The sequence below is a fragment of the Kitasatospora sp. NPDC058046 genome (assembly GCF_042885595.1).
Classification (GTDB): domain Bacteria; phylum Actinomycetota; class Actinomycetes; order Streptomycetales; family Streptomycetaceae; genus Kitasatospora.
In genome coordinates, this window is sequence record NZ_JBHVRS010000019.1 from 74445 (window position 1) to 129751 (window position 55307).

The 55307-nt window shown below is 73.7% G+C and carries 55 protein-coding genes (1 of these 55 only partly in view); 24 read left to right on the forward strand and 31 right to left on the reverse strand.

All coding sequences use genetic code 11. The features are described from left to right. Positions 1–297: 297 nt before the first annotated feature. From ACFVU7_RS31530 to ACFVU7_RS31555, 6 genes are all read left to right on the forward strand, one after another. Positions 298–2922, forward strand: a complete 2625-nt coding sequence (locus ACFVU7_RS31530; RefSeq protein WP_387828170.1) for a hypothetical protein — start codon at positions 298–300, stop codon at positions 2920–2922. A 115-nt stretch (positions 2923–3037) separates the two neighbouring features. After that, a complete protein-coding gene (gene pstC / locus ACFVU7_RS31535; protein WP_049661130.1) occupies positions 3038–4069 on the forward strand; it encodes a phosphate ABC transporter permease subunit PstC in 1032 nt (343 codons plus the stop codon). 64 nt (positions 4070–4133) lie between these two features. Continuing rightward, entirely contained in the window at positions 4134–5390 is a 1257-nt protein-coding gene (gene pstA, locus ACFVU7_RS31540) for a phosphate ABC transporter permease PstA (protein ID WP_117488857.1), read from the forward strand. A gap of 38 nt (positions 5391–5428) precedes the next feature. Then, on the forward strand, positions 5429–7234 hold the full coding sequence (locus ACFVU7_RS31545) for a phosphate ABC transporter substrate-binding protein PstS (RefSeq protein ID WP_388048481.1): 1806 nt from the start codon (positions 5429–5431) through the stop codon (positions 7232–7234). Then, on the forward strand, positions 7231–8154 hold the full coding sequence (locus ACFVU7_RS31550) for a sortase (RefSeq protein ID WP_380744332.1): 924 nt from the start codon (positions 7231–7233) through the stop codon (positions 8152–8154). The genes ACFVU7_RS31545 and ACFVU7_RS31550 overlap by 4 nt, the downstream gene beginning before the upstream one ends. A gap of 23 nt (positions 8155–8177) precedes the next feature. Then, positions 8178–9104, forward strand: a complete 927-nt coding sequence (locus ACFVU7_RS31555; protein WP_388048483.1) for a phosphate ABC transporter ATP-binding protein — start codon at positions 8178–8180, stop codon at positions 9102–9104. 28 nt (positions 9105–9132) lie between these two features. Here the strand turns inward: ACFVU7_RS31555 and ACFVU7_RS31560 are convergent, their stop codons facing one another. After that, entirely contained in the window at positions 9133–9978 is an 846-nt protein-coding gene (locus ACFVU7_RS31560; protein WP_074002012.1) for an HAD family hydrolase, read from the reverse strand. A gap of 161 nt (positions 9979–10139) precedes the next feature. Between ACFVU7_RS31560 and ACFVU7_RS31565 the strand changes: the two genes are divergently transcribed. Beyond that, positions 10140–10346 (forward strand): hypothetical protein, encoded by a 207-nt coding sequence (locus ACFVU7_RS31565; protein WP_380780131.1) that lies wholly within the window; start codon positions 10140–10142, stop codon positions 10344–10346. A gap of 29 nt (positions 10347–10375) precedes the next feature. Beyond that, positions 10376–11263 carry an LLM class flavin-dependent oxidoreductase gene (locus tag ACFVU7_RS31570; RefSeq protein WP_074002014.1) on the forward strand — a complete coding sequence of 296 codons (888 nt, stop codon included), beginning with the start codon at positions 10376–10378 and terminating at the stop codon, positions 11261–11263. Between the two features lie 47 nt (positions 11264–11310). On the opposite strand, the gene ACFVU7_RS31575 is transcribed toward ACFVU7_RS31570, so the two are convergent. From ACFVU7_RS31575 to ACFVU7_RS31590, 4 genes are read right to left on the reverse strand one after another with little or no spacing between them, the layout of a single operon-like run. Further along, the gene (locus ACFVU7_RS31575; protein WP_117488865.1) at positions 11311–11838 is read right to left on the reverse strand and encodes a hypothetical protein; all 528 of its coding nucleotides are present in this window, start codon (positions 11836–11838) and stop codon (positions 11311–11313) included. After that, entirely contained in the window at positions 11835–12446 is a 612-nt protein-coding gene (locus ACFVU7_RS31580; RefSeq protein ID WP_388048485.1) for a hypothetical protein, read from the reverse strand. The genes ACFVU7_RS31575 and ACFVU7_RS31580 overlap by 4 nt, the downstream gene beginning before the upstream one ends. Continuing rightward, positions 12443–14725 carry a hypothetical protein gene (locus tag ACFVU7_RS31585; RefSeq protein WP_388048487.1) on the reverse strand — a complete coding sequence of 761 codons (2283 nt, stop codon included), beginning with the start codon at positions 14723–14725 and terminating at the stop codon, positions 12443–12445. The genes ACFVU7_RS31580 and ACFVU7_RS31585 overlap by 4 nt, the downstream gene beginning before the upstream one ends. Positions 14726–14738: 13 nt before the next feature. After that, complete coding sequence (locus ACFVU7_RS31590; protein WP_074002018.1) at positions 14739–15179, reverse strand: hypothetical protein; 441 nt, start codon at positions 15177–15179, stop codon at positions 14739–14741. A 214-nt stretch (positions 15180–15393) separates the two neighbouring features. Between ACFVU7_RS31590 and ACFVU7_RS31595 the strand changes: the two genes are divergently transcribed. The 4 genes from ACFVU7_RS31595 (at position 15394) to ACFVU7_RS31610 (ending at position 18974) form a co-directional block, all read left to right on the forward strand. Beyond that, complete coding sequence (locus ACFVU7_RS31595; RefSeq protein WP_049652877.1) at positions 15394–16371, forward strand: ABC transporter ATP-binding protein; 978 nt, start codon at positions 15394–15396, stop codon at positions 16369–16371. Further along, positions 16355–17254: an ABC transporter permease gene (locus ACFVU7_RS31600; protein WP_074002019.1), complete on the forward strand. Its 900-nt coding sequence runs from the start codon at positions 16355–16357 to the stop codon at positions 17252–17254. Before ACFVU7_RS31595 ends, ACFVU7_RS31600 begins: the two co-directional genes overlap by 17 nt. 9 nt (positions 17255–17263) lie before the next feature. Then, positions 17264–18181 (forward strand): ABC transporter ATP-binding protein, encoded by a 918-nt coding sequence (locus tag ACFVU7_RS31605; RefSeq protein ID WP_049652871.1) that lies wholly within the window; start codon positions 17264–17266, stop codon positions 18179–18181. 76 nt (positions 18182–18257) lie between these two features. Beyond that, a complete protein-coding gene (locus ACFVU7_RS31610) occupies positions 18258–18974 on the forward strand; it encodes an ABC transporter permease (RefSeq protein WP_049652868.1) in 717 nt (238 codons plus the stop codon). A gap of 92 nt (positions 18975–19066) precedes the next feature. On the opposite strand, the gene ACFVU7_RS31615 is transcribed toward ACFVU7_RS31610, so the two are convergent. The 11 genes from ACFVU7_RS31615 to ACFVU7_RS31665 all read right to left on the reverse strand — a co-directional run bounded on the left by ACFVU7_RS31615 (position 19067) and on the right by ACFVU7_RS31665 (position 31660). Continuing rightward, positions 19067–20308 (reverse strand): MFS transporter, encoded by a 1242-nt coding sequence (locus ACFVU7_RS31615; protein WP_049652865.1) that lies wholly within the window; start codon positions 20306–20308, stop codon positions 19067–19069. A gap of 64 nt (positions 20309–20372) precedes the next feature. Continuing rightward, positions 20373–21095, reverse strand: a complete 723-nt coding sequence (locus tag ACFVU7_RS31620; protein ID WP_049652863.1) for a FadR/GntR family transcriptional regulator — start codon at positions 21093–21095, stop codon at positions 20373–20375. A 401-nt stretch (positions 21096–21496) separates the two neighbouring features. Next, a complete protein-coding gene (locus ACFVU7_RS31625; RefSeq protein WP_388048490.1) occupies positions 21497–22342 on the reverse strand; it encodes an HAD family hydrolase in 846 nt (281 codons plus the stop codon). A 49-nt stretch (positions 22343–22391) separates the two neighbouring features. Then, the gene (gene serS / locus ACFVU7_RS31630; protein ID WP_074002021.1) at positions 22392–23666 is read right to left on the reverse strand and encodes a serine--tRNA ligase; all 1275 of its coding nucleotides are present in this window, start codon (positions 23664–23666) and stop codon (positions 22392–22394) included. Positions 23667–24173: 507 nt separating this feature from the next. Then, positions 24174–25109 carry a prephenate dehydratase gene (pheA, locus tag ACFVU7_RS31635; RefSeq protein WP_049652857.1) on the reverse strand — a complete coding sequence of 312 codons (936 nt, stop codon included), beginning with the start codon at positions 25107–25109 and terminating at the stop codon, positions 24174–24176. Positions 25110–25269: 160 nt separating this feature from the next. Further along, the gene (efeB, locus tag ACFVU7_RS31640) at positions 25270–26586 is read right to left on the reverse strand and encodes an iron uptake transporter deferrochelatase/peroxidase subunit (RefSeq protein ID WP_388048491.1); all 1317 of its coding nucleotides are present in this window, start codon (positions 26584–26586) and stop codon (positions 25270–25272) included. 14 nt (positions 26587–26600) lie between these two features. Continuing rightward, positions 26601–28637, reverse strand: coding sequence for a FixH family protein (locus ACFVU7_RS31645; protein WP_388048492.1), 2037 nt, complete (start codon positions 28635–28637; stop codon positions 26601–26603). A gap of 13 nt (positions 28638–28650) precedes the next feature. Further along, a complete protein-coding gene (locus ACFVU7_RS31650; protein WP_388048494.1) occupies positions 28651–29166 on the reverse strand; it encodes a copper chaperone PCu(A)C in 516 nt (171 codons plus the stop codon). Continuing rightward, complete coding sequence (locus ACFVU7_RS31655) at positions 29163–29822, reverse strand: SCO family protein (protein WP_049660017.1); 660 nt, start codon at positions 29820–29822, stop codon at positions 29163–29165. The genes ACFVU7_RS31650 and ACFVU7_RS31655 overlap by 4 nt, the downstream gene beginning before the upstream one ends. 78 nt (positions 29823–29900) lie before the next feature. Then, complete coding sequence (locus tag ACFVU7_RS31660; RefSeq protein WP_074002023.1) at positions 29901–30650, reverse strand: YcnI family protein; 750 nt, start codon at positions 30648–30650, stop codon at positions 29901–29903. A gap of 185 nt (positions 30651–30835) precedes the next feature. Then, positions 30836–31660 carry a hypothetical protein gene (locus tag ACFVU7_RS31665; RefSeq protein WP_387974281.1) on the reverse strand — a complete coding sequence of 275 codons (825 nt, stop codon included), beginning with the start codon at positions 31658–31660 and terminating at the stop codon, positions 30836–30838. A 229-nt stretch (positions 31661–31889) separates the two neighbouring features. Between ACFVU7_RS31665 and ACFVU7_RS31670 the strand changes: the two genes are divergently transcribed. Further along, positions 31890–32537, forward strand: coding sequence for an ATP-binding protein (locus ACFVU7_RS31670; protein WP_387828209.1), 648 nt, complete (start codon positions 31890–31892; stop codon positions 32535–32537). Between the two features lie 143 nt (positions 32538–32680). On the opposite strand, the gene ACFVU7_RS31675 is transcribed toward ACFVU7_RS31670, so the two are convergent. From ACFVU7_RS31675 to ACFVU7_RS31705, 7 genes are all read right to left on the reverse strand, one after another. Beyond that, complete coding sequence (locus tag ACFVU7_RS31675) at positions 32681–33940, reverse strand: ABC transporter permease (protein WP_388048496.1); 1260 nt, start codon at positions 33938–33940, stop codon at positions 32681–32683. Then, positions 33937–34665, reverse strand: a complete 729-nt coding sequence (locus ACFVU7_RS31680) for an ABC transporter ATP-binding protein (protein WP_388048498.1) — start codon at positions 34663–34665, stop codon at positions 33937–33939. Before ACFVU7_RS31680 ends, ACFVU7_RS31675 begins: the two co-directional genes overlap by 4 nt. Further along, positions 34662–36242, reverse strand: coding sequence for a peptidoglycan-binding protein (locus tag ACFVU7_RS31685; RefSeq protein WP_388048500.1), 1581 nt, complete (start codon positions 36240–36242; stop codon positions 34662–34664). The genes ACFVU7_RS31680 and ACFVU7_RS31685 overlap by 4 nt, the downstream gene beginning before the upstream one ends. Before the next feature lie 39 nt (positions 36243–36281). Further along, a complete protein-coding gene (locus ACFVU7_RS31690) occupies positions 36282–36857 on the reverse strand; it encodes a hypothetical protein (RefSeq protein WP_388048501.1) in 576 nt (191 codons plus the stop codon). Continuing rightward, positions 36854–37777, reverse strand: coding sequence for a hypothetical protein (locus ACFVU7_RS31695; RefSeq protein ID WP_049657152.1), 924 nt, complete (start codon positions 37775–37777; stop codon positions 36854–36856). Before ACFVU7_RS31695 ends, ACFVU7_RS31690 begins: the two co-directional genes overlap by 4 nt. Positions 37778–37876: 99 nt before the next feature. After that, positions 37877–38215, reverse strand: coding sequence for a hypothetical protein (locus ACFVU7_RS31700; RefSeq protein ID WP_049657154.1), 339 nt, complete (start codon positions 38213–38215; stop codon positions 37877–37879). 84 nt (positions 38216–38299) lie between these two features. Continuing rightward, positions 38300–38524 (reverse strand): response regulator transcription factor, encoded by a 225-nt coding sequence (locus ACFVU7_RS31705; RefSeq protein WP_049657156.1) that lies wholly within the window; start codon positions 38522–38524, stop codon positions 38300–38302. Between the two features lie 238 nt (positions 38525–38762). Here ACFVU7_RS31705 and ACFVU7_RS31710 point away from each other — a divergent pair, with 238 nt between their 5' ends. Continuing rightward, positions 38763–38993: a hypothetical protein gene (locus ACFVU7_RS31710; protein WP_049657159.1), complete on the forward strand. Its 231-nt coding sequence runs from the start codon at positions 38763–38765 to the stop codon at positions 38991–38993. A gap of 20 nt (positions 38994–39013) precedes the next feature. Beyond that, the gene (locus ACFVU7_RS31715) at positions 39014–40354 is read left to right on the forward strand and encodes an amidase (RefSeq protein ID WP_388048503.1); all 1341 of its coding nucleotides are present in this window, start codon (positions 39014–39016) and stop codon (positions 40352–40354) included. Here ACFVU7_RS31715 and ACFVU7_RS31720 read toward each other — a convergent pair. Continuing rightward, positions 40351–40992 (reverse strand): TetR/AcrR family transcriptional regulator, encoded by a 642-nt coding sequence (locus tag ACFVU7_RS31720; RefSeq protein WP_074002030.1) that lies wholly within the window; start codon positions 40990–40992, stop codon positions 40351–40353. The two genes, ACFVU7_RS31715 and ACFVU7_RS31720, sit on opposite strands and share 4 nt — an antisense overlap. 166 nt (positions 40993–41158) lie before the next feature. On the opposite strand from ACFVU7_RS31720, the gene ACFVU7_RS31725 reads away from it, so the two are divergent. Together ACFVU7_RS31725 and ACFVU7_RS31730 are read left to right on the forward strand one after the other, a co-directional pair. Beyond that, entirely contained in the window at positions 41159–42025 is an 867-nt protein-coding gene (locus tag ACFVU7_RS31725; protein ID WP_375877071.1) for an alpha/beta hydrolase, read from the forward strand. Continuing rightward, positions 42022–42630, forward strand: coding sequence for a TIGR03086 family metal-binding protein (locus ACFVU7_RS31730; protein ID WP_388048505.1), 609 nt, complete (start codon positions 42022–42024; stop codon positions 42628–42630). Before ACFVU7_RS31725 ends, ACFVU7_RS31730 begins: the two co-directional genes overlap by 4 nt. Before the next feature lie 112 nt (positions 42631–42742). Here the strand turns inward: ACFVU7_RS31730 and ACFVU7_RS31735 are convergent, their stop codons facing one another. Beyond that, complete coding sequence (locus tag ACFVU7_RS31735) at positions 42743–42886, reverse strand: hypothetical protein (RefSeq protein WP_158077691.1); 144 nt, start codon at positions 42884–42886, stop codon at positions 42743–42745. A 203-nt stretch (positions 42887–43089) separates the two neighbouring features. Here ACFVU7_RS31735 and ACFVU7_RS31740 point away from each other — a divergent pair, with 203 nt between their 5' ends. Continuing rightward, a complete protein-coding gene (locus ACFVU7_RS31740; RefSeq protein WP_063780134.1) occupies positions 43090–43911 on the forward strand; it encodes a protein phosphatase 2C domain-containing protein in 822 nt (273 codons plus the stop codon). 59 nt (positions 43912–43970) lie between these two features. Here ACFVU7_RS31740 and ACFVU7_RS31745 read toward each other — a convergent pair whose 3' ends face one another. Together ACFVU7_RS31745 and ACFVU7_RS31750 are read right to left on the reverse strand one after the other, a co-directional pair. Next, positions 43971–44930, reverse strand: a complete 960-nt coding sequence (locus ACFVU7_RS31745; protein ID WP_049651061.1) for a pirin family protein — start codon at positions 44928–44930, stop codon at positions 43971–43973. Positions 44931–45054: 124 nt separating this feature from the next. Then, positions 45055–45558, reverse strand: a complete 504-nt coding sequence (locus ACFVU7_RS31750; protein ID WP_049651062.1) for an SseB family protein — start codon at positions 45556–45558, stop codon at positions 45055–45057. A gap of 213 nt (positions 45559–45771) precedes the next feature. On the opposite strand from ACFVU7_RS31750, the gene ACFVU7_RS31755 reads away from it, so the two are divergent. Further along, the gene (locus ACFVU7_RS31755) at positions 45772–47601 is read left to right on the forward strand and encodes an acyl-CoA dehydrogenase (RefSeq protein ID WP_074002033.1); all 1830 of its coding nucleotides are present in this window, start codon (positions 45772–45774) and stop codon (positions 47599–47601) included. Positions 47602–47927: 326 nt separating this feature from the next. Continuing rightward, the gene (locus tag ACFVU7_RS31760; RefSeq protein ID WP_375877070.1) at positions 47928–49235 is read left to right on the forward strand and encodes a M18 family aminopeptidase; all 1308 of its coding nucleotides are present in this window, start codon (positions 47928–47930) and stop codon (positions 49233–49235) included. A 73-nt stretch (positions 49236–49308) separates the two neighbouring features. Here the strand turns inward: ACFVU7_RS31760 and ACFVU7_RS31765 are convergent, their stop codons facing one another. Beyond that, complete coding sequence (locus ACFVU7_RS31765; protein ID WP_388048507.1) at positions 49309–51138, reverse strand: NHL domain-containing thioredoxin family protein; 1830 nt, start codon at positions 51136–51138, stop codon at positions 49309–49311. 55 nt (positions 51139–51193) lie between these two features. Next, positions 51194–51706 carry a GNAT family N-acetyltransferase gene (locus ACFVU7_RS31770; RefSeq protein WP_388048509.1) on the reverse strand — a complete coding sequence of 171 codons (513 nt, stop codon included), beginning with the start codon at positions 51704–51706 and terminating at the stop codon, positions 51194–51196. Positions 51707–51834: 128 nt separating this feature from the next. On the opposite strand from ACFVU7_RS31770, the gene ACFVU7_RS31775 reads away from it, so the two are divergent. Both ACFVU7_RS31775 and ACFVU7_RS31780 read left to right on the forward strand, forming a co-directional pair. Further along, on the forward strand, positions 51835–52323 hold the full coding sequence (locus tag ACFVU7_RS31775) for an LURP-one-related/scramblase family protein (protein ID WP_049651067.1): 489 nt from the start codon (positions 51835–51837) through the stop codon (positions 52321–52323). Between the two features lie 136 nt (positions 52324–52459). Beyond that, positions 52460–52882 carry a DUF350 domain-containing protein gene (locus ACFVU7_RS31780; RefSeq protein ID WP_074002038.1) on the forward strand — a complete coding sequence of 141 codons (423 nt, stop codon included), beginning with the start codon at positions 52460–52462 and terminating at the stop codon, positions 52880–52882. Between the two features lie 51 nt (positions 52883–52933). On the opposite strand, the gene ACFVU7_RS31785 is transcribed toward ACFVU7_RS31780, so the two are convergent. Beyond that, a complete protein-coding gene (locus tag ACFVU7_RS31785) occupies positions 52934–53281 on the reverse strand; it encodes a helix-turn-helix domain-containing protein (RefSeq protein ID WP_117488920.1) in 348 nt (115 codons plus the stop codon). A 105-nt stretch (positions 53282–53386) separates the two neighbouring features. On the opposite strand from ACFVU7_RS31785, the gene ACFVU7_RS31790 reads away from it, so the two are divergent. Both ACFVU7_RS31790 and ACFVU7_RS31795 read left to right on the forward strand, forming a co-directional pair. Further along, entirely contained in the window at positions 53387–54304 is a 918-nt protein-coding gene (locus ACFVU7_RS31790; RefSeq protein WP_388048511.1) for an NAD(P)-binding domain-containing protein, read from the forward strand. A gap of 23 nt (positions 54305–54327) precedes the next feature. Then, complete coding sequence (locus tag ACFVU7_RS31795) at positions 54328–54897, forward strand: GNAT family N-acetyltransferase (RefSeq protein WP_117488924.1); 570 nt, start codon at positions 54328–54330, stop codon at positions 54895–54897. A gap of 53 nt (positions 54898–54950) precedes the next feature. On the opposite strand, the gene ACFVU7_RS31800 is transcribed toward ACFVU7_RS31795, so the two are convergent. Then, positions 54951–55307, reverse strand: partial view of a type II toxin-antitoxin system VapC family toxin gene (locus ACFVU7_RS31800; protein WP_049651072.1) — the 3' portion only. It continues 48 nt past the right edge of the window; 357 of the gene's 405 nt are visible here — the last part of the coding sequence; its start codon lies beyond the right edge, outside the window; it ends in the stop codon at positions 54951–54953.

Below are 55307 nucleotides of genomic sequence, written 5' to 3' on the forward strand. Positions count from 1 at the left end.
CGGCCCCACATCTCGCCACGCCCCGGGTCCCCTCCCCCCCGCCCCACTCACCCCCCGGTACCCGCCCCCGCTTTTCTCACCCCCGGGCGGGGGGCCCCGCCCCGGGGGGGGGCCCCGCCGCTTGCGGAGTTCCCAACTCCGGTACGGAGTCGTCGCGTTGTGGTCTCGTACATCTGGTCGACCGGATCCCGCCATGTCCGACTGGCCGAATAGTACGCACGGAACCGTCCGTCCCCAGCGCGATCGACGCCCTCGTGCCGCCTCCCCCGGCGGCCCGCATCTCCCGGAGGCCTCGCCATGAGAAACCGCGTACCCGACCCGAGAGGCCCAGGGAGGTGGCGCCGTCGACTACCGGCCCTGGTCCTCGCCAAGGCCGTGGTGGCGGCGCTCGCCGTCATTCCGATCGGGTTGGGCGCGGCGCCACAGGCGCACGCCGACTCGGCGGTGACCGTCCCGGGCCCGAAGGTCTGGCTTCCGGCCACCAAGCAGTACGGCCAGCCGGGAAGCGTGACCGTCTCCCAGACGGCCAACCTGACCAACCAGGTCCTCCAGGTGTCCTGGAGCGGCTTCACCCCGACGGTCTACCTGGGGTCCAACGATCCCGCGCCGACGGCACAGTCGCTGTCGACCCACATCCTCTACGCGGTGCGGATCTACCAGTGCCGGGGCACCGACCCGGCAGTGACGGACTGTTACGGCAGCACCCTCTACGGCGGCGACCGGACGAAGGGCTTCGAGCAGCCGCCCCGGCCGACGCGCACGGAGGTGCCGGAGTGGCCCACCAACCAGGTGATCGCCTCCACCGGTCCGGACGGCTCGGGCGCCGCCTCGATCGAGGTGTGGAGCGCGAAGGAGAGCTCCACGCTCGGCTGTGACGCGACCCACCCCTGTTCCCTGGTGGTCGAGCCGAACTACGGCGGCGACCCGCTGGACCTCTTCCAGGTCCTCGACGGCAAGGCCGACTGCGAGTTCCACGACCTGGACGCCGACCCGGACGCCTACACCGCCGCCGACGGGATCATGACCCCCGGCAACCAGAACTGGAAGACGGGCAACCGGACCAGCGAGCAGTGCGCCTGGCAGCACCGGACGGTGGTCCCGCTGTCCTTCGCGCCCACGGCGGACTCCTGCACGGTGAGCAACCAGGCCTTCGGTGCCGCCGGTCTGGAGATGGCCAACCGGGCCATGCAGCAGTGGCGGGCCGGCCTGTGCCTGGGCGACTCGCCGATGACCGTGGGCTACGTCCCCTCCGGTGGTGAGCCGCAGGCCCGTGCCGCGTTCCTGGGGGGCAGCAGCAGCACGGAGGTCGCGCTGACGGCGCGGCCCGACCGCTCGCCGCCCACCCGTCCGTACGTCTACGCCCCGCTCGCGACGACCGGCATCTCGGTCACGTACCTGATCGACGACCCGAAGACCGGGCGGCAGATCCGCGACATGAAGCTGAACGCCCGGCTGGTCGCCAAGCTGCTCACCCAGTCCTACGCCTCACCGGGGACGAGCATCCCCTCGGTGGCCGGCAACCCGAACTGCCTGTTCACCGACCCCGAGTTCAAGCAGCTGAACCCGGAGACGGCGGCCAACGGGATCCACTGGCCGACGAGTTGCGGCGGCACCCTGACGATCTACCCCGGTGTCCCCGGCGGCACCACCGACTTCACCTACCAGCTGACCTCGTGGTTCGCCGCCGATCCGGACGCGAGCCGCTTCCTCGACGGTGAGCCGGACCAGTGGGGCATGCGCGTCGACAGCTTCTACCTGAAGCCGAAGTTCGCCGGCTACCCGGCGGAGGCGTTCCAGGTCCAGGACTACTCCGGGCCCGCGCAGGGCAGTGCCGGAGTCGACTTCAAGCACTGGAAGCAGTACGAGTGGAACCCCTCGCTCGACGGTCTCGGGCGGGTCGCGCGCAACCTGATGCAGTACCAGCCGAACTGCCAGCAGCCGAACACCGAGTCGGACGGCAGCCACAAGGCCTGTGCCACGCAGATCCCCGGCCAGCGGTCGCTGCTCGCCATCATGGACACCGGCCAGGCCAAGGCCTTCTCGCTCCCCGAGGCCTCGCTGCTCAACCCGGCCGGCTCCTTCGTGTCGCCCGGCACGGCCGGCTTCCAGGCCGCCGTCGGCGACATGCCGACCGACGCCGCCACCGGGGTCCAGCAGCTGCCCTACGGCACGCCGGACACCGCGTTCTCGCGTGACCAGCGGGCGTACCCGCTGACCGCGGTGCAGTACGCGATGGTGCCGACCGGCGGCGTGCCCGCCGAGAAGGCCGCGTCGATCTCGCAGTTCCTCAAGACCGTGACCACCGACGGCCAGACCTACGGCCTCGCGCCGGGCCAGCTCGCCCAGGGCTACCTCGCGCTGACCGGCGCCCAGCGGCAGCAGGCCCAGGAGGCCGTGCAGCACGTCGCGGCCCAGGACGGCAAGCTGCCCGGCAACCAGACCGCCCCTCCGCCCGGCGGCGAGCCGGGCACCCCGGAGAGCGGCAACGGTTCCTCCGGCTCCGGCGGCACGGGCGACGGCACCACCCCGGTGAGCAGCTCCGGCACCGGCGGCACCACCGCCGACGGCAACTCCGGCGGCACCGGCTTCGGCTCCTCCGACGGCCTGTCCGGCGGCGGCCTCTCCGGCACCGGCTCCACCGGGACCGGCACGGCCGGCGGTGCCGCGGCTCCCGGCGCGGCCGGCGGCGCCAAGCCCGGCGCGGGCGCCGCGCCCTCCGGCAACGCGATCGCCGCGGCCCCGGTCGGCACCCCGGTGCCCGACCGTCCCGGCACCGCCCGCCTGCTGCTGCCCGTCGCGCTGATCGCCGGCCTGGTGCTGCTGGTCGGAGGACCGGCCGCGCTGGTCCTGGGCGGTACCCCGGCCGGGGCGAAGGTGCTGACCGGCGCCCGCGCCCAGTGGTCGCGACTGCGCCGCAAGTAGGAACCCGCGCTCGGCGGGGCCGCCGTTCCGGCCCCGCCGAGCGCTTTCCCTCCCGCCGAGGCAGCGCCCCGGTCCCTCACCGAGCACGCCCGTTCCCGAGCACGGAGAGCACACCATGACATCCGCCGCCGAGCCCGCGGCACCGTACGCCGGGGCACCACGCCAACCCGACCACGGGCCCGACCAGGACGTGCCCCGCACGATCACCTCCCCCGCGACCCCGGGCGACCGGGTGTTCCGCGGCGTGCTGCGGCTGGCCGGCTTCTCGGTCTTCGCGATCATGGGACTGATCGCCTTCTTCCTGATCCTGCGCGGCTCCGACGCGCTGCGCGCCGTCGGCCTGTCCTTCCTGACCGAGCAGAAGTGGCAGACCGCCGCCCACAACTTCGGCATCGCCGCCGTCCTGCCCAACGGCCTGCTGATCGCGGTGATCGCGCTGGTCATCGCCGTCCCGGTGGCGATCGGCACCGCGATCTTCATCTCCGAGTACGCCCCGGTGCGGCTGCGGGCCGCCCTGGTCTCGCTGATCGACCTGATGGCGGCCATCCCCAGCATCGTCTACGGCCTGTGGGGCCTGTTCTTCCTGCAGCCGCGGATCATCGGCTTCGTCCGCTGGCTGGCCAACCACCTGGGGGAGTACATCCCCTTCCTCAAGGTGCGGACCGGCGACATCGGCACCTCGTACACCTCGTCGACCTTCATCGCCGGCGTGGTGGTCTCCCTGATGATCATCCCGATCGTGACCTCGCTCAGCCGGGAGGTGTTCTCCCAGGCCCCGCAGGGCGAGCGGGAGGGCGCGTACGCGCTCGGCTCGACCCGGTGGGGGATGGTCCGCGCGGTCGTCCTGCCGTTCGGCAAGGGCGGGGTCATCGGCGCGGTGATGCTGGGCTTCGGCCGGGCGATGGGCGAGACGATCGCCGTCGCGCTGATCATCTCGCCGAACTTCAAGGCCATCACCCACATCCTGGAGAACGGCGCCAACTCGATCTCCGCGCTGATCGCGCTGCGCTTCGGCGAGTCGGACGCGCTGTCGCTCTCCGCGCTGATGGCCGCCGGTCTGGTGCTGTTCGCGCTCACCCTGCTGGTCAACGTGCTGGCCGGGATCGTCATCAACCGCTCGCGCTCCGGCGCCGCGACGGCGGACTGAGCATGACCGACCGTCAGTCCGCCCACAGGGCACGCAGCCGTCCGCACCGTGAAGGGACCATCCGATGACCACGCTCGACCTGCCGCCGGTCGCGGCGTCCGGGCCCGCCGGCGAGCCCTCGCCCCCCGCGTCCCCCGGGCCCGCCGGGCCCGCCGCGGCCGGGACCCCGGGCCCCGAGAAGAAGCTGCGGATCGGCGGCGTCACCCGCGACGACGTCCTCACCGTGGCGGGTGCGGCGGTCGGCTCGCTCGCGCTGGACTGGGTGCTCTACGAGCGGGTGCTGCCGTTCAGCGGCGCCTTCGGCTTCCTGCTCTGCTGGTACCTGCTCTTCCTGGCCGGCTACTACCTGCTCGGCCGGCTCCAGTGGAACCCGATGATGGTGCGGGACCGGCTGGTCGCCGTGGTCGCCTGGAGCTCCGGGCTGCTGGTGGTCGCGCTGACCGCCGACCAGATCGGCTACGTCGCCAGCCGGGGCTGGGAGGCGGCCCAGCACCTCAACTTCTTCACCGAGTCGATGGAGCGCACCGGCCCGCTCGACCCGCTCACCTCCGGCGGCGCGCTCAACGCGATCGTCGGTTCGCTCGAACAGCTGGGCCTGGCCTCCCTGTTCGCCGTTCCGCTGGGCATCGCGGCGGCCGTCTTCATGTCCGAGGTCGGCGGCCGGGCGGCCCGCCCGGTGCGCACCCTGGTCGAGGCGATGACGGCGCTGCCGTCCATCGTGGCCGGCCTGTTCGTCTACGGCATCGTGATCCTCACCTTCGGCTTCGAGAAGAGCGGCTTCGCGGCCTCGCTCGCGCTCACCGTGATGATGATGCCGATCGTCACCCGGGCCGCCGAGGTGGTCATCCGGCTGGTGCCCGGCACCCTGCGGGAGGCCTCCTACGCGCTCGGCGGCAGCCAGTGGCGCACGGTGTGGAACGTGGTGCTGCCGACCGCCCGGCCCGGTCTGGTGACCGCGGTGGTGCTCGGCATGGCGCGCGGCGTCGGCGAGACCTCGCCGGTGCTGCTCACCTCCGGCTTCACCCCGCGGTTCAACGCCAGCCCGTTCGACGCGCAGCAGGTGTCGCTGCCGCTGTACATCTGGAACTACGTCAAGCAGCCGTACGACGGGATGATCGCGCGCGGCTTCGCGGCCGGCCTGACCCTGATGGCCGTGGTGCTGATCCTCTTCGTCACCGCGCGCATGCTCGGCGGCCGCCGTCCCGGGCAGCTGACCCGCGCCCAGAAGCGCCGGATCAACCGGGAGGCCCGCCGCCAGGAGGCGGCCGCCCTCGGGGGCATCGCCCGTCCGTACGCCCTCCACTCGCAGGCGAAGCACTGATGTCCAGACCAACCACCCTCCGTACCAGAGGAGTTCACATGTCCAGGGGCCTCAGTCGCTCCGTGGCCCGGCTGCTGGCGGGGACGATGTCCCTGATGCTCGCGGCGGCCTCCCCGCTGCTGGGGCAGTCCCCGGCGTTCGCGGCCTCCGTCTCGCTGAGCGCGGACGGCTCCAGTTGGGCCGGTCCTGCCATCGACCAGTGGCGGCAGGACGTCTCCCCGCAGGGCATCCAGATCAACTTCAGCCCGGTCGGCTCCGCGGCCGGCCGCACCGCCTGGTCGAACGGGCAGGACGACTTCACGGCCTCGGACGTGCCGTTCCGCTCGGGGCAGGACAGCGGGGTGGGGCAGGGCGGCCAGGCGTCCGGGACCGGAAGCGCGGAGAAGCCCACCTGGGGCTTCTCCTACGTCCCGATCACCGCGGGCGGCACCACCTTCATGTACAACCTGGTGGTCGGCGGCAAGCAGGTCCGCGACCTGCGGCTCTCCCCGCAGACCGTCGTGGACATCTTCACCAACAAGATCACCAACTGGAACGACCCGAAGATCACCAACGACTACGGCAAGCCGCTGCCCAGCCTGCCGATCACCCCGGTGGTCCGCTCCGACGGCTCCGGCGCCACCGCGCAGTTCACCCGCTGGATGGAGCACACCCACAAGGACCAGTGGGACGCCTACTGCAAGTCCGTCAACGGCGTGAGCTGCGGTGACTACACCGAGTTCTTCCCGCCCTCCGGCCGGATGACCGCGCAGAACGGCTCCGACGTGGTGGCCGGCTACATCAAGTCCCCGACCAACGTCGGCACCATCGGCTACGACGAGTACGCCTTCGCCAAGCGCAGCAACTGGCCGGTCGTGAAGGTGCTCAACCAGGCCGGCTACTACGCGCTGCCGACCGCCTCCAACGTCGCCGTCGCGCTCACCGCCGCCAAGATCCGCGGCGTGGACGACGGCACCCCCGCGAACGACCCGAACTACCTGCAGCAGAACCTCGACGGCGTCTACACCATGGACGACCCGCGCGCCTACCCGATCTCCAGCTACAGCTACCTGATCGTGCCGCGCGCCGGAGCCTCGGCACCCCCGCCGCCGCGCTTCAACAACGACAAGGGCTCCGCGCTCAGCCGCTTCCTCTCCTACGTGCTGTGCGAGGGCCAGGGCAAGGCGGACGACCTCGGCTACTCGCCGATCCCGCGCGGCCTGGTCAAGGGCGGTCTGCTGCAGACCAGGAACATCCCCGGCAACGCCAGCCCGGTCGACCCCGACACCCTCGCCAACTGCGCCAACCCGACCTTCAACTCGGCCGGGGAGCTGACCGTCCTCAAGAACGCCCCGATGCCGAGCCCCTGCGACAAGGCGGGCAGCCCGCTGGACTGCACCGTGAAGGACGGCCAGCCCGTCAAGACCGGCTCCGGCTCGGGCGGTTCCGGCGGCGCGGCCGGCGGCTCCGGCGGTGCGGCGGGCGGCTCCGGCGGCACCGGCGGGTCCGGTGGCACCGGGGGCACCGGTACCGGCGGTGCGGCGGGCGGCACCGGCGGCGCGGGTACGGCCAGCGGTGCCGGCGACCCGAACGCCGCCGGAGCGGCCGGCGGCGACCCGAACGCGCCCGGCGCCGGTGACGGCACCGAGGACGTGATCGACCCGCAGACCGGCCAGGTGGTCGCCCGCGGCCGCGGCGGCGCCGCCACCGAGGTGGCCGCCAACGTGGTCGAGATCAGCGGCAAGCCCGAGGACTGGATGCTGTCCTCCCTCACCGCGCTGGAACTGCTCGCCGTGGTGCTCGTCCCGCCGCTGCTCGGCCGCCGCCTGCTGCGCCGCCGCAACGGCTCGGGCGGCACCTCGTGACGGCCCCGGTGCTGGAGAAGCCGGTCGAGCGGAGCGCCCCGGCGCAGCCGGCCGCCCCCGCCGCCCCCGCCGCGTCCGACGCCCCGGTCCGGCCCGCCGTCTCCCCCGGGCGGCGGCGGTTCCTCCAGGGCGCCTGGGCGGTCAGCCTGGCGGCCGCGCTGGTGCTCGGCTTCGTCGGGTACCTGTTCACGCTGTCGCACGTCCAGCAGCGGCACTACCAGTCCACCGGGTACAAGACCTTCCGCGACCAGCTGGCCCGGGCGGTCGCCCCGACCGGCGCGGCCGCCGACGGCGCCCCGGTGGCGCTGCTGGACATCCCGGCGATCGGTCTGCACCAGGCCGTGGTGGTCGAGGGCACCACCGGCCGGGACCTGATGCGCGGCCCCGGCCACCGCCGGGACACCGCGCTGCCCGGCCAGCGCGGGGTCACCGTGCTCTTCGGCCGCGGCGCCACCTTCGGCGCGCCGTTCGCCGACCTGTCCAAGCTGCGGGTCGGCGACAAGATCGAGACCACCACCGGCCAGGGCAAGTTCAGCTACACCGTCAACGTGTACGGCGACGGCGACCACCCGATCGTCGACCCGGCGGCCGGCAACCGGATGGTGCTGGTCACCGGCGACTCCGACTGGATCCCCGGCTCCACCGTGCTGATCGGCGCCCGGCTGGACGGCGACCCGGAACAGAACCCCGGCCGCCGGCCCGCCACCGTCCCGTACGACAAGGCGCTGGCCGCGGACAAGGGCGCGCTGGCCACCCTCCAGCTCTGGTCGCTCGGCCTGCTCGGCGCGGTGGCCGGCGCCCTGGTGCTGGCCCGGTACTGGCGGCGCTCGGCCGCCTACCTGAGCCTCGCGCCGGTGGTCGGCGCGCTGCTCTGGGCGGTCTACGAGAACGCCGCCGCCCTGCTGCCCAACCTCTACTGACGCGCGCCCGGAGGACCGTTCCGATGACCGACGCACCACTGACCGACACCCCGCAGGCCGAGTTCTCACCGACCGACCCGGTCGCCGACACCATCACCCTCCCCCCGGTCGCCCCCGAGCCGTACGCGGACCAGCCGTACGGGCAGGACGCGGACGGCCACCCCGACGGCGGGCCGCTCGCCGGGCTGGAGACCCGGGAGGTCTCCGCCTGGTTCGGCAGCCGCAAGGTGCTGGAGCGGGTCTCGCTGGCGATGCCGGCCGGCGAGGTCACCGCGCTGATCGGCCCGTCCGGCTGCGGCAAGTCCACCTACCTGCGGATCCTCAACCGGATGCACGAGATGGTGCGCGGCGCCGCCCTCGCCGGCGAGGTGCTGCTGGACGGCGACGACGTCTACCGGCCCGGCCGCCGGCCCGCCGAGGTGCGGCGCCGGATCGGCATGGTGTTCCAGCGGCCCAACCCGTTCCCGGCGATGTCCATCCAGGACAACGTCTCCAGCGGGCTCAAGCTGGCCGGGATCAAGGTCTCCAAGGAGGAGCGCCAGCACCTGGTGGAGACCAGCCTGCGCCGGGCCGGGCTCTGGGACGAGGTGTCCACCCGGCTGCACACCCCGGGCGGGGCGCTCTCCGGCGGCCAGCAGCAACGCCTGTGCATCGCACGGTCGTTGGCCGTCTCGCCGGACATCCTGCTGATGGACGAGCCGTGCTCCGCGCTCGACCCGACCTCCACCCGCCGGGTCGAGGAGACCATCGCCGAACTGCGCGGGCGGCTCACCATCGTGATCGTCACCCACAACATGCAGCAGGCCCAGCGCGTCTCGCAGACCTGCGCGTTCTTCCTGGCCACCCACGACACCCCGGGGCGGATCGTCGAGGCCGGGCCGACCGGGCAGATCTTCGGCAGCCCGCGCGACCAGCGGACCTCGGACTACGTCAACGGCCGCTTCGGCTGAGCACCGACCGGCTGGAGGAGCCCCGGGTTCAGCCGAGCCCGAGCAGCTCCTCCAGCACCGCCGCGACGCCGTCCTGCTCGTTGCTCACGGTGTGCAGCGGCACCGCCGCCAGCACCTGCGGGTGCGCGTTGGCAACGGCGTACGCGGTGCCGGCCCAGGCCAGCATCTCCAGGTCGTTCGGCATGTCGCCGAAGGCCACCACCTCGCTCCGGTCGATCCCGTGCCCGGCGCACCAGCGGGCCAGCGTGCTGGCCTTGGTGACGCCGGGCGCGCTGATCTCCAGCAGCGGGATCGACGCGGAGCGGGTGATCTCGGCCAGGTGCCCGGCCGCCGCCCTGGCCTCGGCGAGGAACTTGTCCGGGTCGAGGTCCGGGTGCTTGGCCAGCAGCTTGAACAGGCCCCGGACCGACCCGCCGGCCCCCAGCAGCTCCTCCGCCGGGCCGACCTCGTGCTCCATCTCGTCGCCCCACATCGGCACCGCGTAGCCGGCCTCGCGGGCCCAGCCGCCCGGGTACTCGAAGGCGAACGCGGTGCCGGGCAGCGCGGCCCGCAGCGTCTCGACCACCGCCAGGGTGGTCTCCACCGGCAGCGGGAAGGTCTCCAGCAGCTCGCCGCGCCGCACGTCCACCACCGCGCCGCCGTTGGAGCAGATCGCCACCCCGTGGCCGCCGATGTGCGGGCTCACCTGCCGCATCCAGCGCGGCGGCCGCCCGGTCACGAACACCACCCGCACCCCGGCCGCCTCGGCCGCCGCCAGCGCCGCGGCGGTGCGGTCGGTGACGGTGCCGCCGGAGCAGAGCAGGGTGCCGTCCAGGTCGGTGGCGATGAGGCGGGGCGCGGTGCGGGATTCGGTCACCGGTCCATCTTCGCCCATCGGCGCGGCCGGGGCACCGGCCCGGGTCCGCGGCCTGCGGACGCCCCCGCAGTGATCAAGCCCTTCATGCGCCGTTTCCGGCCGATCCGCCCGTACCCGGGGTGTTCGGCCGACCACGGCGGGCATGACTGCCCACGGCAACCCCGTCGGCAGGAAGAGCCATGCCCACACGCCAGCTCCGTGACCAGCCGCCCCCGACCGCCCGCCCCGACACCCGCGACCCGCAGGCCACCGAAGCGCCGCGGGCACCCGAAGCCTCGCGCGACCCGGTCCTGCTCGGCGACGTCCTCTTCCACACCCTCGCCGACCTCGCCCGCCGCACCTCCGCCCCGTCCCTCCCCGCCCAGCGCACCCGCCCGCACCCGTGACCGCGCCGCGCGGACGTAGGGTCGGGGGCATGCGACTGAGCACCGTGATCCTCCCCGTCCACCGGTGGAGCGAGGGGCAGAAGACCTGGCGGCGGGCCGAGGAACTCGGCTTCCACACCGCGTACACCTACGACCACCTGTCCTGGCGGTCCTTCCAGGACGAGCCCTGGTTCGGCTCGCTGCCGACGCTGACGGCGGCCGCCTGCGCCACCGAGCGGCTGCGCCTCGGCACGCTGGTCACCTCGCCGAACTTCCGGCACCCGGTGACGCTGGCGAAGGAGCTGATCACGCTGGACGACGTGTCCGGCGGGCGGGTCACGCTGGGCATCGGGGCCGGCGGGACGGGCTTCGACGCGACGGCGCTGGGCCAGGAGGCGTGGTCGCCGAAGGAGCGGGCGGACCGGTTCGGGGAGTTCGTGCCGCTGCTGGACGAGCTGCTGACCAACGACGCCACCACCCGTGAGGGGACGTACTACTCGGCGGTCGAGGCGCGGAACATCCCGGGCTGCGTGCAGACCCCGCGGGTGCCGTTCTACGTGGCCGCCGCCGGCCCGCGCGGGATGCGGCTGGCCGCCGAGCACGGGCAGGGCTGGGTGACGTACGGCGACCCGAAGGGCCCGGCGGACGTGCCGGTGGCGGAGGCGCCCGGCGTGGTCGCCGCGCAGATCGGGAAGCTGACGGCGGCCTGCGAGGCCGTCGGGCGGGACGCCGGGACGCTGGAGAAGGTGCTGCTCCAGGGGTCGACGGCGGAGAAGCCGCTGCAGTCGGTGGACGCCTTCGTCGACTGGGCGGGCACCTACCGGGAGGTGGGCATCACCGAGCTGGTGATCCACTGGCCGATCCCGGACTCGATCTTCGAGAACGACCTCACCGTGTTCGAACGGATCGCCACCGAGGGCCTCGCCCAGCTGGGCTGAACCGGGATCCGACGACTGACGACGAGCCGGAAGCGGCGCCGGGCGGCTCACACCACGTCGAGCCGCTCGGCGCCGCCCGCGCAGCCGAGCTGCTGCCCGGCGGCGCGCTCGGCGAAGCCGCGGGCGGCCTCGCCCATCCGCTTGCGGCCGGGCCCGTCCGGGAGGAGCTTCCCGTCCTTGCCGGTGAGCCTGAGGACGGCGCGGTAGCCGGTGCGCCGGCCGTCCACGGTGCACTCGAAGCCCACCGCGCCGAGGCTGTCGCCGCCGGAGAGCACGCCGCCGAACGACGCCTCGGCGGTCAGCAGCCGGCCGTCCCCGCCGTTGACCGAGCAGCGCACGGAGGCCGGGGCGTCGGGGGTCGCCGCCCGGTAGGCCGTCTCCACGAAGACCCGGGGGGCGCCGCCGAGCAGCCCGGTGACGGCCGGGTCGTCGAGCAGGCCGCGGCACTCGCCGTGCGACAGGGCGACGGCCGGCGGCCGGTAGGCGGTGTGGTCGAGGTAGAGGTGCCAGCCGAGCAGGCCGCCGCCGAGCAGCAGCGCGGACCCGCCCGCGATCAGGGCCCGGGGGTGCTTCACCGGCAGAGCTCCTTCGTCTTCGCCGCCAGCGCGGCGCGGGTGACCTCTTCGAGCGCCTGTCGGCCGTCCGCCCCGTCGGCGCGGGCCGCCTCCCCGGCGGTGACCCGCACCTCGACGTAGCCGCTGGGCCCGGTCACGCAGTACTGGGCCGCGGTGGCGCCGCCCGGCCAGGCCGCGGACAGGCCGGGCAGGTCGAGCGGGCGGGCGTCCGGGCGGGTGGCCTCCGCGGCGGCCAGGGCGAGTTCCCCCTCGCGCCGGACGGCGGTGAGGGTGAGCACGGCGCGGCCGTCGATCCGGACGGCGCAGCTCTGCTGGTCGGTGTCGCGGACGCCGGAGCTGGTCCGCTCCTCGGAGTCCTGGTCACCGGGCGGCAGCAGCCGTCCGAGCGGGGTGTCGGCGCCGGTGGGCAGGCGGCAGAGGTGGGCGGACCGGCCGGGGGGCTCGGACGGGCGGTGGCCCTGCCAGTCCCGGTAGCCGACGAACCCGGCGGCGGCCACCGCCACGACCAGCACGGCGGGCAGCAGCAGTGGGTCGTGCAGGCGCCCGGCCCAGCGGTCCGCGAGGAGCCGGGCCCAGCGGGCCGCGGGCCCGGCTCCGGACCCGCTCACGCGTCGCCCTTCGCGTTGGTGGACGAGTTGTTCGCCGTCCCGCGCGACATGCCCTGGAGCGCGCTGTCGCGGGCGCTGTTGGCGAGCCGGTCGATGTCCTGGCGGGCGATCCCGGTGCCGCTGCCGGCGTCCCGGACCGCCTGGTCGGCCCCCCTCGCCACCCGGCCCTCGGCCTCGGCGGTGTGGTTGCGGCTCTCCTGGCGCCCGTCCTCGGTGGTGTCCTTCTTGTTGGCCTCGATGACGCTGTCGGCGATCGAGTCGACGATCTGGTCCGCGATCTCGCCGCCGAGCGGGATCTTCTCGGTCACGCTGCCGATGACGGCGTTGAAGGCGTCCTTGCCGTAGCCGACGTTCTTCTCCAGCGCGTCGTTGAACTCCTTGTCGGAGGCGGCGTGTTCGTTGTGCACCTCGTCGATGCGGGCCTGGTTGAGGTAGCCGCTGACGACGCCGCCGGACTCGGCGTTGTGCTTGATGTCCGACTCCAGCCGGGCGAAGTCGGTCTGCCCGCTGTCCAGGTGGCCGCGGATGAGGGCGGTGGTGTACGCCTGGTTGGCGTTGGCCACCGCGCCGTAGGCGTCCGGGTCGCGGCCGAGGGCGTCGAGCAGCCCGGCGACGGAGGAGGCGTCGAGGGAGGCCGGGGAGCCGTTGACCGGCAGGTCGGTGCCGTGGGAGAGCGAGTTCTGCACGTCGCCGATGTACTCGGCGGTCATGTGCCCGAGGCTGCCCCGCATGGCGGCGAGCTTGCCGTCGCCCTTGATGTCGTCCAGCGCCCCGTCGTCGCCGTGCCGGCCGAAGGTGTCCACGACCCGCTTCATCAGGTCGGCCTGCTCGGTGGTGTGCCGGTCCGGCGGGACGGGGCCCGGCTCGTCGTACGGGTGGCCGGTGGTGGCGGCCTCCAGGGCGCGGCCGAAGGCGGCCGGACCGGCCTGCTTGCTCGCGTCCCACACCTTGGAGTCCCGGGAGGTGGTGTCCGGGATCCAGTCCTTGTCGTGGGAGTAGTAGGAGAAGTAGTCCGAGGGCTTCGGCTTGCCGCCCTGGTTGACCGTGCCGTCCTGGTTGTAGGCGGTCGGCTGCTCGGTGAAGAACCTGTTGGCCGCGTCCGGGCTGTGCGCGAGCGCCTCCAGGATGGCCGTGGTGGGGCGGAAGCCGGAGCCCGCCTCGTCGCCGCCGGTCAGGTTGAAGCCCTGGATCCTGGAGCCGGGCATCGGGGCCGGCCAGTACCGGTCCTGGGTGTCGAGCTGGGTGACGTGCTCGGCGATCGGGTCGATGAAGTGGGCGTCGTAGTTCCCGTTCATCAGGATGCCGGAGAGCACCTGGTAGCCGTACGGCACGTAGTCCAGGCCGGAGGCCCGGTACGGCTTGTCCCAGACCGGCTGGGAGCCGGCCTTGCGCAGCGCGGCGGCCCACTCGTCGGACAGGTGCGGCTCGTTGGTGGTGCGGGTGGCGGTGGCCAGGCCGAGTCCGAGGTTCTTCTGGAGGTCCTGGTAGGCCTTCCAGCGCGGGTCCTTGTCGTCACGGGGGTGCGCCGGGTCGCCGACCATGCTGTTCCAGGACTTGATCAGGCCGTCCGGGCCGAGGTCCTGGTAGAACGTGGTGGCGAACTTCGGGTCGTTGCCGTGCGAGGCCAACAGCGAGTTCAGCTCGGTGAGTTCGGGCTCGGTGATGTCCCCGCCCCGGGCCGCGAGCTGGGCGGCGCGCCGGCCGTCGGCCTCCGGGCCGCCGCCGATGGCCTTGCCGTTGAAGGACTTCTGACCGTCCGTCATGCTGTCGGAGCGCAGCGCCCAGGCGATCCGCTCGTCGGCGGCGGTGGCCTCGGCGACGGCGGAGTCGATCGCCTTGCGGGCGGCCTCCGCCTTGTCGCCCCACTCCTTCTGGTAGTCCCGGAGGGCCTCGTAGTCGTGCCGGGTGGCGTTGTCGGCCGGGGGCCAGCTCACGGTGCCGTTCTCGGTGACGGTCAGCCCGGCCGTCCGGGCGTCGGTGACCGCCTTGTCCAGCTTGGTCTTCGCGGCCTTGAACTCGGTGGACGCCTCGGTGAAGATCGAGGCGAAGGCGTTGGCCTCGGTGACGGCGGCGGTCAGCTGCTCGTTGGTGCGCTGGAGGCCGGGGCGGGCCTGGTCGGCGGCGGGGCCGCTCCAGCAGGCGGAGTCGACCTGGGCGATCACCGTGGTGTCCCAGTCGCCGTCCATCGCGTGGAGCTTCTGGGCGACGGTGGTCCAGGCGGTGGCGGCGGTGTCCAGGACGCCGAAGTCGGCGGTGCTGAGCTCGTGGAAGTCGACCATCTCGGTGGTCCTCTCAGTTGCCGAGGTCGTGCTGGACGGCCGACTCGTTCTGCCGGTAGTTGGCGGCGGTGGCGCGCAGCGCCTGGGTGGTCTGCCCGATGGTGCCGCCGAGGGCGGCGACGCACTGGTCCCAGGTGCCGGCGGCGCCCGCCGCGGCCTTGCCGGTGCTCCAATTGGCCAGCGAGGTGGACACCTTGGCGGTGGCCTCGTCGGCGCCCCGGCCCTCGGTGTTGAGGCGGGCGTGGATCTGGTCGGAGTTGTTCCCCGCGGTGGTGAGCGCGTTGGTGTCGGCGCTGAAGCCGCCCCCGCCCCCGCCTCCGCCGCCGGACGCCGAGGCCGAGTTGAGCTGTGTGCGGGCCGCTTCCCGGGCGCGGGCCGAGTCGGTCAGGTTCCCGTCCGCGTCGTAGGCCCAAGGGTTCATCATCCGGTCGAACGCGGTCGCCCGATCAGACATGTCGATCGTCCCCCTCCGTGCCGGGGCGCTGCTCCGGCACCCCCGTTGGCAAAGAGTCAGGCAAGTGTGTAAAGAGATCCGACAAAGGGTACAGGTGGATTCCGCTTTTTCTAACCCCTAGGGGTGAGGGGCTCCGACGTCATACCGCAGCAGCAGACGGCCTCGTCATTCCAGCTCATGACCCGTACCGCACAAGGCCGTTACGTTTGGTCCCGTGTCCACAGCTGTCATCAAGACGGACGGCCTCACCAAGAGGTATCCCCGTGTCACCGCGCTCGACCAGCTCACCGTCGAGGTGCGGCCGGGTGTGGTCGGTCTGGTCGGGGCCAACGGCGCGGGCAAGTCCACTCTCATCAAGATCCTGCTCGGGCTCGCCCCGGCGACCTCCGGCCGCGGCGAGGTCCTCGGCCTGGACGTCGCCACCCAGGGCTCCGAGATCCGCGCGCAGGTCGGCTACATGCCCGAGCACGACTGCCTGCCACCGGACGTCTCCGCGACGGAGTTCGTGGTGCACATGGCGCGGATGGCGGGCCTGCCCGCCACCGCCGCCCGTGAGCGCACCGCGGACACCCTGCGGCACGTCGGCCTGTACGAGGAGCGGTACCGCCCGATGGGCGGCTACTCGACCGGCATGAAGCAGCGGGTCAAACTCGCCCAGGCGCTGGTGCACGACCCGAAACTGGTGCTGCTGGACGAGCCGACCAACGGCCTCGACCCGGCCGGCCGGGACGAGATGCTGGCGCTGATCCGCCGGGTGCACACCGACTTCGGCATCTCGGTGCTGGTCACCACCCACCTGCTCGGCGAGCTGGAGCGGACCTGCGACCACCTGGTCGTGATCGACGGCGGCAAGCTGCTGCGCTCCTCCTCCACCGCCTCCTTCACCGAGGCGACGGCCGTGCTCGCGGTCGAGGTCGGCGACTTCCCGGAGGACCACGGCCGCGAGCCGGGTCCGGCGGTCCGCGAGCGGCTCGCCGCGGCCGGACTGTCCGTCCAGCCCGAGGGCTCGCACCTGCTGCTGGTCCGGCTGGCCGACGAGTCGACGTACGACACCATCCGCGACGCCGTCGCCGGACTCGGCCTCGGCCTGGTCCGGCTGGAGCAGCGCCGGCACCGGGTCGCCGAGCTCTTCACCGACGCCCAGGACACCGAGCAGAGCAAGGGAGGGACGAACGATGCCGCTGCCTCCTGAGACCAGGTCCGCCGACACCGGCGTCATCCACGACATCGGCTACCGCGGCTACACCGGCCCCCGGCTCGGCCGCAGCTACGCCACCCGCGCGCTCTTCACCCAGAGCCTGCGCGCCGCGTACGGCCTCGGCCGCTCCGGCAAGTCCAAGGTGCTGCCGATGCTGGTGCTGGGCGTGATCACCGTGCCCGCGCTGATCTTCGTGGCGGTCTCGGTCGTGATGAAGCGCGACGAGCTGCCGGTCGAGTACGCGGGCTACCTCTCCATCTTCAGCCTGGTGATCTCGGTCTTCCTCGCCTCCCAGGCGCCGGTCCTGCTCTCCCGGGACCTGCGCTACCAGACCGTCCCCCTGTACTTCTCCCGCCCGATCACCCGCACCGACTACGTCCGGGCCAAGTTCGGCGCCATGGTCTGCGCCCAACTGCTGCTGATGGCATCCCCGTTGCTGGTGCTGTACATCGGCGCGCTGCTCGCCGGGATGGACTTCGGGCACAACACCGCGCACTTCCTGTACGGCCTGGTCGCGGCCGTGCTGTACGCCCTGGTGCCGACCTCGGTGGCCGTGGTGATCGCGGCCGCCACCCCGCGCCGCGGCTTCGGCGTGGCCGCCATCATGGGCTACCTGGCGGTCAGCGCCGCGCTGGGAGCGGCCGCGGTCGGGATCAGCAACCGCAGCACGACCGGCTCCGACGCCCCGCAGTGGATGTCGCTGATCTCGCCCACCGACCTGGTGGAGTCCCTGGTCAACGAGCTGTTCGGGCTCGGCGACGGCTTCGACCGCCGGCACGCCCCGGGCGGCCTCGGTCTGGCGGTGTTCGCGCTCGTCGCGGTGGCCATGGTGGTCGGCTCGTACCGGCTGCTGCTGCGCCGCTACCGGAACGTCTGAGAGGGCGGCATGGCCACCATCAGCATCGACAAGGTCTCCCGCTGGTTCGGGAACGTGGTCGCGGTCAACGACATCACCATGACCATCGGCCCCGGCATCACCGGCCTGCTCGGTCCCAACGGGGCGGGCAAGTCCACCCTCATCCACATGATGAGCGGCTTCCTGGCCCCCTCCAGCGGCTCCGTCACCCTGGACGGCGCGCCGATCTGGCGCAACCAGCAGGTGTACAAGCAGATCGGCCTGGTGCCGGAGCGGGAGTCGATGTACGACTACCTGACCGGCTGGGAGTTCGTCCTCGCCAACGCCGAACTGCACGGCCTGCCCCAGCCGGGCGCCGCCGCCCGCCGGGCGCTGGACCTGGTGGAGATGGACTACGCCAAGGACCGCCGCACCGGCACCTACTCCAAGGGCATGAAGCAGCGGGTCAAGATGGCCTCCGCGCTGGTCCACGACCCGTCCGTCCTGCTGCTCGACGAGCCCTTCAACGGTATGGACCCGCGCCAGCGGCTCCAGCTGATGGACCTGCTGCGCCGCTTCGGCGCCGACGGCCGGACGGTGCTGTTCTCCTCCCACATCCTGGAGGAGGTCGAGCAGCTGGCCCGGCACATCGAGGTGGTGGTCGCCGGACGGCACGCCGCCTCGGGCGACTTCCGCAAGATCCGCCGGCTGATGACCGACCGCCCGCACCGCTACCTGGTCCGCTCCAGCGACGACCGCCGGCTCGCCGCCGCGCTGATCGCCGACGGCTCGACCAGCGGCATCGAGGTGGACGAACGGGAGCGGGCGCTGCGGATCGAAGCGGTGAACTTCCAGGGCTTCACCACCCTGCTGCCCAGGGTCGCCCGGGAGGCCGGCATCCGGCTGTACACCGTCTCCCCGGCGGACGAATCGCTGGAGAGCGTCTTCTCCTACCTGGTCTCCGCGTGAGCGCCGTCGGCAGGACCACTGTCGGCGGGACCGCTGCCGCCAGGACCGTTGTTGCCCAGGAAGGGGCCGACCGACCATGAACCCCACCGTCGCCAGGCTGACCCTGCGCGGGCTGCTGGGGCGCCGCCGCGGCCTGCTGCTGCTGGTGGCCCCCGCCCTGCTGCTGGTCGTCGCGGCCGTCGCGAGCGTGTCCAGCGCCGACCCGCACGACATGGCCAACAACATCCTCGGCGCCCTCGGCCTCGGCACCCTGATCCCGATCCTCGGACTGGTGGTCGGCACCGGGGTGATCGCCAACGAGATCGACGACGGCTCGATCGTCTACCTGCTCGCCAAGCCGCTGCCCCGGTGGCGGATCGTGACCACCAAGCTGGTCGTCGCGATCGGCGTCACCTGGCTGTTCTCGGTCGTCCCGACGCTGCTGGCCGGGCTGCTGCTGGTCGGCACCCAGGACGGCGTGGCGCTCGGCTACACCGTGGCCGTGCTGGTCGCCGGGGCCGCGTACAGCGCGCTGTTCCTGCTGCTCGGCGTGGTCACCCGGCACGCGGTCGTGGCCGGTCTGGCGTACGCCCTGATCTGGGAGTCGACGGTCGGCAACTTCGTCGAGGGCGCCCGGACGCTGAGCATCCAGCAGTGGGGCCGCTCGGTGGCCGAGGCGGTGGCGGGACAGAACGCGATCAGCTCGGACGTCTCGCTCGGAGCGGCCGTGCCGCTGCTGCTGGTGGTCACCGTCGCGGCGACGGTGCTCGCCTCGGTGAAGCTGGCCGGGATGACCCTCGCCGGCGAGGAGTGAGCCCCGTACGGCACAAAGCGGTGAGCCCCGGACACCTGTGAGGGTGTCCGGGGCTCACCGTTTGTGCGGGGCCGTACGGGCGCGCGGTCGGTTCAGAGGGTGCGGTTGCGGCCCGCGCCCCAGCCGGCCGCGCCGACCACCAGGACCAGCACCAGCATCAGCACCAGGGGGGTCTCCCAGCCGCCGGTCAGCTGGCGCAGCGCACCCGCGCCGACCGGGCCGGCCGCCGCGACCAGGTAGCCGATCGCCTGCGACATCCCGCCCAGCTGGGCGGCACCGGCCGCGGTGTTCGTGCGCAGCACGATGAACGCCAGGCCCAGGCCCAGCGAACCGCCCTGGGCCACACCCAGGATCGTCGCCGACACCCACGCGGCGGAGACCGGCGCGACCAGCAGCATCGCGATGCCCAGCCCGTTCAGGGCGACCATGACCACCGCCAGCGCGCGCTGGCTGGTCATCCGGCCGGCCATCAGCGGCACCAGGAAGGCGCCCGCCACCTGCACCAGGTTGGAGAAGGCGAAGACCAGACCGGCCTGGCCGCGGTCCATGCCGTGCTCGGCCAGGATCGTCGGCATCCACGCGACCAGGGTGTAGACCAGCAGCGACGAGATGCCCATGAAGAGGCTGATCTGCCAGGCCAGCGCGGACTTCCAGATGCCCTCGATCGGCTTGGCCGGCGCGGCGGCCGCGGCCACCGCCCCCTGCCGCTCCTGGCGGGAGCGCAGCACCTGCGGCAGCCAGGCCACCGCCGCGACCAGCGCGAGCAGCGACCAGGCGCCGAGCGAGGCCCGCCAGCCGCCGCCGAGCGCGTGCTCCAGCGGGACGGAGGTGCCGGCCGCGAGCGTGGCGCCGACCAGCATGGTGGTCGAGTAGACGCCGGTCATGGTGGCCGCGCGGTCCGGGAACTCGCGCTTGACCAGGCCCGGCATCGACACGTTCAGCACCGCGATCGCCACGCCGATCACCACGCAGCCCGCGTACAGGGCCGCCACCGAGGGCAGCACCCGCAGCAGCACGCCCGCACCCAGCACCAGCACCGCGCCGAGCACCACCCGCTCGGCGCCGAAACGGCGGGTCAGCCGGGGGGTGAGCGGGGCGCCGACGCCCTGGAACAGCACCGGGACGGTGGTGATCAGACCGCTCGCGGTGGCGGAGAGGCCGAAGGTCCGCTGGATCTCGCCGACCATCGGGGAGACCGCGGCCAGACAGGCGCGCATGTTCAGCGCGACCAGCACGATGCCGGTCAGCAGCAGCAGCGGATGGGCCAGCCGGACGCGGCCGGGGAGCGGGGCAGGAGCGGTGACAACCGGCTGCTGGGCACGGGTGACGGCCATGGGTGTGCTGTTCTTTCGTGAATGTGCGGGGGAAGCGGACGGCGGAAGGGAGGCTCGCGCCGTCCTACTTCCGGGCCGCGATGGCCGCGAGCAGCTGCTCGACGGCCGCGGTCGGGCCGGCGAGCAGCGCACGACACGCCGCCTCGGCCCGGTCCGGGTCACCGCTCTCGATCGCGTCGACCAGCGCCTCGTGGGTGGCCACGACCGCCTCGGGCATGTCGTGGTCGCCGAAGGCGGAGGTCATCGCCTCGCGGACGGAGGCACCGAAGTAGCGGTACACCTCGGCCAGCGCGGGGTTGTGCGCGGCCTCGACGACGGCGGTGTGGAACTCCAGGTCGTGCTCGACGGTGGCCTCGCGGCTCGCCCGCTCGGGGTGCGCCGCGAACACCTCGGCCTCACGGGCCAGGGCGGCGCGCATCCGCCGGACGTCCTCGGGGGTGTGCCGCAGCGCGGCCAGCCGGGCGCCCTCGGTCTCCAGCGCCGCACGGACCTCCAGGACGTCCCGGATGCCGGAGCGCTGGACGCCGCGCAGCACGGACGCCGGGTCGCTGGTGGAGCGGACGAACGTCCCCTCGCCCTGCCGGGAGACCAGCATCCCGGCGTGCACCAGCACCCGGATCGCCTCCCGCACGGTGTTCCGCCCGACGCGCAGCTGCTCGGCCAGCTCGTGCTCGGTGGGAATCCGCGACCCCACCGGCCACGCCCCACCCGCCAGCTGCTCCCGCAACTGCTCGATCGCGGTGTCCACCAGGGAACGCCGCCCGGCCGCCTGCAAACCGCCGCTCATGCCGGACCTCCCTTGCCACCGCACACGCCGAAACCAGTCGTCGGTCATCCTACAACCGCTTGCCCGGTCATCCTACAACCCACCCCTGACCAGCCCCTGAATCCCCCGATCGGCCTCACCCCACCCGCCGCCGACAGCCCCTCCGGCCCCGAACCCGGGGCCCAGGGCCCAGGGGCGGGTTCCTCCCCGCGCCCTGCGTCCCCGCCTTGGGCCCCGCCCCGGACCCCCGGGTGCGTCTCCTCCGCAGGCACCAAATCCCCGCGCCCCAGCAGGGGCGCGGGGAACTGCGCGGGGCGGAAGGCCGCAGCGGATGGCCCGAGCGCCGGCGGTTCTCCGGCTTCGGGCGGGGTTACGGGGTGTGCGAGCCCGGAGCACGGCGCACAAGGGCCGCGCCGGAGGTGTCAGCGCTGCGGGTAGAGGTGCTCCAGGACCGCGGCGACGCCGTCCTCGTCGTTGCTGGTGGTGACGGTGTCGGCGACGGCGAGGAGCTCCTCGTGGGCGTTGGCCATGGCGACGCCGTGGGCGGCCCAGCCGAACATCGGGACGTCGTTGGGCATGTCGCCGAAGGCGATGGTGTCGGCGGCGCGGACGCCCAGGCGGCGGGCGGCGACGGCCAGGCCGGTGGCCTTGGAGAGGCCGAGCGGGAGCAGCTCGACCACGCCGGCGCCGGCCATCACCACGCCGACCAGGTCGCCGGCGGCGCGGCGGGCGGCCTCGGCGAGGGCGTCGTCGGTGAGGGCGTGGTGCTGGATGTACAGCTTGCTGAGCGGGGAGTCGTACAGCCCGCCGCGGTCGACCCGGACGACCGGCAGGTCGGAGCCGATCAGTAGCTCGTAGCCGGGGCCGGCCAGCACCTGGCCGTCGAGGCCGTCCTGGTTGGCGGCGATGGCCAGCGGGCCGGTCTCGGCCTCGATCTTCTCGATCGCGAGCGCGGCGAGCCGCCGGTCCAGGGTGAGCGAGGTGAGCAGCTTGTGCGCGCCGGCGTCGTACACCTGGGCGCCCTGGCCGCAGACCGCTATCCCGGTGTAGCCGATCTCGTCGAAGACCGGGCGGGCCCAGACCGCGGAGCGCCCGGTGACGATGATGTGCAGCGCGCCCGCGCCGGTGGCCGCGGCCAGGGCGGCGCGGGTGCGCTCGGAGACGCTCTCCCCGCTGGTGAGCAGGGTGCCGTCGAGGTCGGTGGCGACCAGCCGGTAGGGCAGGTCGCCACCGTCGGGGGAGACGGGGCTGGGGCTGGTGGTGCTCATGGGCCGTACGTCTCCCGGGAGTGTCGCAGGTGGTGCTGGGCGGGCCGGCTTACTTGACCGGCTCGAGGACGGTCCGTCCGCCGAGGTACGGCCGCAGCGCCTCGGGCACGACGACCGAGCCGTCGGCCTGCTGGTGGTTCTCCAGGATCGCCACGATGGTGCGCGGGACGGCGACCAGGGTGCCGTTCAGGGTGGCGAGCGGGCGGGTCTTGCCCTCCTCGCGCATCCGGATCGACAGCCGGCGGGCCTGGTACTCGGTGGTGTTGGAGGTCGAGGTGACCTCGCGGTACTTGCCCTGGGTGGGGATCCACGCCTCGATGTCGAACTTGCGCGCGGCCGAGGCGCCGAGGTCGCCGGAGGCGACGTCGATCACCCGGTACGGCAGCTCCAGCGCGTTGAGGAAGTCCTTCTCCCACTGGAGCAGGCGCCGGTGCTCGTTCTCCGCGTCCTCGGGAGTGGTGTAGACGAACATCTCCACCTTCTCGAACTGGTGGACGCGGATGATGCCGCGGGTGTCCTTGCCGTAGGTGCCGGCCTCGCGGCGGAAGCAGGACGAGTAGCCGGCGTAGCGCAGCGGCAGCTTGTCGGCGTCGAGGATCTCGTCCATGTGGTACGCCGCGAGCGGGACCTCGCTGGTGCCGACCAGGTACCGGTCGTCCTCGGCGAGGTGGTACACGTTCTCGGCGGCCTGGCCGAGGAAGCCGGTGCCGTCCATGGCGGCCGGGCGGACCAGGGTCGGGGTGATCATCGGGATGAAGCCGGCCGCGGTGGCCTGGGCGATCGCCATGTTGACCAGGGCGAGCTCCAGCAGCGCGCCGACGCCGGTCAGGTAGTAGGAGCGGGCACCGGCGACCTTGGCGCCGCGCTCGGTGTCGATCGCGCCGAGGATCTGGCCGAGCTCGACGTGGTCGCGGGGCTCGAAGCCCTCGGCGGCGAAGTCGCGCGGGGTGCCGATCTCCTCGAGGGTGACGAAGTCCTCCTCGCCGCCGACCGGGGCGGCCGGGTCGATGAGGTTCGCCAGGGAGCGGAGCAGGCGGTCGGCCTCCTCCTTGGCCGCTCCCTGCTCGGCGTCGGCGGCCTTGACCTCGGCGGCCAGGTCCTTGGTGCGCTGGAGCAGGGCGGCCTTCTCGTCGCCCTTGGCCTGGGCGACCTGCTTGCCGAGCACCCGCTGCTCGCTGCGCAGTTCGTCGAAGCGGCTGCCCGAGGACCGGCGCCGCTCATCGGCGGAGAGGAGGGCGTCGACCAGGTCGACGTCCTCGCCACGGACGCGCTGCGAGGCGCGCACTCGGTCAGGGTCCTCACGGAGCAGGCGAAGGTCAATCACAGGCCCAAGCGTACCGGGAGACCGTTCCTCCACCGGTACGGCTTTTTCCCTGGGGATAACTCGCCCGCGCCTGTGGATAACTCCTGTGGGGAACTCTCCGCCGCCGGGTTATCCACAGGCCGGGCCCCGGGCCTGTGGATCAAAGGGGAGGATTGCCTTCCGCGTGAACGAACCAGGGAATTGAGGTTTCAAACCTCAATCAACCTTCTCGGGTGAGGGAATTGAAGCACTCGGACGGGTGATTTGCTGGCAACCGGGTGACTCTGGTCCGATTGGTCATCTCTGCGACGCAAACCGATGGTCCGACCGGGTCTGGGCAATGGCTATACCGGTTTGTCGACTCGTCCCCAGGCCTGTGGATAACTCCGGGCTGTGGACAGCGGGGAGCCCTGTGGACAGCGGTCTCCGGCCCCGACGGCCCCTGTGGACGACGGTGCGGTCACCCGCCCGGGCCGCCCGGGCCGGGCGAAAACAGTCGGAAAAGTCCGGAAGGACTCGAGGAGAAGCTCAGATGTCCCCGCGGCCGTCGAGCGCGCGGGAGAGCCAGTCCGCCGCCGAGGTGAAATCCCCGTCCGAGGTCCCCGGTCGGCGGTGGGTGGACTCCTGCCGGTCGGCGCGCGGATAGGAGCCGAGGTACCGCACCTGCGGGCAGATCCGCTTGAGCCCCATCATCGCCTCGCCGACCCGGCGCTCGGACAGGTGCCCCTCGCAGTCGATCAGGAAGCAGTAGCTGCCCATGCCCTCGCCGGTCGGGCGGGACTCGATCCGCATCAGGTTGACCCCGCGCACCGCGAACTCCTGGAGCAGTTCCAGCAGCGCGCCCGGGTGGTCGTCCGGCAGCCAGACCACCATCGAGGTCTTGTCCGCGCCGGTCGGCGAGGAGACCCGCCCCGGGCGGCCGACCAGGACGAACCGGGTGGCCGCGCTCTTCGCGTCCGCGATCTCCTTGACCAGCGGCTCCAGCCCGTAGATCGGCGCCGCGAACTCGCCCGCGAACGCGCCGTCGTAGCGGCCCTCGGCGACCAGCCGGGCGCCGTCCGCGTTGGAGGCCGCCGACTCCCAGTCCGCCTCCGGCAGATTGGCCGCCAGCCAGCGCCGCACCTGCGGCTGGGCCACCGGGTGGCTGGTCACCGTCTTGATCCCGGACAGCTCGGTGCCCGGCCGCACCAGCAGCGCGAAGGTGATCGGCAGCAGCACCTCACGGTAGATCATCAGCGGTGTGCCGGAGGCGAGTTCGTCGTTGGTCGCGGTGACCGCGCCCTCCACCGAGTTCTCGATCGGGACGAACGCCCCGGCCGCCTCCCCGCCGCGCACCGCGTCCAGCGCCAGCGCCACCGAGGACAGCGGCACCAGCTCCCGGGTCGCCGCCTCGGGCAGGGTGTGCAGGGCCGCCTCGGTGAACGTGCCGGCCGGTCCGAGGTAGGTGTAGCGGGTGGCCGACATGACGCCTCCGTGGGGTTCCGGGGTACTGCGCGGGCAGGGTGTGCCGAAGCAGTCACCCTAACGATTCAACGGCCCCGGCGGCCAAGCGTTCCAGTGGCCGGGACCGCGGCGGTGGATCCCGGGGGTCCGTGGTCGGACCCCCGGGGAACCGTCCGGGGAACTACCCCTCCAGCAGCTGCCGGCCGAGGTAGCCGCCGGGCGGCGCGCCCGGCGGCAGCGCGTACAGGCCGCTCGCCTCGTGCCGCAGGAAGCGGGAGAGGCCGTCGCCCCGGGAGAGCTTGCGCTGCACGGGGGTGAAGCCCTTGCCCGGGTCGTTCTGGAAGGCGAGGAAGAGCAGCCCGGCGTCCGGTGAGCCGTCCGGCAGCAGCCCGTCGTGGTACGAGAAGCCGCGCCGCAGCATCGCCGCCCCGCCGTTGGCCGCCGGGGCGGCGACCCGGATGTGCGCGTCGGCGGGGATCGCCAGGGTGCCGTCCGGGCCCTGCGCGGTGAGGTCGACCGGGGAGCGCTCGCCGGCCCCGGCGGGCGCGCCGAGCGGGGCGCCGTCCGACTTGCGCCGCCCGATCACCCGTTCCTGCCGGTCCACCGGCAGCGCCTCCCAGTTGTCCAGCAGCATCCGGATCCGCCGGAACACCAGGTACGAGCCGCCGGCCAGCCAGGCCGGCTGGTCGCCACCGGCGGCGCAGAACACCTTGGCGGCGAAGCCGTCCTCGTCCGGCCGGGGGTTGTTGGTGCCGTCGATCTGGCCCATCAGGTTGCGCCCGGTCACCGGTTGGGCGGCGGCGCCGGGGGTGCGGGCGAAGCCGGCCGACTGCCAGCGCAGCGCCGCCGTACCGGCCGCCAGCCGCTGGAGCACCCGCAGGGCGTGCACCGCGACCAGGGCGTCGTCCGCGCCGATCTGGACGAACAGGTCGCCGTCGCCGCGGGCCGGGTCGAGCGCGTCGCCGGGGAAGGCGGGCAGCGGTGCGAGCCCGGGCGGGCGGCGGTCGGCCAGCCCGGCCTTGTCGAACAGCGTGGCGCCGAAGCCGACCGTGACGGTGAGCGAGCAGGGCCCGGCGTCCAGCGCGACCTGGTTGTCGAACTCCTCGGACGGCTCCCCGGCGGTCAGCCGGTCGGCCGCCTTCGTCCAGCGCTGGAGCAGGGTGCGCAGCCCGTCCCGGCCGACGCCCTCGGCCAGGTCGAAGGCGGCCAGCTGGACCCTGGCCTGCGGCGGGTCGGTGATCCCGGCCTGGTGCTCGCCGCGGAACGGCACCCGGGCCGCGCCCAGCGCGCCGCCCGGGCCGGCCGCGGCCCGGCCGCTCCGGTCGGGACGGTCGTAGGCGACCGCCCCGGCGACGCCCGCGCCGGCCCCGACCAGCAGCCCGGCCCCGGCGGTGCCGAGCAGCGCCCGCCGGGTGAAGCCCGCGGGCCCCGCCGAAGCGCGGTCCGCCGGGCCGTGGCTTGTCGGTTTGCGGCCTGACGAAGCGTGGTCCGTCGACATGTCGGTCACCCCGCTCACCCGATCTTGAACTGCTGGGTCGGGGTGGTCTGGTCGATGTCGGAGGAGCGGATCTGCACCGACACCACCCAGGTGCCCGCCAGCGGCAGCTGCGCGGTGCCGCTCCAGCGACCGGTGCCCTCCGGGGTGAGCGCGACCGGCAGCGGACCGAGGTCGCGGTCCGGCAGGGTGAAGGCGAGTTCCACCTCGGGGACGTCCACCGGCTGCCCGTCCGCGCCGTCCAGCGCGAGCTTCACCTCGTTCGGCCCGGTCCGGGCCGGGTTGAGGGTGACGGTCGCGGTGCCCTTGGCGTTCGGCGTCCGGCCCTTGGTGTCGTACGGGAGCTTGAGGTCGACGGTGCGGCCCGGCTCGGTCTGCGGCGCCGCGGCGGCCCCGCCGGCGGCCGGAGCGGCGGCCGCCCCGGCCTTGACCTCGCCCGCCACCCGCCCGGGCGGGGAGTTGGTGAGCATCGTGGTGACCACCAGCACCGCCACCGCGACCAGCGCCTCGACCAGCACCGAGCGGCGCAGCCCGGCCCGGGTCGGGGTCAGCCCGCGGTCGCGTCCGGCGCTCCGCAGCGCGGCCCGCTGGCGCTCCAGCTGCGCCTGCCGGGCCGGGTCCTCGCTGTGCGCCGCCACGGCGACCGGCTCCGGCAGCTCGGCCGGTGCGACCTCGACCGCCTCGGCCGGGGCCGAGCGCAGCCTGGCCAGCCAGGAGCGGGAGATCCAGGCGACGCCGAGCATCGCGGCCACGCAGCCGCTCTTCACCAGCAGCAGCCGCCCGTACTCGGTGCCGGTCAGCGCGCCCCAGCTGCCCAGGCCCCGCCAGGACTGGTAGATCCCGGTCCCGGCCAGGACGGCCACCGAGCCGAAGGCGATCTTCGAGAAGCGGTCCACCACCTCGGCGCCGACGCCCTCGCGCAGCGCGACCAGCAGCGCGGCCAGCCCGCCCAGCCAGAGCGCCATCGCGATCAGGTGCAGGATGCCGAGCGGCAGCGCCAGCCAGACCTGGATGCCCACCGAGGCGTGGTCGGCGCCGACCCAGGTCGCCGAGAGGGCGACGGCCAGCACCAGCCCGGCCACGCCGAGGCCGAGCCGGGCCTCGCGCTGCGGCCGTTCGGCGACCCGCCGCTCCAGCGCGCGCAGCTCGGCGGCCTCGGCGTCGTCCTCGGCGGCCGCGCCGCGCGCGAGGTCGTCGGTGCCGGCCTCCTCCTCGTCCCGCGGCTTCGGCACGACCGGCCGCGGCGGCTGCCCCAGCTGCCCGACCAGCAGCGACAGGAACACCCCGCCCGCCGCGAGCAGCAGCAGCCGGGCGGCCAGCGCGGTGCCGATCCGCTCGTCCAGCGTGGCGCGCACCAGCGACAGGTCGAAGGCCTGCCCGATCCCGGAGCCGCGCTCGTACGGGCCGCGCAGCATCAGCACCGCGACGGTGGAGACCAGCAGCGCCGTCCAGCCCGTCATCAGCAGCCGCTGCACCCGGCGCCGGGCGGTGCCGGCCGGCCAGCAGAGCAGCACGAAGGCGGCGACGCCGACCAGCAGCGCGAAGGCGGCGTACGCGACGGTGCGCCCGGTGCCGTACAGGGCGGCGACCAGGCCGTCGGCCTCGGCGCCCTGGAGCGCGGTGGCCGACACCGAGGTGTCCGAGGGCGCGCCGATGGAGAAGGTGAACGCCCCTCCGACCGGGTGGGAGTCGTCCGAGACGGCCCGCCAGGCCACCGTGTAGGTGCCGTTGGCGAGTCCGTCGCGCAGCCCGACCCGGGCGGTGTTGCCCTTGCCGTCGGCGTGCGCCGGGTTGCCGGTGTCCACGGCCTTGCCGGCCGGGTCGAGCACCCGGACGGAGTCGTTGGAGAGCGAGACGGACTCGCTGAAGGTCAGCGTCACCGCCTGCGGGGCGGTGGCGACCACCGAGTTCTGCCGGGGGTCGGTGGAATCCAGGGTGGCGTGCGCGGAGGCCGGCCCGGCGCCCGCGAGCATCAGCGCGAGCAACGCGCCGAGCACTCCGAGCACCCCGGCGATCCGGCGGTGGGTGGCCTTCTCCAGGCCGGCCGACTGCATGGTGGCGGTCCCCTTAACTCTGGCCGGGGCGGTAGGTGAGCTCCTTGACCGGCACCTTGACCGAGATGGTGCCGGACTTGGCGAAGGTGAGGTCCAGCTCCAGCTCGTCGCCGAGGACCGGGGCCTTCTGCCATCCCATGATCATGAGGTGGTTGCCGCCCCGGGCGAGCTGCAGCGCGCCGTGCGCGGGGACGTCGAGGCTGTCCACCTGCTCCATGGTCGACGCGCTCGAGCGGTGCATGGTGACCGACTCGGCGGCCGGGCTGCTCACCTTGAGCAGCTGGTCCTGCCCGCCGTCGTTGCGGACGGTCAGGTAGCCGGCCGCCATGCCGCCGGCCGGGGGGAGCGGGATGTAGGAGTCGGCGACGCTGAGCCTGGCCGGCCCGGCGGCGGCACCGTCCTGGCCGCCCGCGCCGCCGCCCGTTCCGCAGGCGGCCAGGATGGCGCCGCCGCCCAGGGCCGTGGCGACGACGGCGCCGAGCAGGGCGCTGCGGCGGAAGCGGCCGGTCCCGGTCTGTGCCGGGTTCACGCCGCGACCCCCTTGGCGAGCAGCGGCAGGTCGTGCTCGTAGGTCTTCTCCTCGGTGCCGCTCATGTAGAGCACGTGCGCCTTGTCGTCCGAGGGGAGGAAGGCCAGCACCTGCGCGCCGTGGGTGGAGGTGACCGTGCCGTCCGCGTTGACGACCGGGTCCTCGATCATGATGCCGAGCGACCTGGCGGCGGTCTTCACCTTGGCCAGGTCCCCGGTGAGGCCTATGAAGTCGCTGCCCATCGAGTCCAGCCAGGTGCGCAGCACCTGGGGGGTGTCGCGCTGCGGGTCGGTGGAGACGAAGACGACGTTGACCTTCTGCCGCTCCTCCGCGGGGAGCGCCTTCATCGCGACGCCGATGTCGCCCATGGTGGTCGGGCAGACGTCCGGGCAGCTGGTGTACCCGAAGAACAGCAGGGTGGCCTTGCCGTTGGTCTGCTGGCGCAGGTCGAAGGGCTGGCCGGCGGTGTCGGTCAGCTGGAGGTCCGGCTTCTCGAAGTTCTTGGCGAGCTTGGTGCCCTGGTACGGGGTGTCCTCCTTCTGCCGGGTGACCTTGGCGGCGGTGGAGCCGCCGCCGGAGGAGCCGCAGGCGGAGAGGGTCAGGGCGGCGGCCAGCGCGAGGGCGGCCGCGCCGGCCAGGCGGGTGGTGCGGGGCATGGGAGTTCCGATCGTGCGGGGTGGGCCACCGGTGGGGCCCGTACTCGTGGTCCGGGTACGGGCCCTACCGGCGTGGGGTCAGGAGGCGGCGTTGCCGCTCTTGCGGCGCAGGCCGAGCACACCGACGGCGGTGCCGATCACACCGACGACGATGCCGACCACGCCCAGGGTGCGGGCGGTGGAGTCGCTGGACTTGGCGTCGCCGGAGGCGGCGGCCTGGTCGGAGCTGCCCCCGTGGGCGCCCGCGGCCGGGGAGGCGGTGACGCCGTGGCCGTCACCCTCGGCGGCCTTGGTGAGCTTCAGGACGGGCGCGGGCTTGGCCGGCTCGGGCTGGCCGTCCTTGGTCTCGTCGATCCAGCGGGCGATGTCGCCGTTGTCGTAGGTCTGGAGGGTCTTGAAGACCAGGTTGTCGGTGTCGGTCGGCAGCGGGCCGAGCGAGACCCGGAACTCCTGGAACTGGCCGGGGGCGATCTTGGTGCCGGCGTCGGCGGTCCAGGTGATCTTGGAGACGGCCTCGGTGACGTCGTTGCCGTGCACCTTGATCGGCTTGTCGAGCTTGGCCTTCTCGACCGCGGCGGTCCAGCCCGGCAGCGGCAGGGTCCGGACCGAGGCCAGCGGGTGGTCCAGCGGGAGGTTGACCTCCAGCTTCACCGTGCCCGCCGTGTCGCTCTCGTTCGGCACCCGGAAGTCGACGGCCGTGTAGCCGCCCTGGGCGGCCGCACCCGGGTTCACGGTGACGTGCGCGAAGGCGGGGCCGGCCAGCGCCACCACGGACGCGGCGGCGGTGAGGGCGACGGCGGCGAGACGGCGGGCGGGAAGGGAACGCATGATGCGGGTCTCCGATCGGAGCTCGGCGGCAGCCGGAACCGGCGACGGACGGGAGCCGTGCCGCGGGGGCCGCGGGGGTGGGGACGCGGGGGTGGAGCCTCGGGCCGCCCCGGTGGTCGGGGGAACGGCCGGACGGTACGCACGCCGGGCACCCGGGACGGCCGAGGGCCGCCAGGAAACGCCGGTCAGTACGCGAGGGCCCCGCACGGCGGGCCACGCCGCACCACGCTGTGCCGCAGCACGGCACCCGCCGGGAGCGGGCTCTCCCCGCCCCGGGCACCGAACCGGCGGGCCGGGCCGACCGTCCCGAACAGACCGCGCAGCAACGCGGCCACCAGCGCGAACGCCGTACGCAGCGGCGCCGCCCAGTGCTCCCGGGCGGCCGTGGCGGCCACCCGCAGCAGCTGCCACAGGGCCGCCTCGCCGCGCCGCAGCCACCAGCCCGCGACCAGCGCGGCGCCGAGGTGCCCGGCCAGCATCGACGGCGTCATGCCGAAGACCCCGGCCTGCCACCAGGGAGCGGCGGCGAACGCGTGCGGGTCCAGGCCCGCGGAGGAGACCAGCTGCTCCGGGGACGGGCTGCCCGGCAGGCCGAGCAGCGTGCCGGGGCGGGCCTCGTTGCAGATCAGCCGGCCGGCCACCTGCGGCACGGTCAGCGGACCGGAGCCGCCGTGGTGCATGCCGGCCATGGAGCCGCCGAAACCGTTGAAACCGTGGAAGAGGCAGTGCAGTCCGAGCTGCCCGGCGCCGAGCGCCCCGGCGATGGCCGCCAGCGAACGCTCCCGCCCGCCGCAGACCACCGCGAACGCCAGCACCGCGGCGAAGCCCAGCGCCAGCGCGGTCGGCGGCACGTTCCCGCCACCCGCCAGGGCGTGCCCGGCGGCGGCTATCAGGGTGCACACCAGCGCGAACGGGACCGCCCGGGCAAGCCGCAGGTCCCAGGCGGCGGACCCCACCGGCTGGGCCGGTCCGGGGGCGCCCGGGAGCGGGGCGGCGGCGAGGGCAGTCATGGCCGGGCCATCCTCTCATTGCGTACGCCGCCGACACGGGCAGGGTGGGAAATCCCTACGAATGCCCCTTTCGGCGGCGCGTGCGAGGGGGCGTACGCGTCGCCCGGCACAGACCCCGGCCCCCGGTCCATCCGCCGAACGGGCGGTAGCGGCCCCCGGGCACGGTTCGCCGGGGAATCGCCCGGAGATACCTAGTTGTATGTGGAGCCGCAGCCAGGAGGGACCTCCCGTGGACATCTGGTGGACTCTGCACCTCAAGCGCGACCCGGCCAGCGTTCCGCTGGCCCGGCGCATCCTGCTCGGTGCGATGGCGACCGCGGGCGTCGACCCGCAGATCGCGGACGACCTCGGCGTCGCCCTCACCGAGGCCTGCGCCAACGCCGTCGAGCACGGCGCCACCGGGCGGCCCGACGACGGCTTCCAGGTCACCGCCTCGATCTGCGGCGACCGGCTGCGGATCGAGGTCACCGACTCGGGCCCCGGCCTGCCGGCCCCCGCCCCCGCCGGGGCCGCCGCCGTCCGCCGCACCCCCGCGCCGGACCAGGCCCGTCCGGCGGTGGCCGGCCGGGCGCCCCGCCGCACCCGCCGCGGCCGCGCCACCGTCCCGGCCCGCGTCCTCGCCGCGTACGGCCCCCGCCGTGACGGCCACCCGTACGACACCCACGTCCTGCCCTGTCGCCCCAGCGTCCCCACCCTGCGCCCGGTCGACCTGGACACCCTCCCCGACCTCACCGCCGAGTCCGGCCGCGGCCTCTTCCTCATCCACGCCCTCACCGACCACGTCCAGCTGCGCAACCACCCGCTGCGCGGGGCGATCGTCAGCTTCGACAAGATCCTCAAGTGGCAGGACGACGCGTTGCTGAGGGCGGCGTCGTAGGGCGGGTGGGGGGTGTCGGGGGTGGGGCTGCGGGGGCGGTCGTCGGCTTCGACAGGATCCTGAAGTGGCGGGACGACGCGTTGCTGAGGGCGGCGTCGTAGGGCGGGCTTCGTTGTAGGGGACGGCGGGGGAGCCGGGGGCGGTCAGTGGCGCAGGGCTTCGGCCGGTTCGACGGCGGCGGCCCGGAGGGCCGGGTAGAGGCCGGCCAGCAGGCCCACCAGGCTGCCGGCCAGGGGTGCGGGCAGGACCGTCCAGGGCTGGAGCAGGGCGGTCCAGTCGCGGGCCAGCGCGACCAGCACCACGACGGCCACGCCGATCGCGGTGCCGATCAGCCCGCCGAGGGTGCCGAGCACGGTGGACTCGGTGAGGAACTGGGCCGCGATGTGCCGGGGCCGGGCGCCGAGGGCGCGCCGCAGGCCGATCTCGCCGGTGCGCTCCAGGACGGCGACCAGCGTGGTGTTGGCGATGCCGACCGCGCCGATCACCAGGCAGATGGCGGCCAGCAGCAGGAACAGCCCGGTGAGGTCGGTGGAGACGGAGTCCCGCAGGGTGTGCGGGTCGGGCGGGGCGAGGGCCTCGAAGTCCTTGGGGGCTTCCGGGCGCAGGGCGGTCGGGGCCTGGGAGGCGACCAGGGCGGCCGCGCCGGTCCGGGTGCGGACCACCATCCTGGCCCGGCCGTTCTCCCCGGGCGGCGGGTTGCCCCAGAGCGTTCGCGCGGTGGTGGTGGGCACCATGACGTCGAGCGCGGTCTCGGGCAGCCGGGCGCTTCCGTCGATGATGCCGATGACGGTGAAGCCGACGCCGTTGACGAACACCGCAGGGTGGGCGTCGAGGCGGCTGATGCCGAGCCGTCCGGCGGCGGCCGAGCCCAGGACCGCGACGCGCAGGCCGCGTTCGCTGTGGAAGGCGTTGTAGACGGTGCCGGCGGAGACCCGGGCCTCGATCGCGTCGAAGCCGCCGGGGGAGAGCGCCAGGACGTTGAGCCCGGCGCCGGAGCCGGTGCCGGGCACCGGGGAGGTGGAGATCTTCGGCTCGGTCAGCGGCGCGCTCCAGTAGACCCCGGCCGCGACCGCGCCGTTGAGCCGGCCCACCCGGCGGTCGGCGTCCTCGGGGAAGTCCATGGCGGCCCGGTGCTGGCCGTTGCCGAGGACCACCTCCGCTCCGCGGCCGACCAGGGTGACCGTGGTGTTCTGCAGCGCCGAGAAGCGCTTGCCGATCTGGCCGGTGGCGCTGGAGGTGAGCCCGAGGACGGCGACGAAGGCGCCGACGCCGAGGACGGTGCCCAGCAGGGTGAGCACCGACCGGCCGGGCCGCTGCACCATGCCGGACAGCGCCTCGCTCAGCAGGTCGGTCAACCCGAGCCGGGAGAGCGGGACTTCGGTGGACGTGGCGCGCCTCCTCACCGTTCGACCGCCGCCCCGGTCGCGCTCAGCCGGCCGTCCCGGATGGTGATGGTCCGCCGGGCCCGTTCGGCGACCTCGCGGTCATGGGTGATGACCAGCAGGGTCAGGCCGCTCCCGTGCAGTTCCTCGAACAGCTCCATGACCCGCAGGGCCGTCGCCGAGTCGAGGTTCCCGGTCGGCTCGTCGCACAACAGGAGCGACGGCCGGTTCACCAACGCCCTTGCCACCGCGACGCGTTGGCGTTCACCGCCGGACATCCTGGAGGGCAGGGCCTCGGCCCGGTGGCCGAGGCCGACCTGGTCCAGGACCCATCGGGCGGCGTCGGCCCGGCCCGCCCTGGCCGATCCGTTGTAGACCTGGGCGAGCATCACGTTCTCCAGTGCGGTCCGGTACGGCAGCAGGTGGAAGGACTGGAAGACGAAGCCGATCCGGCGCCCGCGGAGCGCGGTGCGGCGGGCCTCGGAGAGCGCGCCGGTGTCGATGCCGTCGAGTTCGTACGTGCCGCCGCTGGGCCGGTCGAGCAGGCCGAGCAGGTTGAGGAAGGTCGACTTGCCGGAGCCCGAGGGGCCGATCACGGCGGCGTACTCGCCGCGGGCGACCTCCAGGTCGAGGGGGTACAGGGCGGTGACCGGCGGTGGGCCGGGGAAGGTGCGGAACGCCCCGCGCAGCCGGATCACCGGGGTGTCGCGGTCGGCTCCGGCGCGCTCTGTCCCGGCCCCGCTCACCGGCCGACCACGACCTGCTCGCCGGGCTTGAGCTCGGCTCCGGCGGCGGGCTTGACCTCGACGAAGCCGTCCGCGGCGACGCCCGCCGTCACCTCCACGGTGCGCCGGGTGCCGTCGGTGCCCGCGACGGACACCGAGGTCCGGCCGTCGACGCCCGAGCTGATGGCGGAGGAGGGCACGGCGAGCACCTCGCCCTGGGTGGAGGCGGCGACCACGGTGATCCGGACGTCCTGGCCCTCCAGGGCCGGGTCCCAGGGGGCGTCGGGGGTGACGACGAGCGGGACGTAGGGGTCGGTGCCGGCGCCCGGGGCCGCCGGTGCCGCGCTGGCGGCGCCGCCTCCACCCCCGCCACCCCCGCCGCCACCGGGGCTTCCCGGGGTGACGAGCGCGCCCACCGAGCCGACCTTGGCGGTGAGTTGGACGCCCGTGGTCTCGGACAGCACGGTGACGTCCATGCCGGGCTTGACCAGCGGGGCGTCGCCGGGGAGCAGGTGGCCGGTCAGGTTGAGGCCGCCGGCGGTGAGAGTGAGGACCGGGGCCGTCACCTTGTCGCCGACCCTGGCGCCGACGGCGCCCACCCGGGCCGGCAGTGCGGGCAGGAAGACCACCTCGGCGGCGGGCAGTTGGGGGCCGTCCTTGGCCTGGGCGCGGGCCAGGTCCTGCTGCTTGGCGGTGAGATCGGCGCGGGCCCGGGCGAGCGCGGCGGCACCTCCGGAACCGGCGCCACCGGAACCGGCACCACCGGAACCGGCACCTCCGGCGGGTGCGCCGGTCCCGGTGGCTCCCGGGGCCGGTGCGCCGTTCTTGCCGGCCGCCGGGGCCGTGGTGGCCGGAGTGGCCGCCGCGGTCGGCTCGCCGCCGCCGCGGGCGGGCTGGCTCTCCAGGTCCCGGACGGCCTGTTTGGCCTGGTCCACGGCCTGCTGGGCGGTCCGGACGGCGGTGGCGGTCTGGTCGCCGGTGGTGGCCGCCGGGTAGCCGAGCTTCTGGTAGAGCCTGGCCACGGCGGCCTTGGTGGCGGCCCCGAAGTACCCCTTGTCGTCGCCGCCCGGGTAGTACCCCATGTCCCGGAGCACGTCCTGCAGTTGGCCGATGTCGCCGCCGGACTCGCCCGGTGCCATGTCGCGGTAGGCGGGTGTCGAGCCGGGCAGGGCGATCACCGGCCGTCCGGACACCTCGGCCAGCACCTGCCCGGAGTCCACCGCGTCCCCGCTGTTGACCTTCAGCGCCGTCACGATCGGGGTGCCGCCGCCCGGGCCGCCGGCGCTGGCCGAGACCGCGCCCGGCTGCACCGGGAAGGACTGGCCGGCCGTGAACACCCCGCGCAGGACGGTGGTGTTGGAGAGCACCCGCTGCACCACTGGTGCCGTGAGCACCGAGGCGGGCGGCGCCTTGGCGTCGGCGGCGGCCTGCTCCGGCGAGCGGATCAGGGTGGCGGCCCACATCCCGCCCCCGGCGGTGACCGCCGCGACCAGGGCGATCACGACGATCAGCCGCCGCCGTCGACGCGGGGTGGACCCGGCGGGGGTGGCGGGTTCCGCTGCGGTGGCCTCGGGCTCGGGTGTTTCCACGGCTTCCATTTCCGGTACGTCTTCCGGTGCTTCGCGCTCGGACGGGGGTCAGCTGCTGCGGGGCGGGGCGGCGGTGCCCCCGGGGCACGGCAGCGGGTTCTGGATGTCGGTGACCTTCCACACCCCGTCGATCCGACGCATCGTCATGATGCTGAGCTGCTCGGGTCTTTGGCCGACCTGGCTGATCTCGTGGCCGGTGCCCGCGTCCACGATCCGCCAGGCGTTCAGGTCGACGCAGTCGTACAGCCGGCGGGCCTCCCCGTCGGTCCGCACGCCGAGCAGCCGGTGCTTCACCTCGCCGCTCATGTGCTGCCCCTCCTGGCGCAGTTGGTCCACCGAGGCGCGCAGGATGGAGAGGTTGGGCTCGTCGGCGTGGGCGTCCAGCGGCGCGGCGGCGACGTCGCCGGCCCGGGCGACCTTCGTCCACTCGTCCCAGTAGGCGAGGTACGGCTGCCGCAGGTCGTCCCCGACCGCGGTCAGCCGCTCGCCGTTCGGGCCGGTGGCGGTGGTGCGGTCCGGGGCGGCCGAGGAGGTGCCGGAGCAGCCCGCGGCGGCCAGGACGGCGGCGCAGGCCAGGGCGGCGGCGGCCGTCCGCGCCGGGCGGCCGGGCCGGGCGCGGCTCACTGGCCGTGCTCCCGCAGCACCGTCGCCGCCTGGTCGAGCTGGGACTGGATGGCGGCGCGGTAGGCCTTCAGCTCGTTGTCGTGCTGCTCGATCAGCTGTTTCTGGATGGCGCTCTGGACGCCGAAGGCGATGCCGGAGAGGTTGGTCTGCCGGGTGCAGGCGACGTCGGCCTTGGCGGTGTCGATCTCCCGCTGGGTCACCGTGGGGCCCCAGGACTCGGTGCTGAGGCTCTCGGGGTTGCCGTAGGCGTAGCCCCGCTGCTTCATGCAGGACGCCCATTCGGTGGTGGCGGCGACCACCCGGGCGTCCGCCTTGGTGCGGTTCATCGACTGGCCGGTGAGGTCCCCGTAGACGTCGGCGGCGGGCGGCTTGTCGCCCTTGAGCTTGCGGTCGGCCTCGCCGGTGCAGCCGCCGGGCGGGGTGCTGCCGCCGGCCGGCTCGCCGCCGGTGGGGGACTTCAGCCCGGACAGCGCGGTGAACTCGGCGGGGTTCATCGGACTGCCGCTGCCGACCTTGGCTCCTCCGGCGGTGCCGGGCTGGTGGAACCCGTACTGGGCGGCCTGCGCCTCGTTGAGGAACCCGTACGGCGTGGGCATGTCGTCCTTGCCGGCCTTGGTGAGGTCGGCGTTGTTCGGCTGCCAGGAGGCGAAGCCGAGCCGCTTCATGCAGTCCTGGGTGAGCAGGCCCTGCGCCTTCGCGATGCCGGTCAGCTCCTGGGGGCTCGCCGCGAAGGCCCGCAGCGGGAGCTGCTGGGTGTCGGCCACGGTCGTCGGGGTGGGCGTCGCGGTCAGGGCGGGCGCGGCGGCCTGGCCGCCGGTTCCGCCGGTGGCCGGGGCGGCGCTCCCGCCGGAGGAGCAGCCGGTGAGCAGGGCGAGCCCGGTGGCGGCGACGACCAGGGCGGTGCGGCGGTGGGACCTCACGAGTGGACCTCATCGGGTGGGCGGGCCGGTAGTCTCGGGCGGAGCCCTCTTCGCCCCATTAGCGGTGGGGCGAAGAGGGCCGTGGTGCGGTGGAGCAGATCAGCACTTGGTCCACTGGTTCGAGAGGGCACCGGAGATGTAGTCCTCGAAGGTGTAGCCCCAGACGCCGGTGGCCCGGTCGGTGTTGCTGTCCCAGGCGGTGTAGCCGTTGACGGTCGAGCCGTTGGTGTAGCACCAGTCGTTGGTGCCGTGGCCCGGGTAGCCGATGCCGTTGATGGAGGAGTTGGTGTACGGGCCGCTGCGGATGTTGGCGGCGGTGGTGTAGTCGCTGACGTAGAGGGCGTTGGCGGCCCCGGTGCCGAGGGTCAGCGCGGCGACGGCGGCGGCCGCCACGGTGGCCACGCGGCCCATGCGGTTCTTGAGCATGGTGAGTCCCATCTCTCTTGGTGCGGAGGGTAGTTGTCGATGCCCGGAGTGGGGCCAGGACATCTCAGCACCGGGCCGGACGGTCCACCAGTGTCCTCAGGTACAGTCCTCCAGCCGGAACAGCAGGGCCGCCTGGGCCAGTTGGATGCGCGAGCACACGCCGAGCTGCTCGAACAGGGCGGCGGTGTGCGCCTTGACGGTCCGCTCCTCGATCCGCAGTTCGGCGGCGATCTCCTGGTTGGACAGGTCGGTTCCGATGAGTTCGAGGACTTGGGCGCGGCGCTGGGAGAGCCCCCTGACCCGGTCGGCCGCCGCGCGCATTCTCGAAAGATGATCGATCGTCAAAAGCTGTGCATCGCCCATCGGTTCCCCCCGTAGCCGAGTGTGGAGCGTACGCACGACAAGTCTCGGCCGGGCGGTAGGCCCAGTCAACGTGGATGTTACGGAGAGAGACGCTCCGGATGTCCGCGGTGATCCGGCCGGGGGCGGGCCGTACGGGCCGCCGGCCGGCGGTTCCGCTCCGGTTGCCGGGTGCGCGCGGCGGTCGGACGATGGGGGCATGATGCACCAGATGCGGGCCGAGTACGGCGCCGGCGGCGAGGCCGGCGGGGTGCGGCTGTGGCACATGGTCCGGGGCGAGGAGAGTGTGGCGATGTGCGGCCGCGAGCTCGACCCGGCCGCGCGGGTGCGGGAGGCGGTGGACTGGGGGAAGACCCCGGAGCTGTGCTGCCACACCTGCGGGGCGTACTTCCTGCGCGAGGCGCCGTACCTGGCGGCCGAGCACCCGTAAACGGCGCTACCGTGCTCGGCATGGAGGAATCCCTCGTCCGGCCGTCGCCGTTGACCGATGAGGCCGCCGGGCTGCGCGCCGGTGTGCCGGAACTTCCCGAGTACGTGGACCGGTTGTGCGCGCTGGTCGAGCGGGTGGACCCGCTGATCCACGCGTTCGTGCCGGAGCCCGGGCGGTACGACCGGCTGCGGTCGCGGGCGCGCGAGCTGGCCGCGCGGTACCCGGAGCCCGACGGGCGGCCGCCGCTGTACGGGGTGGCGGTGGGCGTCAAGGACATCGTGCACGTGGACGGGCTGCCCACGCACGGCGGTTCGGCGCTGCCGCCCGGGGTGCTGGCCGGGCCGCAGGCCGTGGTGGTGGACCGGCTGCTGGCGGCGGGGGCGATGGTCGCGGGCAAGACGGTGACCGCCGAGTTCGCCGCGAGCGCCCCCGGCCCGACCCGCAATCCGCACCGGCCGGGGCACACCCCGGGCGGCTCCAGCAGCGGTTCGGCGGCGGCGGTCGCGGCCGGGCTGGTGCCGCTGGCGATCGGCACCCAGACGGTCGGCTCGGTGATCCGCCCGGCCGCGTACTGCGGGGTGGTGGGCTTCCGGCCGACGTACGGGCGGATCCCGATCGCGGGGGTGATCCCGAACGCGCCGAGCCTCGACACCCTGGGGACCTTCACCGCCGACCTGGCGGGCGCGGCCCTGGCGGCCCCGCTGCTCTGCGACGACTGGCGGGGAGACGGCCGGCTTCCCTCCCCGGACCGGATCGGCGCCGGGGAGGTCCGGCCGCCCGTGCTCGGGGTGCCGGACGGGACGTACCTGGAGTGCGCCGAGCCGGCCGCGCTGCGCGCCTTCGAGGAGCAGCTGGCCCGGCTGGCGCGGGCCGGGCTCACGGTGCGCCGGGTCGAGCTGTTCCCGGACTTCGCCGAGGTCGTCCGGCAGCTGCAGACGGTCAACCGCTTCGAGCTGGCCCGCGGCCACGCCGACTGGTTCGCCCGCTTCGGCGGGCTCTACCGGCCGGAGACGGCGGCGGGCATCCGGGTCGGCCGGGGCGTCGCGGCCGAGGACCGGGAGGCCGCCCTGCGGTTCCGGGGGCGGCTGCGCGAGCGGGTGGCCGCGGCGGGCGCGGCGGCCGGGGTGGACCTGTGGCTGGCGCCCTCGGCGACCGGCGGGGCGCCGGAGGGCCTGCACAGCACGGGGGACGCGGTGATGTCGCTGCCGTGGAGCTTCCTCGGGCGCCCGGCGCTGAGCCTGCCGGCCGGGCGGACCGGGGACGGGCTGCCGCTGGGCCTCCAGGTGGTCGGCGCGCCCGGCGGGGACGAGCTTCTGCTGGTCCAGGCGGCTTTCGTCGAACGGGAGTTGACGGAGCGTTAGGCGAGCGCCGGGTCGGCCGGGTCGGCGGCCTCGGCGCGCAGCAGGCGCAGCAGCAGGCGGCCGGCCCGCTCGTACGGGGTGTCCTCGTCGTGCAGCACGGCCTGGGAGTTGGCCGTCTCCAGGACGGCGATCAGGGCGAAGGCGAGGTCCCCGAGGTCGGTGTCGGGGCGCAGGGCGCCGGCCGCCCGGGCGGCGGCGAGGGTCTCGACGACGGTGTCGGACCACTCCCGGGCGCAGCCGGCCAGGGCGTCCCGGACGGCGCCGGGGCGGGCGTCGAACTCGGCGGTGACCTCGTAGAAGAAGCAGCCGCCGGGGAACACCCGGGCGCGGGAGTAGGCCAGCCAGCTCTCGCAGAGGGCACGGGCCCTGGCGAGGCCGGGCGGGGTGTCGGCGACCGGGGCGACGACGGCGTCGGCGAAGATCCGGCGGGCGGCGCGGACGGTGGCCAGCTGCAGCTCCTCCTTGGAGCCGAAGCCGGCGAAGACGCCGCTCTTGCTGAGCCCGAGGTCGGTGGCGAGGCGGCCGATGGAGAGCGCGTCCAGGCCCTCGACGGAGGCGATCCCGACGGCGCGGCGCAGCACCGCGCGGCGGGTCTCCTCGCCGCGCAGGACCCGTCCGTCCGTGGTCGTTCCGGCCATCGTCCGCGCCCCTGTTCCGCTCGCCTGTTCCGCTCGCCCTGCGTGCCGCCCAGGGTAGTGGGTGCGCCGTGGCGGCCTCGGAAAGCCCTGAAAACTGCACGAACGGTCGTGCTAATATCTCGCCGCGAACGAGGCAGGACAAGGAGCGCGAGAGCAGGGAGACCCGATGGACCCGACCCGCGGACTGATCCGTACGACCCTCAACCCCACCGCCCGGATCGCCCCCGGCCTGGCCGGGCGGGCCGCCTTCGAGCTGTTCACGCACCCGGTCCGGCGCAGCCGGGTGCGCGCGTCGGAGCGGGAGGTGCACGGACGGGCGGCCACCGAGCGGCTCGCCGTGAACGGCAAGGCGGTGGTCGGCTACCGCTGGGGGAGCGGCGAGCGGCCGGTCCTGCTGCTGCACGGCTGGCGCTCCCGGGCCTCCCGGTTCGCCCCGTACGTGCCCCGGCTGCGGGCGCTCGGGCTGAGCGTCGTCGCCTTCGACGCGCCGGGCCACGGCGACTCCGGCGGCCGGACCACCGGCGTGCCGGAGTACCGCGAGCTCGCGCTGAGCCTCCAGGAGCGGTACGGGCCGTTCGAGGCCGTGCTGGCGCACTCGCTGGGCGTCTGCGCGGCCTTCGGGGCGCTGGCCGACGGCCTGCGGGCGGGCCGGCTGGCGGCCGTCTCCGGGGTGTCCCGGGTGGGCTTCTTCCCGGCCGCGTTCTGTGCCGGGCTCGGGTTGGACGCCGAGGTCGAGCGGGCGCTGCGGGAGCGGATCGAGCGGGAGCTGTTCGGCGGGGACGCCGGGGGCTGGGAGCGCTTCGACGCGGCCCGCCGGGTCGGGGCGGTCGACGGGCCGGTCCTGGTCGTGCACGACGAGGGCGACACTGTCGTCCCGCCGAGCGAGGCGTACCGGCTGCGCGAGGCGTACGGGGAGCGGCTGGAGCTGACCATCACTCAGGGCCTGGGCCACAGCAGGATTATCGCGGAGCCGACCGTTGTTGATCAGGTGATCGGATTCATCTCTGCCGGCCGGGAGGTCGCTGTCGTATGAGGATCGTCGAACTGCACGCACAGGCCATGGAGTTGGCCGTCCAGGTGGTGGACGGCCTACGGCCGGACCAGCTCGACCTGCCCACCCCCTGCGCGGGGTGGACGCTGCGCAAGCTGCTGGAGCACTGCGTCGGCCAGCACCAGGGCTTCGCCGCGGCCGCCCGCGGCGCCGGGCCGGACCTGGCGCTGTTCGCGGACGCCCCGCTCGGCGCCGCCCCGGCGGGCGCCTTCCGGCGCACCGGGACCGACCTCACCGAGGCCTTCCGGGAGGCGGCCACCGCGGACCGGCCGATCTGGCTGGCCGAGATCCGCGACGGCGGCCCCTTCCCGCTCACCCAGGCGGTGGGCTTCCACCTGCTGGACACCCTGGTGCACGGCTGGGACGTCGCCGCCGCGCTCGGCACCCAGGACGCGCTGGTCGCGGCGGTGGACGGCGACGACGCGCTGGCCACCGCGCTGCTGACGGTGACCGAGGCCGTCCCGAACACCGAGGAACACCGGGCGCCCGGCCGGGCCTTCGCCCCGGGGCTCGAACCCGGCGGCGGCACCGGCCGGTTCGACCGCGCCCTGGCACTGCTCGGCCGCGACCCGGCCTGGAAGCCGTAACGGCCCTGTCCGCCCCGGGGCTTCCGAAACACAGCCCCGGGGTTTCCGGAACACAGGGGATTCCGGAAACCCCGGGGCCTGCCTTCGGCCCGCGTCCGCGGTCGGGCAGGCCCTACGGGCGGCGGGCGGCCCCGGCGCCCCGGCTCTCGGGGCCGCGCTGCTCGTCGGGGAAGCGCGGGCCGCCGATCAGGAAGAGCAGTGCGGCGGTCGGGAAGCCGAGCGAGGCGGCCAGCAACACGATGAACTCCCAGAACATCTTCCGCTCCTCGTCAGTCGCGGGCCGCCCGGACACCCGAAGGTGATCCCAAACCCGACCCGCTCCGATTGGCCGAATCGTCCGGTCACTGTCCGACGGTATGGCCGAATCACCCCGGCTGCCACCGGGCGCCGGCCCCCGGCCCGCGCCACACCGGCGCACGGGTCTGGGCGCGGGCCGGGGGCGGCGGCCACACTGTCGGGATGCAGCTACAGCTCGCAGGGGAAGCACGGCGGCCCGACCGCGAGAGCGAGGACTTCGCGGTGGCCTCGCCGGAGGCGCTGGTCCTGCTGGACGGCGCGAGCTCGCCGGTCGGCCTGGAGTCCGGGTGCCGGCACGGGACGGCCTGGTACGTGCGCCGGCTGGGCGTGCACCTGCTCGCCCGGCTCACCGACCGGGCGGACCGCTCGATCGCCGACTGCCTGGCCGACGCCATCGTGGAGACGGCCGCGCTGCACGGCGGCCGCTGCGACCTGGCCCACCCGAACACCCCCGCCGCGATGGTCGTCGCGGCCCGGCGGCACGGCGAGGCGCTGGAGTACCTGGTGCTCGGCGACTCCCTGCTGGTGCTGGAGTTCAAGGACGGCCCGCCGAAGGTGATCGGGGACAACCAGCGCTTCCCCGGCGGCGAGGAGCTGCGCCGGCAGGTCTGGGAGACCGTCCCCGGCTCGGCCGAGCGGGCCGCGCTGCACCTGGAGTACGTGCTGGCCGTGCGCGCCGCCCGCAACCGGGGCAACGGACCGTGGATCGCCGCCGCCAGCCCTCGGGCGGCCGAGCACGCCGAGACCGGCTCCGTCCGGCTGGACCGGTTGCACGCGCTGGCCGCCCTCACCGACGGCGCCTCGCGCTACACCGAGCGCTTCGGGCTGGGCAGTTGGGGCGACGTGCTGCGGCTGCTCGCCGAGTCCGGGCCGGGCGAGCTGATCGCCCAGGTCCGGGCGGTGGAGCGGGCGGACGCGGGCTGCGAGCGCTGGCCGCGCGGCAAGACGCACGACGACGCCTCGGCCCTGTACGCGCTGCTGTAGGCGGTGGACGCGCGAGGGCCCGGACCGGGTGCGGTCCGGGCCCTCGCGAGCGGGCGGGCTCAGTGGCCGTCGGCGGGGATGGTGCCGAGGCGGCCGGCCTGGAAGTCCTCCATGGCCTGCTGGAGCTCGCGGTGGCTGTTCATCACGAACGGGCCGTAGTGGGCGACGGGTTCGCGGATCGGGAGGCCGCCGAGGAGGACGACCTCGAAGTTGTTGTCGCGGGAGTCCTGCTTCTCGTCGGCGCGCAGGGTGATCGAGTCGCCGTCGCCGAAGACGACGGCCTGGCCCCGGTGGAAGGGGCGGTGCTCGGTGCCGGCCGAGCCGTTGCCGGCGAGGCCGTAGGCGAGGGCGTTGAAGTCGGCGCGCCAGGGCAGGGTGATCTGGGCACCGGGGTTGATCGAGGCGTGGATCATGGTGATCGGGGTGAAGGTGGTGCCCGGGCCCTGGTGGCCGTCCAGCTCGCCGGCGATGACGCGCAGGAGCGCGCCGCCGTCCTCGGTGCTGAGCAGCTTGACGCTGCCGCCGCGGATGTCCTGGTACTTCGGGGTGATCATCTTGTCCGAGGCGGGCAGGTTGACCCACAGCTGGAGGCCGTGGAACAGGCCGCCGGACTGCACCAGGGACTCCGGCGGGGTCTCGATGTGCAGCAGGCCGGAGCCGGCGGTCATCCACTGGGTGTCGCCGTCGGTGATGGTGCCGCCACCGCCGTGCGAGTCCCGGTGGATGAACGTTCCGTCGATGATGTACGTGACGGTCTCGAAGCCGCGGTGCGGGTGCCAGGGGGTGCCCTTGGGCTCGCCGGCCGCGTAGTCCACCTCGCCCATCTGGTCCATCATGATGAACGGGTCGAGGTACTTCTGGTTGATCCTGGCGAAGGCGCGGCGGACGGGGAAGCCCTCGCCCTCGTAGCCCTCGGGGGCGGTCGCCACGGTGAGGACCGGCCGTGCGCTCGTGACGGCGGGGTCCGGCGTGGTGACGCGCGGGAGGGTCAGCGGGTTGTCGACGGTCACGGCGGGCATGTCGGCCTCCTTCGGGGGGTGTCTGGCCTACATCCATGAGGTTAGTTCAATCCTCAACAACAAGCAAGTTGAAAGTTGAACTATGTAGTGACGAAGGAGCGCGGGGCTCCTCGTCCAGCATGGCTCAGCCGTACATCCGGCGCATCGTGAAGTCGACCATCTGCTCGACGGCCTTGGCGTCGAACACCATCCGGTGCTCGCCCTCCATGTCCAGCGCGAAGCCGTAGCCGGTCGGCAGCAGGTCCAGGACCTCGGCGCCGGTGACGGTGAAGTGTTTGGAGTCCTTGCCGGCGTAGCGGCGCAGCTCCTTCAGCGAGCTGAACATCGGGATCACCGGCGTCGGGGTGTTGTGCAGCGCCAGGAAGCCGGGGCGGTCGCCGCGGGGGCAGTGCACCTTCGAGGTGATGAAGATCGCCTGGAAGTCCTCGACCGCCATCGAGCCGGTGGTGAAGGCCCGGACGGCGTCCGCGAGTGAGGGCGGCGAGGGTTCGGGGTACAGGGACTGCTGGGGGGCCTGCGACTGCCCGCCGTAGGCGTCGGGTCCGGGCATGCCGTTCATGCCCTGCTGCGGTCCCGCCTGCTGCTGGTAGGGGTCGCCCGGGTATGTGTTCTGGTCATATCCGTACACACGGACAGGCTAGCGGGAGCGCACCCCTCTCCGCTGGCACCGATCCTGACAAGGAGTGGCCGCGTCGGCTGTGGGACGTGACCACGTTCATAGCGGATTCGCCGGCGGGGGCTTGCCCAAGTTACCGCTGGGTAGCATCATGATGCCTACTGGTGGGTACGGGACGCCGGAACGCGGCGGTCTCCCGGAAGCGACGAACCGGAGATAACGGCCATGGGTCACTACAAGTCCAACCTGCGGGACGTGGAGTTCAACCTCTTCGAGGTGTTCGGCCGCGAGCAGGTGTACGGCACCGGACCGTTCGCGGACATGGACGTCGAGACCGCGAAGAACATCCTCAGCGAGATCGCGCGCCTCGCCGAGAACGACCTCGCGGCGTCCTACGCCGACACCGACCGCAACCCGCCGGTCTTCGACCCGGAGACCAGCACCGCGCCGATCCCGGCCACCTTCAAGAAGAGCTACCAGACCTTCATGGACGCCGAGTGGTGGCGCCTGGGCATCCCGGAGTCGATCGGCGGCCAGGTCACCCCGAACTCGCTGATCTGGGCCTTCGCCGAGCAGATCCTGGGCTCCAACCCGGCCATCTGGATGTACTCCTCCGGCCCGGCCTTCGCCGGTGTCATCGCCGAGGAGGGCACCGAGGAGCAGCTCGAGGTCGCCAAGCGGATGACCGACCGCCTGTGGGGCTCCACCATGGTCCTCACCGAGCCCGACGCGGGCTCCGACGTGGGCGCCGGCCGCACCAAGGCGATCCAGCAGGAGGACGGCTCCTGGCACATCGAGGGCGTCAAGCGCTTCATCACCTCGGGCGAGCACGACATGTCCGAGAACATCATCCACATGGTGCTGGCCCGCCCCGAGGGCGGCAAGCCGGGCACCAAGGGCCTGGGCCTGTTCATCGTCCCCAAGTTCGACTTCGACTGGGAGACCGGCGAGCTGGGCGAGCGCAACGGCGTCTACGCCACCAACGTCGAGCACAAGATGGGCCTCAAGGCCTCGAACACCTGCGAGATGACCTTCGGCGCCAAGCACCCGGCCAAGGGCTGGCTGCTCGGCGACAAGGTCGACGGCATCCGCCAGATGTTCAAGATCATCGAGTTCGCCCGGATGATGGTCGGCACGAAGGCCATCGCCACCCTCTCCACCGGCTACCTGAACGCCCTGGAGTACGCCAAGGAGCGCGTGCAGGGCGCCGACATCTCGCAGTTCCTGGACAAGACCGCCCCGCGCGTCACCATCACCCACCACCCGGACGTGCGCCGCTCGCTGCTGACCCAGAAGGCCTACGCCGAGGGCATGCGCGCGCTGGTGCTGTTCACCGCGTCCACCCAGGACGACATGATGGCCGCCAAGCTGCGCGGCGAGCACGACGAGGCCGCCGAGCGCCTCAACGACCTGCTGCTGCCGATCGTCAAGGGCTACGGCTCGGAGAAGTCCTACGAGCAGCTCGCCCAGTCGCTGCAGACCTTCGGCGGCTCCGGGTACCTCCAGGAGTACCCGATCGAGCAGTACATCCGGGACGCCAAGATCGACACCCTGTACGAGGGCACCACGGCGATCCAGGGCCAGGACTTCTTCTTCCGCAAGATCGTCAAGGACGGCGGCCAGGCGCTGACCGCGCTGTCCGAGCAGATCCAGAAGTTCGTCGACTCGGCCGCCGGCGGCGACGCCCTGGCCGCCGAGCGCAAGCTGCTCGGCAAGGCCGCCGAGGACCTGGCGGCCATCGTCGGCAAGCTGATCGCCGACCTGACCTCGGTCGAGCAGGACGTCAAGAACATGTACAAGGTGGGCCTGAACACCACCCGCCTGCTGATGGTCTCCGGCGACGTCGTGGTCGGCTGGCTGCTGCTGCGCCAGGCCGTGGTGGCCCTGGCCAAGCTGGAGGCCGGCGCCTCCGAGAAGGACGTCCCGTTCTACCAGGGCAAGGTCGCGGCTGCCCGCTTCTTCGCCAAGAACGTCCTGCCGACCGTCACCCCGCAGCGCCTGATCGCCGAGGGCATCGACAACGAGATCATGGACCTGGCGGAGGAGGCCTTCTAGGCCCGTCCGGGACCGCCGGGCCCGTCCGGGCCCGCGCACCCCTCGAACCGCCTGACACATCCTCGCACCGAAGGGCCCGGCTGCCACCGGGCCCTTCGGTGCGTCCGGGGCCGTGGCCGGGGCGTGCGTCCGGCGCCGTGGTCCGGGTGTGCGTCCCGGCGTGCGTCCGGCGGCGGAAAGCTCCGACCGTGCGCGGCGGTTCACGGTCGTGTCCGGGTCGTGCACCGAACCAGGTGTTCCGAATGCCCTGTCCGTGTACGGGCATATGCTCAGGTGCGAAGCCGACTCCCCATCCGGCTTCGGCCCTCACTCGACCCAGGAGCAGCATGTCGACCGCCGCCCGCCAGGCATTCTTCGACCGGACGCACAGCGACGACCTGATCGCGTTCCTCGGCACCTCACCCTCCCCGTACCACGCGGTGGCGAGCGCCGCGGAGCGGCTGGAGAAGGCGGGCTTCCGGCAGGTCGCCGAGACGGACGCGTGGGACGACGCGGCCGGCGGGCGCTACCTGATCCGCGGGGGCGCGCTGATCGCCTGGTACCTGCCGGAGGGAGCGGGCCCCGAGACGCCGTTCCGGATCGTCGGCACCCACACCGACTCGCCCAACCTGCGGGTCAAGCCCGTGCCGGACACCGGCTCGGAGGGCTGGCGGCAGGTCGCCGTGGAGATCTACGGCGGCGTCCCGCTGAACACCTGGCTGGACCGCGACCTCGGCCTCTCCGGCCGGCTCGCGCTCAAGGACGGCACCGCCCGGCTGGTCCAGCTGGACGAGCCGCTGCTGCGCGTGCCGCAGCTCGCCATCCACCTGGACCGCCAGGTCAACGAGGGCATGAAGCTCGACAAGCAGCGCCACCTCACCCCGATCTGGGGCCTCGGCCCGGTCGACGAGGGCGCGCTGATCTCCTACGTCGCCCAGCGGGCCGGTCTGGACGCCGCCGACGTGGTCGGCTGGGACCTCATGACCCACGACGTCCAGCCCGCCTCCTACCTGGGCCGCGACCGCGAACTGCTGGCCGCCCCGCGCCTGGACAACCTGCTCTCGGTGCACGCGGCCACCGCCGCGCTCGCCGCCGTCGCCACCGCCGAGGGCGCCGCCAGCCTGCCGTACATCCCGGTGCTGGCCGCCTTCGACCACGAGGAGACCGGCAGCGAGTCCGACACCGGCGCGCAGAGCCCGCTGCTCGGCACCGTGCTGGACCGGACGGTGCACGCGCGCGGCGGCACCACCGAGGACCGGGCCCGGGCCCTCGCCGGCACCGTCTGCCTCTCCTCGGACATGGGCCACGCCGTCCACCCGAACTACAGCGAGCGGCACGAGCCGGGCCACCACCCGATGCCGAACGGCGGGCCGATCCTCAAGGTCAACGTCAACAACCGCTACGCGACCGACGGCGTCGGGCGGGCGGTGTTCGCGGCCGCCTGTGAGAAGGCGGGCGTGCCGTGGCAGACCTTCGTCTCCAACAACGCCATGCCCTGCGGTACGACGATCGGCCCGATCACGGCGGCGCGGCTGGGCATCAAGACGGTGGACTGCGGCATCGCGGCGCTCTCCATGCACTCGGCGCGCGAGCTGTGCGGCGCGGAGGACCCGTACCTGCTGGCGAGCGCGCTCAAGGCCTTCCTGGAGGGCTGACGGCGGACGCGGAAGGGGCCCGGCGGTCGTCCGCCGGGCCCCTTCGCGCTGTTCTGCCGAGCGTTGTTCCGGGTTACTCCATCCCGGCCAGGACCAGCGGGAGGCGCCGGGCGCCGTCGGCGACCAGCTTCACCGGCACGCCCCAGTCCTGCTGGTGCACGTGGCAGGCCGGGTACTCGATCTCCGGGTCGTCGTCGCAGGAGGCGGCCATCGCCGAGACGTGCAGCACGCCCTCGGCGACCTCGGCGGAGAGCACCAGCTCACGGGAGAGGTCGGTGTCCGCGCCCGCGCCGGAGACCAGCAGCTCGGGCGGGGTCGAGCTGACCAGCAGCCGGGTGGACGGGCCGTAGCGCTCGTCCAGCTTCTGGCCGTTCGGCGCCTCGAAGACCACGTCCAGCCGGAAGGCGCCCGGGGCGACCTCGGTGGCCGCGCGGCGGGTGCGGTGCGCCACCGACTCGACCCGTACCGCCTCCTCCGGCAGCCGCAGCCTGGTCAGCCGGTGCCGGGCCGACTCGACCACCACGATGTCGCCGTCCACCAGCACCGCCCCGGAGGGCTCGCGCAGGTCGGTGGCCAGCGTGCTGACCTCACCGCTGGCCGGGTCGTAGCGGCGCAGCGCGTGGTTGTAGGTGTCGGCGACGGCCACCGAGCCGTCCGGCAGCACGGTGACGCCCAGCGGGTGCTGGAACAGCGCCTGGTCGGCCGCGCCGTCGCGGTGGCCGAAGTCGAACAGGCCGGTGCCGACGGCGGTCCGGACCGCCCCTGTTTCACGTGAAACCCAGCGCAGCGCGGAGGTCTCGGAGTCGGCGACCCAGAGCCGCTCGCCGTCCGCGGAGACCGCGAGGCCGGACGGCTGGGCGAACCAGGCCTCGGCGGCGGGCCCGTCCACCAGGCCCTCGTTGGTGGTGCCGGCCGCGACCGCGACCGTGTCGGCGGCCGGGTCGAACGACCACAGCTGGTGCACGCCGGCCATCGCGATCCACACCCGGCCGTCGAACCAGGCGACGTCCCACGGCGAGGAGAGGTCCACCTCGCGGGCCGGGCCCTCGGTGGCCGAGCCCTGCCACCACTGGCGGCCGGTGCCGGCCAGGGTGGTCACCAGGCCGTCGGCGAGGCGCACGCCGCGCAGGGCGTGGTTGACGGTGTCGGCGACGACCACGTCGTACGCCGAGCCCTCCGGCAGCAGCGCGAGGCCCTGCGGCTCGCTGAACCGCGGGCCCTCGCCGTCCGAGCCGTCGCCGTCCACCAGTCCGCGCTGCCCGTCGCCGATCCGGCGCACCACCGTCTCGCCGTCCTCGGCCAGCTCGACCAGCGAGTGGTGGCCGGAGTCGGCGACCAGGAAGTGGCCGTTCGGCAGCCGGACCGCCTTGCCGGGGAACTTCAGGCTCCCCGCGGTCGGCTCCGGCGCCACGTACGGGCCGTCGCCGCGGCGCAGCGTGCCCTTCGCGGCGTGCTCGGCCTCCAGCTCCTCGACCAGCCGGGCGAGCGCGTGGGCATGCCCCTCGCCGGCGTGCTGGGCGACCACGTAGCCCTCCGGGTCGATCACCACCAGCGTCGGCCAGGCCCGGACGGCGTACTGCTTCCAGGTGGCCAGCGCCGGGTCGTCCAGCACCGGGTGGTGCACCTCGTAGCGGGCGACGGCGTCGACCACGGCCTGGTGGTCGGCCTCGTGCACGAACTTCGGCGAGTGCACCCCGACGATCACCACGGTGTCGCGGTGCGCCTCCTCCAGCTCCCGCAGCTCGTCCAGGACGTGCAGGCAGTTGATGCAGCAGAAGGTCCAGAAGTCCAGGATGGTGATCTTGCCCCGGAAGTCGGCGAGCGTGAGCTCCTTGCCGCCGGTGTTCAGCCAACCGCCTGCCCCGACCAGTTCGGGGGCGCGTACACGTGCACGAGATGCCATGCGTCAATCAAACCGCACGCCCGCTGCCCGCATTCCGGTGCGGGGCCGCGAGCGGTTACGGCCGGGTGAGGTCGGCCTGCCAGCGGGTCTCGCCGTCCTGGGTGTGGGCGGTGCGGCGCAGGCCGAGGGCGGTGGCGATCCTGGCGGAGGCGTGGTGGTCGGGGTGGATGTGGGCGACGGCGGTGGTGGCGCCGCCGGCGGTGAGGTGGGCGAGCAGGGTGCGGGCGGCCTCGGTGGCCAGGCCGCGGCGCTGCCAGGGGGTGCCGACCACCCAGGCGAGTTCGGCCCCGTCGGGGCGGACGGTGGTCTGCACGTAGCCGGTGAGGGCGCCGTCGGCGCGCAGCCGCAGCACCCAGTTGCCCCAGGCCTCGGCCGGGTCGGGGGAGCCGGCGGCGAGCCGGGCGCAGCGGGCGCGCAGCTCCTCGACGGTGGCCGGGCGGCCGCCGGTGAAGGCGTGCAGGGCCGGGTCGGCGAGCGCGGCCGCCAGCTCCTCGGCGTGCCCGGGGGCGATCGGCAGCAGGTCGAGGCGCTCGCTGCGCAGTTCGGCGGTGGTGAGGTCAGGGTGCATGGCCGTATTGAAGGGGATCGGGGGCCGTTGTGCGACGGGGTTTCCGGTCGGCCGTCCCGTGGCGGTGCTTTCCCGCGGCCGGGGGTCCGGGGTCGAATGGGGCGGACGTCAACACGAGGAGGTCGCAGGTGCGGTACCTGGTCAGGGAGAAGCTGTTCGCGGTCGGCGACGACTACTGGATCGAGGACGACCGGGGCCGCAAGGCGTACCTGGTGGACGGCAAGGTGCTGCGGCTGCGGGACACCTTCGAGCTGAAGGACGCGCACGGGCGGGTGGTCGCGGTGGTGAAGGAGAAGATGCTCACCGTCCGCGACGCGATGAAGATCGAGGACGCCGACGGCGAGGTGGTCGCCACCGTCCGGGAGAAGCTGTTCACCCCGTTCCGGGACAAGTACCTGGTGGAGCTGGCTTCCGGCGGCGAGCTGAAGATCCACGGCAACCTGATCGACAAGGACTACCGGATCGAGAACCAGCACGGCGACGACCTGGCCCGGATCAGCCGCAAGTGGTTCAGGATCCGCGACACCTACGGGGTGGAGATCGCCGACGGCGCGGACACCGGCCTGCTGCTGGCCGTCGCGGCCTGCGTCGACCACCTGGTGCACGAGGACGACTGACCCGTCCCCGGTTTCCGGATCCCGGTCCGCCCCTCACCCGGGTGGGGTATCTTTTGCCAACCCTTGACCAAGGCGGTCGGGGGCCCTGACCAGCCGGTCGGGGGCTGGCGTGAGCGGACCGGGGGCTGGAACCACGATGAACGACATCCTGCACGGGCTCGGTGCTGCGGCGGCCTACGGCGCCCTCGGCGTGGTGCTGCTGCTCCTCGGCATCGGCCTGGTCGACCTGCTGACGCCCGGCAGGCTCGGCCACCAGATCTGGGTCGAGCGCAACCGCAACGCCGCCGTCCTGCTCAGCTCCGCGCTGCTCGGCATCGGCGGCATCGTCTTCACCGCGATCATGTACACCTACGCCGACTTCGCCAAGGGCCTGCTGTCGACGGCCTGTTACGGCCTGCTCGGGCTGGTGCTGATGGCCGTCGCGTTCTGGCTGGTGGACCTGCTGACGCCGGGAAAGCTCGGCGCGATCCTGGTCGAGCCGGAGCCGCACCCGGCGGTGTGGGTGTCCGCCTCCTGCAACATCGCGGTGGCGGCGGTGGTGTCGGCCGCGATCGCGTAGGGCCCTTCCCTGGGCCGCGCCACGTCGGGTACGGCGCACCGGGGGGCGGCGCTACGCCGGGTACGGCGCCCCGCCCAGGAGGTGCTCCCGGCCCCAGTCGCCCAGCGGCCCCAGCGCCGTGTTGAGGCGGTGCCCCGCCTCGGTCAGCGCGTACTCGACCCGCGGCGGCACTTCCTCGTACGCCTCGCGGTGCACGATGCCGTGCGCCTCCATCTCGCGCAGGTGCGCGGCCAGCACCTTCTCGGTGATCCCCGGCAGCAGCCGGCGCAGCTCGCCGAAGCGGCAGCGCGGGCGCTCGCCCAGGGCCCAGAGGATCGACACCTTCCACTTGCCGCCGATCACGTCCATCGCGGCGTCCGTCCCGCAGATGTACGCCCCCGGCCTCGGCACGGTCGCCATGCCCACCCCTTCCGAACCTCCGACCTGGATACTGACCCCAGGGTAACCACCCACTCCGAAGTGCGTACTTGATCGTTTCCGGGGGCAGCGCGGAGGCTGACTGCCATGGCAACCAACCCCGTTGAGAACGCGTCCGAGACCACGCCCGCCCTGAACACCCCGTCCACCCCGCTCACCCTGCTCGGCCTCGGCGCGATGGGTACCGCGCTGGCCGGGGCCTGGCTCGCCGCCGGGCACCCGCTGACCGTCTGGAACCGCACCGCCGCCCGCGCCGAGGGGCTCGCCGCCCGCGGTGCCGCCGTCGCCGCCACCGCCGCGGAGGCGGTCGCCGTGAACCGGCTGGTCGTCGTCTGCCTGCTCGACGACGCCTCCGTGCCGGAGGCGCTGGACGGCGTCGACCTGACCGGCAAGGACCTGGTCAACCTGGTCACCAGCACCCCCGCGCAGGCCCGCGCCCGCGCCGCCTGGGCCGAGGAGCGCGGCGCCCGCTACCTGGACGGCGGGATCATGGCCGTCCCGCCGATGATCGGTGTCCCGGCGACCGGGGCGTACGTGTTCTACAGCGGCTCGTCCGAGCTGTTCGAGGAGCACGGGGCCACCCTCGCCGTCCCGGCCGGCACCCGGTACGTGGGCGCGGACGCCGGGTACGCGGCGCTGCACGACGTGGCGCTGCTCAGCGGGATGTACGGGATGCTCGCCGGGATCGCGCACGCCTTCGCGCTGGTCCGCGGCGAGGACGTGGCGCCGGGCGAGCTGGCGCCGCTGCTGGGCGGCTGGCTCGCCGCGATGTCCGGCTCGGTGGCCAGGACCGCGGAGCAGCTGGAGAGCGGCGACTACACCCAGGGCGTGGTGTCCAACCTGGCGATGCAGGTGGCCGGCCGGCAGACGCTGCTGAGCACCGCCGAGGAGCAGGGGGTGAGCGCCGAACTGCTGGAGCCGTACTTCCGGTTGATGGAGCGCAGGCTGGAGATCGGCGGTGGCGAGGAGGACCTGACCGGGGTCGTCGACCTGCTGCGACGGTGAGGCCCGGCCGGTAACGTACCGGCATGGCAGACCTCGAAGAACGCGCCACCGTCGTCGCGTCCCACTCACGGCAGGCCGGAGCGGGGGTGCTGGTCCGACCGCGCCGCGCCGACGACCTCGCCGACTGCGTCCGGGTGCTCGGCGACGTCCACGCGGCCGACGGCTATCCCGCCGACTGGCCCGACCGCCCCGCCGCCTGGCTGACCCCGGACGGCCAGCTCGCCGCCTGGATCGCCGAGTCGGACGGCCGGCTCGCCGGACACGTCGGCCTCGCCCGCAGCACCCCGGACGACCTCGCCCCCGCCCTGTGGAGCCACCGCACCGGTGGTCGCCCGGAGCTCACCAGCGTGATCGGCCGCCTCTACGTCGCCCCCACGGCGCGCGGCCACCTCATCGGCGCCCGGCTGCTGGCCTGCGCCGTGGCGCACGCGCGGGCGCTCGGCCTGCACCCCGTGCTCGACGTCCTCGCCACCGACACCGCCGCCGTGGCCCTCTACCGCCGCCTCGGCTGGACCCACCTCGGCAGCGGCGACCAGCGGTGGGCCTCCGGCCGCACCGTCACCGTCCACTGCTTCGCCGCCCCGAGGGGATGAGCCCCGGCCCGCCCGGCCCCGCCCAGCCCCGACAGCCGGGCGGGGCTGGGCGGCTATACCGCGATGACCTCGATCCCCTGCTCCAGGCCGATGAAGTCGTCCGCGTTCCGGGTGTAGAGCGGTAGGCCGTGGGCGGCGGCGGTGGCAGCGATCATCAGGCCCATGCGGCGAGGGCGGGGGTCGCGCTTGGCCTGGATCGTGAGTGCGATCAGTGTTCCGAATCGCCGGGCGGCCTCACGGTCAAACGGGAGGGCGGTGAACTCCGCCTCCACGTCGGCCAGCCGTTGGGCCCTGGCCAGCATCTGCACTGGGTCCTTGGCCATGGCGACACCCTGGGAGAGCTCGGCCAGCACCACCGAGGGCACGGCGACCTCGAACGGCAGGAGTTCCGGATCGATCTGCGGCAGATC

Coding starts and splice junctions, on each gene's coding strand:
- ACFVU7_RS31570 (WP_074002014.1), top strand. CDS start 10,376: ATGCGACTGAGCACCGTGATCCTCCCCGTCCACCGGTGGAGCGAGGGG.
- ACFVU7_RS31790 (WP_388048511.1), top strand. CDS start 53,387: ATGGCAACCAACCCCGTTGAGAACGCGTCCGAGACCACGCCCGCCCTG.
- ACFVU7_RS31760 (WP_375877070.1), top strand. CDS start 47,928: ATGTCGACCGCCGCCCGCCAGGCATTCTTCGACCGGACGCACAGCGAC.
- ACFVU7_RS31700 (WP_049657154.1), bottom strand. CDS start 38,215: ATGGGACTCACCATGCTCAAGAACCGCATGGGCCGCGTGGCCACCGTG.
- efeB (WP_388048491.1), bottom strand. CDS start 26,586: ATGTCGACGGACCACGCTTCGTCAGGCCGCAAACCGACAAGCCACGGC.
- ACFVU7_RS31610 (WP_049652868.1), top strand. CDS start 18,258: ATGAACCCCACCGTCGCCAGGCTGACCCTGCGCGGGCTGCTGGGGCGC.
- ACFVU7_RS31765 (WP_388048507.1), bottom strand. CDS start 51,138: ATGGCATCTCGTGCACGTGTACGCGCCCCCGAACTGGTCGGGGCAGGC.
- ACFVU7_RS31715 (WP_388048503.1), top strand. CDS start 39,014: ATGGAGGAATCCCTCGTCCGGCCGTCGCCGTTGACCGATGAGGCCGCC.
- ACFVU7_RS31785 (WP_117488920.1), bottom strand. CDS start 53,281: ATGGCGACCGTGCCGAGGCCGGGGGCGTACATCTGCGGGACGGACGCC.
- ACFVU7_RS31545 (WP_388048481.1), top strand. CDS start 5,429: ATGTCCAGGGGCCTCAGTCGCTCCGTGGCCCGGCTGCTGGCGGGGACG.
- ACFVU7_RS31655 (WP_049660017.1), bottom strand. CDS start 29,822: ATGCCCCGCACCACCCGCCTGGCCGGCGCGGCCGCCCTCGCGCTGGCC.
- ACFVU7_RS31795 (WP_117488924.1), top strand. CDS start 54,328: ATGGCAGACCTCGAAGAACGCGCCACCGTCGTCGCGTCCCACTCACGG.
- ACFVU7_RS31705 (WP_049657156.1), bottom strand. CDS start 38,524: ATGCGCGCGGCGGCCGACCGGGTCAGGGGGCTCTCCCAGCGCCGCGCC.
- ACFVU7_RS31620 (WP_049652863.1), bottom strand. CDS start 21,095: ATGAGCGGCGGTTTGCAGGCGGCCGGGCGGCGTTCCCTGGTGGACACC.
- ACFVU7_RS31755 (WP_074002033.1), top strand. CDS start 45,772: ATGGGTCACTACAAGTCCAACCTGCGGGACGTGGAGTTCAACCTCTTC.
- ACFVU7_RS31560 (WP_074002012.1), bottom strand. CDS start 9,978: ATGGGCGAAGATGGACCGGTGACCGAATCCCGCACCGCGCCCCGCCTC.
- ACFVU7_RS31730 (WP_388048505.1), top strand. CDS start 42,022: ATGAGGATCGTCGAACTGCACGCACAGGCCATGGAGTTGGCCGTCCAG.
- pstC (WP_049661130.1), top strand. CDS start 3,038: ATGACATCCGCCGCCGAGCCCGCGGCACCGTACGCCGGGGCACCACGC.
- pstA (WP_117488857.1), top strand. CDS start 4,134: ATGACCACGCTCGACCTGCCGCCGGTCGCGGCGTCCGGGCCCGCCGGC.
- ACFVU7_RS31725 (WP_375877071.1), top strand. CDS start 41,159: ATGGACCCGACCCGCGGACTGATCCGTACGACCCTCAACCCCACCGCC.
- ACFVU7_RS31605 (WP_049652871.1), top strand. CDS start 17,264: ATGGCCACCATCAGCATCGACAAGGTCTCCCGCTGGTTCGGGAACGTG.
- ACFVU7_RS31615 (WP_049652865.1), bottom strand. CDS start 20,308: ATGGCCGTCACCCGTGCCCAGCAGCCGGTTGTCACCGCTCCTGCCCCG.
- ACFVU7_RS31555 (WP_388048483.1), top strand. CDS start 8,178: ATGACCGACGCACCACTGACCGACACCCCGCAGGCCGAGTTCTCACCG.
- ACFVU7_RS31665 (WP_387974281.1), bottom strand. CDS start 31,660: ATGACTGCCCTCGCCGCCGCCCCGCTCCCGGGCGCCCCCGGACCGGCC.
- ACFVU7_RS31625 (WP_388048490.1), bottom strand. CDS start 22,342: ATGAGCACCACCAGCCCCAGCCCCGTCTCCCCCGACGGTGGCGACCTG.
- ACFVU7_RS31735 (WP_158077691.1), bottom strand. CDS start 42,886: ATGTTCTGGGAGTTCATCGTGTTGCTGGCCGCCTCGCTCGGCTTCCCG.
- ACFVU7_RS31590 (WP_074002018.1), bottom strand. CDS start 15,179: ATGTCTGATCGGGCGACCGCGTTCGACCGGATGATGAACCCTTGGGCC.
- ACFVU7_RS31585 (WP_388048487.1), bottom strand. CDS start 14,725: ATGGTCGACTTCCACGAGCTCAGCACCGCCGACTTCGGCGTCCTGGAC.
- ACFVU7_RS31685 (WP_388048500.1), bottom strand. CDS start 36,242: ATGGAAGCCGTGGAAACACCCGAGCCCGAGGCCACCGCAGCGGAACCC.
- ACFVU7_RS31770 (WP_388048509.1), bottom strand. CDS start 51,706: ATGCACCCTGACCTCACCACCGCCGAACTGCGCAGCGAGCGCCTCGAC.
- ACFVU7_RS31780 (WP_074002038.1), top strand. CDS start 52,460: ATGAACGACATCCTGCACGGGCTCGGTGCTGCGGCGGCCTACGGCGCC.
- ACFVU7_RS31660 (WP_074002023.1), bottom strand. CDS start 30,650: ATGCGTTCCCTTCCCGCCCGCCGTCTCGCCGCCGTCGCCCTCACCGCC.
- ACFVU7_RS31565 (WP_380780131.1), top strand. CDS start 10,140: ATGCCCACACGCCAGCTCCGTGACCAGCCGCCCCCGACCGCCCGCCCC.
- ACFVU7_RS31645 (WP_388048492.1), bottom strand. CDS start 28,637: ATGCAGTCGGCCGGCCTGGAGAAGGCCACCCACCGCCGGATCGCCGGG.
- ACFVU7_RS31600 (WP_074002019.1), top strand. CDS start 16,355: ATGCCGCTGCCTCCTGAGACCAGGTCCGCCGACACCGGCGTCATCCAC.
- ACFVU7_RS31745 (WP_049651061.1), bottom strand. CDS start 44,930: ATGCCCGCCGTGACCGTCGACAACCCGCTGACCCTCCCGCGCGTCACC.
- ACFVU7_RS31720 (WP_074002030.1), bottom strand. CDS start 40,992: ATGGCCGGAACGACCACGGACGGACGGGTCCTGCGCGGCGAGGAGACC.
- ACFVU7_RS31740 (WP_063780134.1), top strand. CDS start 43,090: ATGCAGCTACAGCTCGCAGGGGAAGCACGGCGGCCCGACCGCGAGAGC.
- ACFVU7_RS31530 (WP_387828170.1), top strand. CDS start 298: ATGAGAAACCGCGTACCCGACCCGAGAGGCCCAGGGAGGTGGCGCCGT.
- ACFVU7_RS31710 (WP_049657159.1), top strand. CDS start 38,763: ATGATGCACCAGATGCGGGCCGAGTACGGCGCCGGCGGCGAGGCCGGC.
- pheA (WP_049652857.1), bottom strand. CDS start 25,109: ATGTCGGCCACCCGCTACACCTACCTCGGACCGGCCGGCACGTTCACC.